Here is a 57,671-nt window from a genome sequence, read left to right on the forward strand (position 1 = left end):
ATCGTGTTGAAGACGCCCGTGGAGCTGGTGCTCACCGTTCCCCAGACGTCGGTGGTGGTCCCCATCGAGCCGTGGTAGTTGTTCAGGTAGGTGTTCGTGCCGGCGCCGTCGGAGGGGCAGAACAGGGTGCTCAGCCGGGTGTTCACGGCCGTCGAGTTGGCCGCCTGGCCGATGACGTCCGTGGTGGCCGGGAGGCTGAAATTGCACGAGGCGAAGACCGCCGTCTGCTCCATGTAGGGGAGCAGCATCGCCAGGTGGCCGAAGGTGGCGTAGTTGTACAGCGTCCCCGTGGACGACCCGCCGTAGACCTTCGCCTGGCCGATCGGGAACGAGCCCTGGGACGAGTGATAGTTGTGCATCGCCAACCCGATCTGCTTCAGGTTGTTGACGCACTGCGCCCGCCGGGCCGCCTCACGCGCCGCCTGGACCGCCGGCAACAGCAGCGCGATCAACACCGCGATGATGGCAATGACCACCAGAAGCTCGATCAGCGTGAAACCACGCCTCCGCGTCGAAACCATGTGCCTGTGCTCCCGAGAATACGAAAACCTTGGACCTGGACTGACCTGGACTGACCTGACCGGATTTGAGATCGAGCCGAAGCGGCCCGGCCGGCTCAGCGCCGCGACGAGCGGCCCTTCCGAGAAGCGGTCTTCTTCGCCATCATGTCCTTCATCGCGTCCTGGGCCTGCTGGTCGGCGTTCGTCAACTGCCCGGGAGGAGGCGAGTCGTCCGACCCGCAGCCCCCCAGCGCCGCCGCCAGGGCCGCGAAAGCCGCCGCCGAGATCCCCGCCGCGAAAGACCTTCGAGTGATCATGAATTCACCTCCTGATCAATCGGCGCAGCTGCGACCTCCCGTCGGCGATACGCCGCGGTTCTCGATCGAGTACGCCATGAAAGGCCGTCGCGCCCGCGGCGCGGCGGATCGTCGTCGCGTTGGGCGCACCGTCGCAAGCCTCTCCGGAGAGCCGAGGGGCGGCTGTACGGGCACCGTTCGGGTTCTTTGTCCGTATTCCTTAGGGTACGCTCGATCGTGCGCGAGGTCAAGCGGGGGACCGTGCGAATATGCATTTATGCACGGGGATTCACGAGGGAGAGTCTTCTCGATCGACGGGCCGGCGACGGTCGCGCGAGAGGTAGCCGGCCGCGGCGTCGAGCGCCATCACCGCCCCAAAAAGCCCCAGCGCGAACGGCGCGCCGAAGACCAGCACGGTGGCGAGCATGAAGACCAGGCCGATGGGGGTTGTGGCTTTCGGGCCGAGGCTTGCGTGGACGCCCATCGGCAGGGCGACCAGAGCGACGAGGACCATCAGCCAGCGCAGCGTCAATCGTCGCGGCCCGAACATCAGGTTCGCGAAGACCTGGACCGACGCCGAGCAGACGAGGACGACGATCACGCAGACCAGCAGGTCGACCATCAGCGCCAAGGGGTCGAATCGAGGCGGATTGGAGAACCCCGCGCGCGGAACCCAGCGGTACACCAGCGGCGCCCCGTACTGCATGTACGGCGAGCCTCCATACCGGCCGGACGCCTGAGATCCGTAACAGACCGCCCCCGCGACGACCGCCGCCGCCACCGAGACCGGATGCGGCGACCACCAGGGGATGCGGGACGTTGTGGGCTGTTGGTCGGTCATGGTCGGTCTCCTGCGGAGTGCCGGCCTTCGGCCCGTTCCGCCCTGATCCGGCGCTCGCGTTGATCGAGTACCACGAAGCCAACGATCAGGCAGAAGAACGGACTTATAAGCGTGAACCCCGCGGAGCCGATCAGGAGGAAGGACGTCAGGGCGCCCGAGAGCCGTAGATCGGCGAGGACCACGGCGATCATCGCGATCAGCCAGGCGGCGGCGCGCACCGTGAAGGCCCATCGCCCGAAGAAGACGTCCGCGATCACCTGGGCCGAGACGTAGACCGACGCCAACATCCCCAGCGCTACCGTCGCGTCGATGAGGAAGGGCCTGAGATCGAACCGATCAGACAGGCTGGGTTCAGGCCAGGACGGCTGAACGCGAAAGACGAGCGGGAAGCCGACTCGATCGGGGGTGAACCCCAGCCCATTCTGCAACAAGAGCAGCCACAAGCCGCACCCCAGCGTGGCCGCGACCGATGCGGGTCGAGGCAGCCATCGCCGGAAGTCGGATTCCGATTCGGACGTTGTCATGCGTCTCGATTCCTCGCCAACGCCCGGGCGTAGCCCAGGCCCAGCAGCAGGAGCGGGCTCGCGAGGCCGAAGAGGAAGGGCCAGAGGGCGAGCGTCCCGGCCTGGTCGGGGATGAGCCGGCCGGCGGCCAGGACGCCGGCGAGGACGGCCACGACGAGCATGAGCGAGGCCGTCGTGAACGGCCTCCGGCCCAGGGCCCCCAGCGCGATCAGGTCGACCAGGGCGAAGGCCGTCGCGGTGGTCGCCAGCGCCAGGGCGACGTCGACGGCCAGCGCGCCGGGGCGGTACTCCGTGTCCGTGATGAGCGGGTAGCCGTCCGAGGTCATCGCCGAGTGCTCGACCCTGTACGCGAACGGCCAGCCGAACTCGGGCGGATTCTGGCCCGGGTTCGTCTGCTCGTTCATCAGCATCTGCGCCCAGCCGGCCGCCACCAGCAGCGCCGCCGTCACGGCGATCGCGAAGGGCGAGATCTGCGGCCGCCAAGCCTTCGGCCTCACTGCGTCCGCCATAGAGGGCCCTCCCTCCGGACGTCGACCGAGGTCTGGGACTGCGCGACGCCCCATCGCGCGAACGCAAGGCTCAGCAGGAGCAGCAGCGGGCTCGCCAGGCCGAGGAGGAAGGGCCCGTAAGCGAGCGCCCCGATCGACTCCGGCATCAGACGAGAGGCCGCGAGGATCACGGCTATGGCCGCGATGAGGAGCAGGAGCGAGGCCGTCGTGAACCGCCCTGAGCCGAAGGCCGTCGCGGCGATCACCTGGACGAATAGGAACGTCGTCCCAGCCGGCAGCAGGGCGCAGAGCGCATCGACGATCAGCGAGCCGGGGAGGTATTCGGTGCCCATGGCAATGACATAGCCGCCGGAAACCATCCAGCCGTCGGCGACCTGGCACACGAGCGGCCAGCCGAATTCGGGCGGCTCGTCGACGGGGCTGATGCGCGCGTTCGTCAGCCAAGAGGCCCAAGACACCGCGACGAGGATTGCCGCCACCACCGCGACGGGGTTCGGCCACCGGTCAGCTTGGTCGTTCCGCCTCACTTCTTCCATGGCAGGTTCTCCGGACCTCGAGTTCCGGCGTCACCGTAGCCGGTGGTCTTCTCGTAGACGCGGACGTGGTCGACGACCATCTCGGCCGGGAACGTCGTGGAGGCGTCTGGGTTGCCGAGGAACTTCCCGCCGACGGCCACGTTCATGATGATATGAAAGGGTTTATCGAAAGGCGCGGGCCACTGCGCGACGTCGGCCTCGGAGGCGGGCTTGCCCTTGTTGCGGCTGGTCCACCAGGAGCGCTTGGTGGCGAAGAGATGGCCGTCGACGAGCCATCGGATGACTCCCGGCTCCCATTCGACGGCGTACTCGTGGAACTGGTCGATCGACTGGCCGGCGGGGAAGTGGTACTCGCCGCCGGAGTGGACGTTCCCCGGCCAGGGGGCGCCGAAGTGGATCGTCCCGAGCACCTTGTCGGGCTCCTGGCCGCGGGCCTCCATCACGTCGATCTCCCCCGAGCAGGGCCAACCGCCGTAAGTCGACGTGTCCTGCGGGAGCATCCACAGGGCCGGCCAGACGCCCCGGCCGGTAGGAAGCTTGGCCCGGAACTCGAACCGGCCGTACGCCTGCGCGAACAGCCGCGAGCCGTCGCGCGCCTTCGACTTGATCCGGGCCGACGTGTATGGCTTCCCGTGCGACGCTTCCTTCCGCGCCACGATGTGCAGCGAGCCGTCGCGGACGAACGCGTTGCGTGGGTCGCTGGTGTAATATTCCAGCTCGTCGTTCCCCCTGGCCGGGGGGCGGCCCGTCGCCGAGGTCGAAGTCCCACTTCGTCCGGTCGATCGCGTCCCCGTCGAACTCGTCCGACCAGACGAGCGTCCACCCCCGGGGCGGCTCGGCGGCCGTGGTGGAGGAGCAGACGATGGAAAGGACCAGCAAGCCGATTCCGACACGCACGATCGACCTCCTCTCGCCCCGGGCATTCGTCGCGACTCGCTTCATCGTCGCGGAGCGAAGGCTGGTGCTCAAGCGGTGACCGGCTCGTCGATGAAGGAGGAGCGGAGACGCATCGGGAGTCAACCGCACGGGTGCCATGGCCACGCTTGCGTGACCATGCGATTGGCAACGGTCGCGCTGTCGTCCCAGACCGGTTCATGGCCACGCAAGCGTGGCCATGGCACCCGAAAACCGCTCCAAGTTCCGACTGTGCTCAGAAATCGTCGTACCGCCCGGCCTTCGATTTCTCATAGGTCGCCGCCTCGCGTTCCTCTCGCCGCCAGGATCGGACCTTTTGCAGGGCCTTCTCGTCGAGGAACGGCGTCACGGCCCCGCAGTCCGGGCAGACCATCGCGCGCTTGGGGGTGATGTACTTCGAGAACGCGAACCACGGGCCGAATCGCAGGCAGAAATGCTGGGTCGTGAGCACGACCTCGGTGAGCTGCGTCCCGCCGCAGCAGCCGCAGGTGGTCGGTTTCATCGTCGGGCCTCTACAAAGGATCGTCGGCGCTCCTCGGTCGGAGTGTCTTCGTCGCCGCCGGCCGTTTATTCCATGCTATCGCCCCACGATCAGGAACTCTTCCACCACCGCCCGGCCGACGCCGCGATGCGTCCCGAAGTGGTAACGATGCGGCCGCTTGTGGACCGTGACGGACGGTTTATGCTGCCGTAAGAGCCCCTCCAGTCGTTCCAGGTCCGGGAAACCGTTGGAACTGTACGACAGGACGATGATCGACCGATGGAAACGCTCGAAGAGTCGGTCGAAGGCGTCGACGGCGCACCGGCGGTAGCTGAACGGCGTGAACGGCTTGGCGATCTTCTTGACGCGGGTCTCCGGCATCAGGTCCACGCCCCGCCAGTAGCACGAGAGCCCTTCCAGAAAGTGGTAGCGCTTCATGTAGCAGTTGTCGTCCGAGCGCGGGACGTAGGGCGGGTCGAGGTAGACCAGGTCGACGCCCGATGGGTCCACGTCGAAGGCGTCGGCCCGGCGGGCGGTGTGGCGCAGGCCGTCGTCGAAGGGGATCGCGTTGAACGCGGCGATCTGCTCGCGGAAATGGTCCTCGATCGAGAGCCGCAGGTCGCGCCGGCCGTCGTCGTGGCGGGAGAGGTCGCCCGAGATCGTGAACACCCCCCGAGGCTGCTTCTTCAGGCAAGACCGCATGAGCGCCGCCAGCGCCAGGGCCTGCTGATCGGGGTCTTCGAGGCGGTCGATGTTCGCTCGGATCCGGTCGAGGGCGGCCAGGTCGTTGGGCGTGTAGAAGACGTTCGCGAAGGTCTCGGCGATGAACCGGGGGGCGTCTTCGCGAGGGGCCAGCAGGCGGTCGAGGGTCGTTGCGTCGATTCGCGCGTGCGATTGCGCGAGCCCCGCGCGGGCGAGGACGGCGGGGAAGTTGAGGAAGTCGGACGCGGCGACGGTCTTGCCCATCGCCCGCAGCAGGTAGGCCACGCAGCCACCGCCGCAGAAGGGATCGGCCGCCGTGTCGAAGGGGAGGTCGCGGAGGACCTCATGGATCCAGGGGAGCAGCCGATGCTTCGACCCCATGTAGCGAAGCTCGGGGTAGAGCGAGGCGCGGGCGAGGGGGGCGTTGAATCGGGCGGAGGATTGGAGGGGCATGAATTCGAACCCCTCGCAATCAGACGTCCCCTCTCCCCCCGGGAGAGGGTGCCGCGAAGCGGCGGGTGAGGGTCACGGGATCGTAAGCATGGCGACGGGAGCGCGGCGATGACATCTTCCCCCCTGGAGGGGGAAGACAGACCGCGAAGCGGTCAGATGAGGGGGACGACCGCCGTCGGATGGAGGAGGGCCTTCGAGAAACCGCGGGCTCCCGGAAATCAACCCCTCATCCGCCCCTTCGGGGCACCTTCCCCCTCAAGGGGGGGAAGGCCGTCATGGTCCCGGATCGTGATCCGGCATGCCCTCCGATCTCCCACGACCCTCACCCGGCCCTTCGGGCCACCTTCTCCCGGGGGGAGAGGGGACTCGGAGGGCCCGTCGGTAAGAGGTCGTTCGCCTCACTTGATGGCGGTCGGCTCCAGCTTGATCTCACCGGCGTCGGCGGCGGCGCCGGCCTTGACGGTGACGGGCATGCCCTTGGACTTGCCCTCGTTGATGTAGCCGGCCTTCTCCTGCCAGGCGATGAGGTTCTGGGCGCCGGCGGGTACGCCCTTGATCTCGAAGGCGCCGGTCTTGTCGGTCACGGCGAAGTAGGGGTGGTCGAAGACGGCGACCCACGAGGTCATCCAGGGGTGAATGTCGCAGGCGACCTGCATCGGCCGGCGTTCGGCCTTGAGCTTGAGGTCCAGCGGCTTGGCGCCGGCGCCCAGCATCTGGTTCAGAGCGCCGTTGCTGAAGCCCTGGTAGCGGACGTTGTGGCTGACCGAGTCGCTCGTCTTGATGACCAGCTCCTGCCCCTCGTAGATCGCCTGGACGTGGGGGAGGAACACGCAGTCCTTCTGGTCGAGCACGGCCTGGGGATGGGCCTTCAGCAGGGCCTTGGCGGCCTCGGGGTTGCTCCCGCTCGGCTTCACCAGGTAGACGATCACGTTGGCGACGCCCTTGGTCGCGGAGTCGACCTCAAGCTCCTGCGAGACGATCGAGCCGGCGGCGGCGCAGACCTCAGGGTCCTTGGCGGCCTTCCCCTTCTCGACGAGCACCTTCTCGGTCGGGGCGGCGGAGCCGGCCCAAACGACGCGGCCCTTGATCGAGCCGGGCTCCTCCGCGAAGGCCGACGAGGACAGGCCCGCCGCGGCGGCGGACAGAGCGAGAGCATGGAACAGACGAGCGGAACGGGACATGAGCAAGAGTCCTCCGTCGGGAGTCGAACGTTCGACTGGGAGTGCTGGGATCGATCCGTTTCGCAGGCGGGACGTTGGGGCGTGCGCGGTCGATCAACGACCGCTCATCCCCAACATACCAGGACGACCGGCCGGTGTTGAGACGTCACCGGCCGATTCCGTGGAACGTCACGTGACTCATTCGGGCTTGGCCGTCGCCTCGGGCGCGGGGGCCGTCTTGGGGGCCTCGCCAGGCTGAACGGCCGGGTCGACCTTGTCGGCGGGCGTCTCGGGCGAGTTGGAGGGCGTCGGGGCCGGGGCCGGGGCGGGAGCTTCCTTGCCAGCCGGCGGCACCACGACGGCGTCGCCCACCTCCGGCGAGCCCCCGCAGCCCGAGAGCCCCACGGCGATCACGGCCAAAGGTAGCAGTTTGTGAAGACGCATGGGGGTGTCCTCAGGGGAGCGAAATTGGGATCAGGCGGAACAACAAAAGTTCCCTCTCCCCCCGGGAGAGGGTGCCGCGCAGCGGCGGGTGAGGGTCATGGGATCGCAGAGGGCATGTCGGACGAACACCGAGACCATAACGGCCTTCCCCCCTTGAGGGGGAAGGTGCCCCGAAGGGGCGGATGAGGGGTGGAGATCCGGGAGCCTTCGACCTCGGCACCCTCGCTTCACCCCGACGGCGGTCATCCCCCTCATCTGACCGCTTCGCGGTCTGTCTTCCCCCTCCAGGGGGGAAGACGTCCTCGACCCTATCGCTATGCGTACAAGCCCGACGACCCTCACCCGGCCTTCGGCCACCCTCTCCCGGGGGGAGAGGGGACTTCAGGCGCGGGCGGTCAGACAACTACGAGGCGGATCAAGCCCCGTCGAAGACCCACTGGGAGCCGGCGATGGCGTAGTCGACGACCTCGCCGGGGCCGAACCAGAGGGCGATCTCGCGGGCGGCGGACTCGGTGGAGTCGCTGCCGTGGATCAGGTTGTTCTGCTTGCTGATGGAGTAGTCCCCGCGGATGGTGCCGGGGGCGGCGGCCGTGCCGTTGGTCGCGCCGAGCATCGTCCGGACGACGGTCACGGCCTCGTTCCCTTCGAGCACGCCGACCACCACCGGACCGCCGGTGATGAAGCCGATCAGGCCCTCGAAGAACGGCTTGCCCTGGTGCTCGGCGTAGTGCTTCTCGCCCAGGGAGCGGTCGACCTGCAGGAGCTTCAGCGCCGCGACGCGCAGCCCCTTGGCCTCGAACCGGGCGAGGATCTCGCCCACCAGCCGGCGCTGAACGCAGTCCGGCTTGAAGATGATCAGGGTCTTCTGCATGACGGGAAAGGCTCGCGACGCGCGGGGCGCCGCCTCTCAAAAGGGTGTTCGGGATCGGTAGGCTTGCGACGATCGGGACGAACCCGGGTCGGTTGCTCCGACGTCGAGCCGCAGACCTGGGTGCCATGCCCACGCTCGCGTGGGCATGCGATCGGCGACGGACTTGTGCTGGGAACGTCCCACGCCGGTTCATGGCCACGCAAGCGTGGCCATGGCACCCGTTCCAGTCGGAGTTCGCTGGAAATCGGCGAGGAGCCTCAGTTTATTCGCCCGCCGGAGGGTCGTGCAACGTCTCGTCGTCCGTGGGCGTCCAGGGGATCTCCTGGAAATCGTCGCGGCCGAGCCGCCAGACGCGGACGACGGGGGGGCTCGACAGCAGGGAGACGATGATCCGGGGGACGGCCCCGTAGTGGTTCTGATCGAGGTCGGTCCGGCTGGGGACGGCCTCCCAGCGGGGGTGGGAGTGGTAAATCGCCAGGATCTCGGCGTCCCGGCGGCGGAGGTCGACGACGGCCTCGATCAGGTCGCGAGGGTCGGCGTCGTAGCGGGTCTCGGCGGTCGGGGCGACGTTGCGCAAGGGGTGGAACGACGACGCCCTCGGCGGCACGCCCCCCAGCAGGCCGCAGCACTCCCGGGGATTCTCGCGCAGGCAGTGGTCCACCATCGCGGCGAGAATCGTCCGGGGGATCTCCAGCGGCCCCTCGAAACCCTCGGGATCGAACGCGGGACGAGGACGGGGGCCGGGCGCGGACGCGGGCACGGGCTCAGGCCTCGGGGAAGAGCGGCGTGGAGAGGTAGCGCTCGCCCAGGTCGGGCAGCAGGGCCACGATCAGCTTGCCGGCGTACTCGTCCTTCTTCGCCAGGGCGATCGCCGCGAACGCCGCAGCGCCGCAGGAGATGCCGCAGAGGAGGCCTTCCTCGCGGGCGAGCCGGCGGGTGGTCTCAAAGGCGTCGTCGTCGCGGACGTCGACCACCTCGTCGATCACCGACATGTCCAGAACGTCCGGGATGAAGCCCGCGCCGATGCCCTGGATCTTGTGCTGGCCCGGCCGCAGCGACTCCCCCTTGCGGCTCTGGGCGATCACCGGCGAGCCCGCCGGCTCCACGGCGACGACCTTCACGGACGGCTTCAGCTTCTTGAGCGCCTGGCCGACCCCCGTGATCGTCCCCCCCGTGCCGACGCCGGCCACGAAGACGTCAACCTTCCCCTCGGTGTCCTGCCAGATCTCCTGGGCGGTCGTCCGACGGTGGATCTCCGGGTTGGCCGGGTTCTTGAACTGCTGGGGCATATACGCCTTGGGGAGGCTCTTCAGCAGCTCCTCGGCCTTGCGGACCGCCCCGGGCATCCCCTCGGAGGCGGGCGTCAGAACGATCTCCGCGCCGAAGGCCTTGATCAACCGCCGGCGCTCCAGGCTCATGCTCTCCGGCATGGTGACGATCAGCCGGTATCCCCGCGCGGCGCAGGTGAAGGCCAGGGCGATCCCCGTGTTGCCGCTGGTCGGCTCCACGATCACCGTGCCAGGGCCGACCTTCCCCTGGGCCTCGGCCTCGTCGATCATCGCCACGCCGATGCGGTCCTTCACCGACCACAAGGGGTTGGCGCTTTCCAACTTGGCGACGACCGTGGCCTTGGCTCCGTCGACGACTCTCCTCAGCTTGATGAGCGGCGTGCCGCCGATCACCTGAGTGACGTCGTCGAAGATCCGCCCATACGACCAGACCCGCTCCCCGGCATTCATCCTCGCGCCCCCCGTCCTGACGACGCCTTCGCGACCTGATATCGGAATCATGATCGGCTGCGAGCCGCGCCGCGATTCACAACCTTCACCGTCATTTTTCCGATCATCCTAGTATGCAAAGGCTCGGGAGACAAGCCGGGCGGCGACGTTAGAGTTCCTCCAACCCGAATCCCCGAGGCAAGGTGGGGGCCGCCCCACCATCCCCAGGTACCGGAGGTGGGCGGTGCCCACCCTCCAGGGCTCGTCCGGAGTGCCGACCGATCGGGGGGGCCGCAATTCGTAGGGGCGCCCCTTGTGGGCGCCCTGATCGCTGCGGACATCCAAAGGCGATCGGACATTCTACGGTGATTGGACACCGAAAGGCGATCGGGCGCCCACAAGGGGCGCCCCTACGAATTGCCGAAGTCCAAAGGTGCCCCCGGTGGGTTCCCCTGGGGGTGAGCGTCGTGATAGGCTCCGGCGGGGGCGAGGCGTTGGTTAGGGAGCACGACGCATGGATGTCTTTCGCAGGGCGGCGCTGGCCGTGGCGTTCTTGACGACGGCCGCGGGGACGGTTTTCGCGCAGGCCGGTCGAGGGCCCTCGGCGCGTTGGGTGGGGCAGGACGGCAAGGACTTCGTCGGGCCGCACAATCGGTTCGAGCCCAGCGACGTGCAGGACGTCCACATCGCGATCGCCGGCCTCGACCCGCGCAGGGAGGTGAAGCTCATCGACGTCCTGTCGACCGAGCGCAAGCACAACCAGTGGCAATACAACGCCATCGAACCGTTCGCCTGGAAGGCGGCGTTCGTCCGCGAGCAAGGCTCCCCCAGGGGCGACCTCTACATCGAGCCCGGCGACTACACGGGCCCTCGCAAGTACGACCTCACCATCCGCTACGACGACGGTCGCGAGCATAAGCTCTCGCTGATGGGTAAGCAGGTCGACTCAACCCTGCGGACGGCGGCCGCCGCGATGAAGGCGGCGTGGGTCGGCCAGGACGGTCGCGACGCCGTCGGCCCTGGGCCGGGCGTCGGACCCGACGGCCTGGCGGACGCCTGCATCCGGCTCTCCGGCCTGTCGAAGAAAGTCGACGTCCGCGCGGTTCGCATCGACGGCCCCTCGGGCACGAAGTGGGAGAGCCACATCAACCCGGAGATGCTCCCGGCCTGCGAGCTGCGGCTCGATCCTTCGAAGCCCGGCGAAGGGGACCTCTTTTTCCAGCCGACGCGTGACCTCGACGGCGGCCCTCTGGCCGTCCGCATCCTCTACACCAACGACACGGGTGACCGCGCCTCGATCGCCGCCGGCAAGTTCGACCCGAGACGCAAGGCGGCTGAGCCCCCTGCCCCGACGGTGGTCGTCGCCGAGGCCCAGGTGAAGTGGCTCGGCCAGGACGGGGGGAACGATCCTGGCGATGTCCACGTCGCCGTGACGGGCGTCGACGTTCCCCGCGACCTCGTCGCCGCCACGCTGGCCGACGGCTCGATCGGCTCCTGGTCGTTCCGCGTCGGGGGGGACGATCCGTTCCGGAACGCCTCGGGGTGGGTGGGGACCGACCCGATGATCGTCAAGCCGGGCGGACGGGCCGGGACGCTCGACGTCTTCTTCCCGCCGATCCGCGACGAGGCCGGCGCCTCGTTCAGCCTCCGTCTGATCGCCCGCGACGGCCGGTCGACGGTCATCCGCTTCCCGGGAGGCTCGTGCGACCCAGCGCTCCGGCACCCGGCCCCGGCCGCTTCCCGGAGCGAGGCCAAACCGGGAGACGACCTCCAGGCCCTCGTCGATCAGGCGGGGACCGTCAGCCTCGCGGCGGGGACGTATCGGTTGGTCAAACCGCTCGTCCTGAACCGGCCCGTCGTCCTGACGGCCTCCCAGGGAGCGACGCTCGTCTTCAGCCAGCCGGCGGGCTCCCCCCCCTGGACGACCGCGCTGAAGATCCACCACGGCCGGACGACGCTGTCGGGGCTCTCGATCCGCTTCGAGGGTCCGATCCGCTGGGACGACAAGGTGGGCTACGGTCCGGCGGTGATCGGCACGAGCGACGACCGCGACCCAGACCCGATCCGCCACTCCCGCAAGTGGGGGATCGTGCTCTCGAAGCTCGACGTGGAAGGCCCCCCCTCGACCGACCCCAGCAAGTGGGTCGACTCCGTGGGGATGTTCCGGTTCACCCACGCCGACGGCGGCCGAGTCGAGGGCTGCACGCTGCTGGGGGGCTCGGTCCAGTTCTTCAACGGGCCGTGGTCGTTCGTGGACAACACGTTCCGCGGAGCGCCGGCGAAAACGATGTCGGCCGCGGCGATCTCGGGTCGTTACATCCACGACGTCCTTGTCCGCAAGAACCGCGTGAAGGGGGAGCCGTCCGGCAAGCTCTGGAGGTTCTTTGCGCTCGGGGCGGCGGGGAAGGACGTGATCGTGGAGGACAACGTCGTCGAGGGGGTTGGCGAGATCGACGGCGACGGCGTTCCGCGCGTGAACGCGCCCGAGATCATGTTGACGGAGTCTTACCGCGTGGGATACGAGGGGGCCGTGCGATCGGTCTCGCCCGACGGCCGCCTGATCCGCGTCGGCGAGCGCCAGGGCGACGTCCCGATCCGAGCCGGCTGGACCGTGGCGATCCTGACCGGGCCCGCCGCCGGAACGTATCGCCGCCTCCTCCAGCCGATCGACGACACGACCCTGCTGCTCGACGAGCCGATCCCGAAGGAGACGGGCGTCGTCTCGATCGTCGACGGCCTGACGGGGATCCGGTTCTCGGGGAACAGCGTCGATATCCGGGGAAGCTCCACGTCGTACGGACTGGTCCTGCCGGGGAACCAGTTCGGCACGGTCGTCGAACGGAACCGCTTCATGGGCGGCGCGACGGGGATGGCTGCGGGCGCCTGCGCCTCGGAGCAACCGGTGCATTGGGGATGGTCGCACTGCCCGGCGATCGGGGTTCTGATCCGGGGCAACACGTTCGAGGACGCCTGCGAGGGCCTCACGCTGGGCGTGCAGCACGACCCGAAGCACGTCAAGTCCAACGCCGGCCGCGTGTACATGTCGGCGACCGTTGAAGACAACGTCGTCCGCTGGACCGACGCCTTCCTGCGTCGAGTCGCCGCCGACCGCGAGTCCGGCAAGCGCCCGCTGGTGGGGATCGCCCTCGGCGAACAGCACTCCCGCGACCCGTCCGAACTCCGCGTGCAGGCCGCCCGCAACACCCTCGACGCCCCCGCCGGCCGCAAACTGGGCCCCTCGTTCCTCGTCCGCGCCGCCGACCTGAACGGCAAGCCGGCGCGTGATGAGACTCTCAGCTTGCCGGGGGAGCGATAGAAGGGCCTGGGTTCCGTTCCAATCCGGAATCCAAACGGCCTTCCCCCCTCGCGGGGGTGTATGTCCCCGGTCCATACAGGGGGAAGGTGGCCGCGAAGCGGCCGGATGAGGGGTGACCGGCGCTGGAGACTCGAAGCTGCTATACCTACAAGCGTTCATTCGATCATCGCCGTCGCCGCGACCTCATGACTTGTGACGGAGCGAACTCGATGAGCTACGAGATCCGGGCGACGAGAGACGCTGGAGGGTCGGATGACGTCGGTTCATCCGAAGGCGGCGAGATCTCATGGGAAGAATGGAACGCCCTGGTCGCCGCCGATCCCGAATTGGAGATCGATCACCTCGATCGGTTGACCGAGGCCGAGTTGGATCGCCTGCTCGATGAGACGCCGGGGCTGGCCGAATGCCGAACCGAATCCGGCGTCGTCCTCTCCGCGGAGCAGGAACGGCTTCTCTCCGAGGCCGCGCGGCGGCTCGGCAAAGACAAGCCCGTCGAATGCGACACGGCCCATTGGAAGGCGCACCCGCGTGGAGAGCCTCGCTGTTTCTGGCTGTATGAGGGGGCCATCTACACCAACAGCCCTGATGCGGCCGCCCTCGCGAAGCTCTTTCAAATCGCCGACGTTCTGGGAGCCGTCGTTCGCGGAGAAGACGGCGAATTGTATCGACGAGCAGACCTCGGTTTTGATTGCCACGAGCCCAAACGCGGTTGGCTCCCGCTTGAGGAATTCCATCGCGGCCGGCCTGATTGGGCTCCGTCGATCAGCCAGGAGTTGAGGCTCCTCGAATCGAAGCGTGGAACGGCCGGCGGACCCGCGATTGAAGCCTGACGACTCTCTGCCTTCCTTCAACTTGACAACGTCCACCAAGGCCACTGGGTCTTACGCCCGAGGCTGTTGGTCATGCCTCCCCCTCATCCGGCCCTTCGGGCCACCTTCCCCCGCGAGGGGGGAAGGCCGTTGGGGTCCCGGATGGGAAGTCCATGGTCTTCGCGAGCCCCGCGCGCCTTGCCCGGCCCTTCGCCGAGGCGCTAGACTTGATGGGGTTGCCGTTGGATTGGGAAGAGAACGTCCCCCAGAGGCGGAGGCTTGAGGATGAAAACCGCGATGAGTGCGTCGACTCGGAAGCGGGTCTCGGCCAGGGCGACGAACGAATCGTCGTCGGCGTTCTCGCTGAACGTTCCCCAGGGCGTCCGTCTGATCGTTGCGGCCGAGGACTTTGAGAAGCTCTGTGCCGAGGACGCCAACCGCGAGCTGAGGCTGGAACGCGAGTCGGACGGGGGATTGATCGTCATGGCGCCAGCGGGATCGGACGGAGGGCGGCGGAACAATGCGTTGAGCGCCCGACTCTGGAACTGGAATGACGCCTGTGGTCTGGGCGAGGCGTTCGACTCCTCCAGCGGCTTCACCTTCCCCAACGGCGCGGTCCGGGCCGCGGACGCAGCCTGGATCCTCAAGGCTCGCTGGGAGGCCGTTCCCGCCGACGACCGCGCCCGGTTCGCCCGGATCGTCCCCGACTTCGTCGCCGAACTCCGCTCGCCGGGCGACGGCTTGAAAGAGCTGCAGGCCAAGATGGCCGAGTACATCGCCCAGGGCGTCCGCCTGGGCTGGCTGATCGACCCGACGACGCAGGCGGTGGAAGTCTACAGGCCCGGCCGTGAGCCCGAGACGCTGACGAGGCCGACGAGCCTCTCCGGCGAGGACGTGCTGCCGGGCCTCGTCCTCGACCTGAAGCGAATCCTCTTTGATTGATCGCGTCGCCGCGACGCGCCCCCCGCTTCTTGCCCGGCCTTCGCCGACGCGCTAGACTCGGGGCCGCGAATGTAACGGCCTTTCCCCGCCAGGGCGGAAGACGTTCCAAGGCCCGGCGACGAACAAAGGGGCGGACGACGATGACGCGAGCGTTGACGAAGGTGGTCGGCGGGCTATGGGTTGTGGGGATGCTCGCCGGGGCGGCGCCCCCGGAGATCGTCAAGCGGCCGATCTTCGAGGCCGAGGCCAAGCACAACCACGCCTCCTGCGTGATCGAGACGGCCCGCGGCGATCTGCTCGCGGTGTGGTACTCGGGCTCGGGCGAGCGGCAGTCGGACGACGTGGAGGTTCAGGCCGCCTGGCTGGCGAAGGGGGCCGACAAATGGTCGCCCCGGTTCCTCACGGCCGATACCCCCGGCTATCCCGACTGCAACCCCGCGCTCCTCGCCGCGCCCGACGGCCGGGTCTGGATGTTCTGGCCGACGATCCTCGACCACCGCTGGGAAGGCGCGCTGTTGAAGTACGCCGTCGCCGACCCCTCGCAGAGCCCGCCGGGACCGATCAAGTGGGAGACCTCCAACGTCCTGCACCTCACCCCCGCGCCGGGGACCGTTGAGAAGGCCGTCGCCGGGTCGATCGCCAAGCTCACCGATGAGGAGCGGAAGAAGTACGCCAAGTCGATCGACCCGCTGACGGAACGCTCGGCCGACCTGCTCTACCAGCGCCTGGGCTGGATGCCCCGCGTCCGGGGCGTGGTGCTCCCCTCCGGTCGGTGGATCCTGCCGCTCTACTGCGACACCTTCTCGATCTCCATGATGGCGACCAGCGACGACCAGGGCAAAACCTGGAAGGCCGGCGAGCCGACCGTGGGCTTTGGCGCGATTCAGCCCAGCCTCGTGCAGAAGAAGGACGGCTCGCTGGTCGCCTTCATGCGCGACAACGGCCCCCACAAGAAGATCCGCACGGCGATCTCGACCGACGAGGGGAAGACCTGGACCGACGCCGTCGACACCACGCTGGACAACCCCGGAGCCGGGATCGAGGCGATCAAGCTGGCCTCCGGCGCGTGGGCGCTCGTCTACAACGACCTCCCTCGAGGCCGCCATTCGCTGGCGGTCTCGCTCTCCGACGACGAGGGGAAGACCTGGCCGATCACCCGCCACGTCGAGAAGGGAGAGACCGGCCAATCGTTCCACTATCCCTCGATGACCCAGGGCCGCGACGGCAAGATCCAGCTCAGCTACACGTACTCCCTGGGCCTCGGCGGCGGCACCGCCCGGACCAGCACGATCATGCACGCGACGTTCGACGAGGCGTGGGTCCGCAAGGGGGATTGAGCGCGGTTGCATCTTGGCTTCGGGGCCACGATCACGACTTTTTCTTGCGTGCCTCGATAGGGAAGAGCCGCCAGACGGAGACGCTGAAATCACGGCCTCCAGTGGCCAGCGATCGGCCGTCGCGGCTGAACGCCACGGCCAAGGCGCCTCCTTTGTGGGCCTCCAGCTTGGCGACCTCCTTGCCGGTCTCGATGTCCCACAGACGGATGTGGCCGCTGTCGTGGGCGACTGCGAGCAGTGAGCCATCGGGCGAAAACGCCATGTCGTTCACGCCCATGGCCTGGGCATCGAACCGCTGGGTGGGGGTCCCCTTGTCCAGGTCCCAAAGCCGGACGACTCCGCTTGCGCCGCCGGTGGCCAGGAAGTCGGCCTGAGGGTGGAACTTCACGGAGCGCATCTCGCCAGGGGCGTCTGCTGTGGTGATGGGGGTCTCGATCAGCCGGTCGTTCTTGATCTTGAAGACCTTGAGCATCCCCTCCTTGCCGCCGACGGCGATTATCGGATTCTGACGGCCGCCGTGGACGTCGACGGTGAGGATCTCGTTGGGAAGCGCCGGCGGGGTTGGCAATTCGAAGTAAGAGAGTTTGGGCTCGCCGCGGTCGTCGGGGACGACGACCGGGCGGGCCAGCTTCCAGACACGCAGCGCACGCGAGTCTCCTCCGGCAGCCATCCAGACGCCCTTGGGGTCGACGGCGACGGATCGGAACGTCCAGCGCTGGAGCGACTTGATCTCGACCATCGTCCCTTCGGCCGCATCCCGAATGCGTAAGAGGCCGGAGAACCCGCCCTCCCAGGGGTTAGTCGTCGCGACGGCGAAGAAGCGACCGGTCTCGTCGAAGGCGAGGTCGCGGACCTTGTGGTCGAGAATCTTCACCTCCTCCATCGGCCTGCCGGTCTGCAAATCCCAGGTGATGACTTGTGAGTCGTCGCCGCAGGAGACCAGGATCGACGGCTCGCGAGGATTGAAGGCGAGCCGCCAGACGTCCTGTCGGTGACCGTTCAGTGTCTGCAGTTTCTCGGGGGTGAGCCTGGAGAGGTCCGGCTTCGCCACGGCCGGTCTCGCCATATTCCGCCCCTGCGCCGCACACGGGCGTCCCCACGCCAGGCATGCCGCGAGTCCAAGCGCAATCCAGACGCCGACCGGGCGGCTCGTTATGGTCGTCGAACTCATCCCCGAAACCCTCCGTTTTAAGCCGGCAGGCGATGTGCGGGTACCCGCGTCGTCTCGGATCGCATCGCCAGCGACGCGTGGGTCGTCCTCGGCGTGCGGCTGACGGGGAGGCGACGAATCCGCGTTGGCCTCGTCCGCACCGTCGCGACCGTCGTGGGCGAAGCCGCCGGCGCGGGCGTCGCCGAAGCCGCCACCCGGTTGATGACCATCGCGGGGTGCTTCAGTCCGTAGAAAAAGTAGATATGATTCCCCGTGCCAGTTCCACCGCCACCGCCTCCGCCGCCGCCGCTGCCACCACCACCACCACCACCACCACCACCACCTCCTCCTCCCCCGCCGCCTGTGATCGTCGTCGCGATGTCCAGCCGGGCGACGGCGAACTGACCGGGGGCGCCGCTGGTCGTGAATCCGCCGCCGCTGGGGAAGGACCAACCGGCCAGGACGATCTTGCCGTTGGTGTCCAGGGTCATGGCGAAGGCCTGGTCGCTGCGGTTGGGGTCGGTCGTCCCGTCGAGCGAGCTGAAGTCGACGGTCGCCTTGCCGTCCGCGCCGAACGTCGTGTCGAGGGTGCCGGTTGAGGTCAGGCGGGCGGCGGCGAAGTCGGCGTTGGCGAGCGTCCCCAGCGCCGAGTTCGAGCCAGTCCATCCGCCCAGGATGATGTTTCCGGAGCCGTCGACGGCCACGGCGGTCGCGGCGGCCTTGTCGCCGAAGGCGACTGTGGCGTGGCCGTCAGAGTCGAAGGTCGTGTCGAGGGAGCCGTCACGGTTGAGCCGGGCGACGCCGAACGAGGAGCCCACGGCGCCGGCGAGGATGATCCTGTCACTGGAGTCGAAAGCCAGGGCGTTGACGTACTCCGAGCCGTCGCCGAAGTCGACCGTCGCGATACCGCCGTCGCCAAAGGCCGTATCCAGCCCGCCGTCGGCGCCGATCCGGACGGCCGCGAAGTGCCTGGCGCCGGTTGAGAGAAAAGACTGTTGAAGCCCGATCACGATCCGTCCGTCGGGCTGGATCGCCATGGCCGAGGCGGAATCCGTGTAAGACGCGAATTTGACGACGCCGTTCGAACCGAAGGTCTTGTCGACCGAGCCGTCCGCGTTCAGCCGCATGGCCATGGGGCTCGACAAGTCTCTGGCCTCGCCGACGAGGATGATCCGTCCGTCGGCGGTGGGGGCCGAGACGAGCGAGCCCCCCTGGACGGTCGCGAAGCCGCCGAGTTCGACGAGCCCATCGGAATCGAACGAGTTGTCGGGGGTGCCGTCGGCGTTGAGCCGGGCCACGTACATCTGAGAGGCCGTCGAGCCGATGCTCACTGTGGAATCATAAGCGGATTCGACCAGCACGATCTTGCCGTCGCCTTGCAACATCATCGAGACGTTCCCGACCACGGCCGCCGGAATCGTGACCGACGCCTTACCGCCGGTGCCGAACGTCGTGTCGAGCGAGCCGTCGGCTTTCAGCCGGGCGACGAGCAGTGAGGAGCTGTGGGGATAAGCCCCGCCGTAGATCGTCCATGGCAGGTCGTCCCCTGCGACGAGGAATCCGCCGCCCGCCAGCGGCAGCACGGAAGTCGCGCCCGACGTCGCGCCGACGCCCGGGAGACTCGTGAAATCGATCAACTCGCGGCCGTCGCTGCTGAACGTCGTGTCGAGCGTCCCCGGGCCGGTGAGGAGGGTTCGCGGTTCGAGGGGCTGGAGCGACAGGCGGGCGCGGCGGCGACGGAAGTGCATGGTGAGGAAACCCTAGCGCTGAGGATGTGGAATCGGCGGCGGTCGAGGCCGAAGCGACTTGAATTCTGATCCAGCAAGCAGGCCGATCCGTCGGCCGGCGCGCAAAGCGAACATGATGGGCTGAAGTAGACCTCATGTGTGACTTTGTGCGGGATTCTGGGTGTAAATTAGCTGTTTCGTCGTTGGTTCCAGTGTGTAGAATCTCTCATTCCGTTCGACGAGCGCTTGCGAGCAGGGGCCCGTTCAACCTGTCGTACGCCGGACCTTAACAGCTCCCGGGAGAATTTCCCGATGGCCGGAAACGAAGAGAGACCCGACGACGACCCCAAGACCGACGCCGAGTTGCTGGAGAAGGTGAAGGACGTCCAGGACGAGCAAGCCTGGCGCGAACTGGTCCGACGCTATCGGACGGTCGTCCGCCGCTACTGCCGGGGAGAGGCCACGCGCGAAGGGGAGGAACTCGCCCAGGGGGTCTGGTTGAAATTGGTCCGAGAGCTGCCGACCTTCGATTACGACCCGTCGAGGTCGTTCCGCGGCTTGCTGCGGACGATGTCCCGGAACGCGGCGGTCGACCACTTTCGACGACTGGGCCGTGCGCCGGCCGTCGAGCGGCTGGGGGATCGCGAGCCGATCGCCCCCCGCGAGTTCACGACGACCCTTCGCGGCGGACGACGGCTCAGCCCCCAGGAGGCCGCGAGCCTTCAAGAGGCCGTGCGGAAGCAGGTGAGGCCCGACGCCTGGGAGATCTTCCGCCGCTGCGCGATCGAGGGGGAGCGAATCTCCGACGTCGCCCGCGAACTGGGCAGGAACTACGCCGCCGTCTACATGGCCTGCGAGCGCGTCCGGTTCAAGGTCCGGAAGGAAGCGGATCGCCGGTTGGGCGGAGCGGCCTAGCTCGTCAAGGGGACGCTGACATGAACGACGACTGCCCCCCGTTCTCGGCGATCCGCCGCCTCGGTGATCTGACCGGCGACGCCGAGCCCGACCCGAAGCTGGTCGCCCACCTGGAGAATTGCGCGGGCTGTCGCGACCTCCTCGACCGCCTGATGATCGAGGGGACCGGGACCGGGCCGTCGACGATCGCCGCGACCGTCGAGGACTCCGAGGTCGATTCCGACGCCCCTCCGGCGATCCCCGGGCTGGTCGACTTCCAGAAGATCGGCCACGGCGGGTCGGCGGTCGTCTACAAGGCGCGTCGCGAGGGGCTGGACGTCTGGGTCGCGGTGAAGTTTCTGGACCCCGGCCCCCCCGGTTCGCGATCGCGTCGGGAGCGGGCCGTCCGAGAAGCCCAGGCCGCGGCGCGGGTGCGGCATCCCAACGTCGTTCGGACGTTCGACGTCGGGCTGGCCGATGGTTCGCCCTACATCGTCATGGAGTACTTCGAGGCCGGCACTCTGGCCGACCGGCTGGGGAAATCGGGAGCGCTGCCGCCGAGCGACGCGGCTCGGCTGGTTCTGACGCTGGCTGAGGCTGTCCAGGCGATCCACGGTCGCGGCCTGATCCACCGCGACCTCAAGCCGTCCAACGTGCTCCTGCACGGCAAGGCCGACGCCGACCTGGCGAACCTCCAGCCTGTCGTCGCCGACTTCGGTCTCGCTCGAGAGATCGACGCCGAGGGGCTGACCGACACCCGTCACGGACCCGGCACCCCCGGCTACATGGCCCCGGAACAGGTCGAGGGCCGACCGGGGACCGTCACCGAGGCCGCCGACGTCTTCGCGCTGGGGGCGATCCTCTACCGCCTGCTGACCGGCCGACCGCCGTTCGCCGGTCAGTCTCGGATGGAGACCATGCAGTTGACTCTGGCGGCGAAGGCCCCGCCGATCTCGCGAGACGCTCCCGAAGTCCCCTGGGCGCTGGAGGCGATCGTCGCCAACTGCCTCCGCCGCCGACCGGCCGAACGTTATCCCTCGGCCGCGGCGCTCGCCGACGATCTCCAGCGCTTTCTGGAAGGCCGTCGACCGGCCAGACGGCCCCTGCGGATCACCTCGCGGGTCGGCGCGCTCCTGGCCTTGATCGCCGTGGCCACGGCCCTGGCTGTCCCCTTCTGGCAAACTCCGACCGACCTCCCAACGCCCGCCGCCCCCCCGGTCATCTCTGCCCCCGTCGCGCCGCCCCCGTCCCAGGCTCCGAGCGACGTCCAGGTGAAGGAGCGCGTCCACTCGGCGGCCCGACTGATCGAGAATCTGACCCGTACGTTCAGCACGATGAACGGCCGGGAGATCACTGTCGTCGCCGAGGCCTGCGAAGGTGCCCTGATCGAAGCGCGCATGGCCTCGCCACGGCTTGTCGGCGATCCCGACTTTCGACGCGACCGCGCACAGCTGGCCGGAGGCATGGCCCGGCTCGAAGACCGTCGAGGCAACGGGGCCGTCGCCTGCCGACTGTTCGCCGAGGCCGCCGACCTCTGCGGCCCGATCGCCGACGCGCCCTGGACCGACGAAGCCCGGCTCAGGAGGGCGGTCTTCCTTCTCGCCGTGGCTCGCGACCAGATCGCCATGCGACGCTACGACGAGGCGCTGGCCGCTCTGGCGGACGAACGGGAATTGCTCCGAACGATCCTCAACGTCGACGAGGCGGCGGACCTGGACCGCGAAGCCCGCTTCCTCACGGCCTCGATCCAGGTCGCCGAAGGGCCGACCACCGAGGGCTGGCGGACGATGGCCGTTCTGCGTGAGGAGATTCGCGCCGCACTCCGCGACCGACCGCGGTCGGTTCGGCTCTGGCACGTCCTGGGCGACGTCTACCAGAATGAGGGACGGTTGGAGGAAGCCCTTGAGACCTGTCGACGAAGGCTGGCGCTGCCGACGCCGGAAGGCGAGTTCGGCGAGTTGACGGTTTATGAACTGGCAGGCGCTCTGATCGAGTTGGCGCGCAGAACGCGCGATCCCTTGCGGCGCCAAACGGCCCTGGATGAGGCCGAGCCTCTGATCCGCGACGGCCTCGCCCGCATGGAGCGGATCCAGGCCAGCCGCGGCGACGAGTTCGCCGTCGTCGACGACGCCGGGTGGCTAAGAAACCTCGCCAGTTTCCTGAACGCAGAGCGCGAGCGCGACGGCGCGGCCGTGGTCGGCGACCGCTTCGCCGAGCGATTGGCCGCAGCCCTGGCCGCTGAGACTCGCGACGGCCGCGCCCCGGTCGACGGCGGTCGGCTGGCCGCGCTCCGCGACGAACTCGCCGCCGAGTACGCCTGGGTGACGCGCCCCGGCGCCTTTGATCCCCCCACTCCCGACGCCCGCCGCGGCTACGAACCCGGAGTCGCCGCCAGGGACTTTGAACGCGGCCTAGGCTTGCTGGAGCGAGGCGAGGCCCCCCAGGCCCGGCTGCGGTTCGCCGCCGCCTTCGTGGACGTGGCCTCGGGCCGTCGCATCCAGGAGGGGGACTGGCGTCGCGCCGCCGAGCTTTGCGAGCAAGCCCGCGCGTTAGTCGAAGCTACCCCGTCCGCCGGCCCCCCCGCCGACCGCCTGTTCGTTCTCAGCGAGAGTTGGTCTCAAACGGTCAAGGCCCTCTGGGACCATGCCGAACGCCCCCGCACCCGCGAGGCCCTGCTCCACTCCCGCGACGCCGCGCGGGCCCTCTTCGAGGCTCGCTCCGACGATCTCGACCATCGAGCCTACGACAAGGCGATTGCCCGACTCGCCAACTTCGAGCGCGAGGGGGGCGACTACGAGAAGGCCGCGGCCGTGATGGCCCAGCGCCGGCCGCTCTGGCCGGAGGGATCGACCAAGGCTGTTGAGATCGACGACGCTCTCATCGTGATCGAGGACGCGCGGAAGGCCCCCGCGACGCGGAGCATCGCAACCGGGCCGGGGCGGTCGCCTGCCGCGTCGCCTTGATGGCGTCGGGCTCGGGTCAGCCGGCGGCGCGGGCTTCGATGATGGAGAAGGGCGACCGCGTGGGGAGGACGCGGACGTCGGTGTAGCCGGCGGCCTCCAGCAGGGCGCGGAACTCGGCGGCGGAGCGTTCGCGGCCGCCGGTCATGACCATCATGTTCAGGTCGCCCAGCCGGCCGATTGAGGGCTCGTCGCCGTCAGGGAGGACCACCTCGACAATCATGATCCGCGAGCCCGGAGACGCCGACTTCCGGCAGTTGCCGAGGATCGCCGAGGCGCGGCGGTCGTCCCAGTCGTGCAGGATCCACTTCAAGACAGTCAGGTCGCCGCCGGGGACCTCCGCGAAGAAGTCGCCGGGGACGATCTCGCAGCGCCCGGAGACGCCCCGGGCTTTGATGAGGTCCTTCGCGCCGGCCAGCCCGGAGGGGGTGTCGAACAGCACGCCTTCCGACTTCGGCGCGGCGTTGAGGATCGCCGAGAGGAGCCCGCCGTTGCCGCCGCCGACGTCCACGATCCTGCCGAACGACGTGAAGTCCACGGCCGCCGTGACGGCCGCCTCGACCGCCGCGGAGCCCGCCGTCATGGCGTCGTTGAAGTCGGCCGAGACCTCGGGATGGCTGGCGTAGTAGTCGAAGACGGGCATGCCGAAGATACGGTCGAAGGCCGTCTCCCCCGTCTTGACGCTCTGGTCGAGCGAGGCCCAGGCGCGGCGGTGATCGTCGGCCATCACGCCCAGGAAGAACGACCGCATCGAGCCCGGGACGCCCGTCCGCAGCGTCTGGCCGAAGGGCGTCAGCCCGTATCGCCCCCCCTCGGCTCGCACCGCGCCGGCCGTCACCAGCGCGCGGAGCAATCGGAGCGTCGAGGGCTCGTGCGCACCCAGGGCCTTCGCCACCTCCGCGGCCGTCCGCAGGTCGTCGCCGATCCGGTCGGCCACGCCCAGTTTCGCCGCCGCATAAAGCGTCTGCGAAGCCCAATAGCCCGCGACAGCCCTGAACGCCTGGTCCTGAGGCGACTTCTCGTCCATTCCCATTCCCATGCAAGTCTCCCTGACTCGAACCCCGAAACCGAGGCAAGAACGGCCACGACCGCCGAGTCTTACCTGCCGAGGCTCGCCTTCAGGAGACGAAAAAAGACCCGTCGAGCCGACGCGCGGGACGTAAGTCCAGGCGGATATGAGCTTGCGGCGTGACGGGAATGCGGTTCGCCCTGGCGGAGTTCGGCCTCAGAGGATCGGGCTCTCCGCCGTCGAGCAGTCGGAAAACGAAGTCGAGATCCAGGGCCTCGTCGGCTTGAGAGAACGACTCGATGCCCGCCTCCGGCCCCATGACGACCGGCCTCGGCCGCTTGCGCCGTCATGACTGGAATTCGGGCGTGCCCCGCGTCTCGCCGCCCTCATCAGAGGGATTGGCGAGACGTCGGGAGCTTGCGCAGACGAACCAACGGCTCAGCGGACGCCGAGCAGCTCGACCTCGAAGTAGAGGGTGGCGTTCGGGGGGATGACCCCGCCGGCACCGCGGGCGCCGTAGCCCAGCTTGGCCGGGATCAGCAACTCGCGCTTGCCGCCGACCTTCATGCCGGCGACGCCCTCGTCCCAGCCCTTGATGACCATGCCGGCGCCGAGCGGGAAATCGAACGGCTCGTCACGATCGAGCGAGCTGTCGAACTTCTTCCCCTTCTTGCCGTCTTCCCAGAGCCAGCCGGTGTAGTGCATCTTGCAGGTGTTGCCGGCCTTGGCGACCGCGCCGGTCCCTTCCTTGGCGTCGCGGTATTCGAGCCCGCTGTCGGTCTTCGTCATCGCCTTCTCCTTCTTGGCTTCCTGGGCCCGGGCGGGGATCGAGAGCCCCAGCGTCAACAAGGCGGCCAGAGCGGCGGTCAGCCAAACCCGCGTCGTCACGTCAGCGGTCTTCAAGTGTCTTGCTCCTTCCTGCCCACATTCTCCTTCCGCGTCCTCCCCCTTTTGGGTCGAGGATCGCGACGAACCGCCGACCCTACCACATCTCCAACCCCGAAAACCACCACCCGCCGGCTCCTGAAAACCGTCGGAAAATCTCGTGGACAATGTCGTGAACGCCGATATACTGCACGTCTGTCAACCGTTTTCGGATTCCCGAGGAATTCATGTCACATTCGGGAGGGCCGTCGCCATGAAGATGACAGATGACTCGCGCAACATGCCGGTTGATTTCCATCGCTTCAATTTGCGACGGATTTCGACAAGGAAATCGACGGAGCGGCGAATATTCCCCTGAACTTTCGCGTCTCGAACGGCGTCTTCGTCAGAAATGCAGGGGTCGCCCGGAGTGGACGATCCGACGTTCATAACCTAGATCCAGTAAGGGACGACGTGCGACGGAGTTCGCGACGGCGTTGTAATTCCCAACCCCAAAGAGCCTGCGTCGCCACGGCGCATCTCTCCACGACTGAACACGGCAAAGACCGAATCGACCCGGATCGGCCGGCTCGAAAGACTCGCCGAGATCCGATCATTCACTGCAAGGACGTCTCCATGTTGACCCCGCTCCCGACCAAACGCTGGAAACGCTCGCCCGCCGAAGCGGCGCCGGCCGCCCTGCGCCCGGACGACGCGACCCAGGAGTTCGTCCCTGCCTCGGCCGACTCGGACCACATCGCCGAGCTTCTCCGCCACACCACGTTCCGCGCCCACGACGCCCTCAAGGCGGCTCAGACCAACCCCCAGACCCTCCGCACCATCCGCGCTGAGGTCGTCGGACTGGAACGCGAGATCGAACGACTCGGCCTCCGCGCCCTCCGCCCGTTCCTCAATTCCCTCCGCCGCAAGCTCGAAGAATCGCTCTAACTCGTGGCGAAGGGCTTGTGCAATTGTTTTATTTTAGCTATTTTGACCGAACGTCCTGATTCCCCGCACCTCGCAGGGTGGGATCAGACAACGAGACAGCAAGACCGGACGGCGGCGTCCGCCGGGTGTTTCGGGAGGCAAGCGGTCCGGCCGATCTCGGCAAGGCCGACCGCTCCCAACGGATTCGACCGCGACCCCAAGCGCGGCCGGAGAACCGACACCCCAAGCGGCGCCGTCCCCGGTCTTTTTTATTGCGTCGACGCCTGAGCTTCGCCGCCGATCGAGATCGGCGGCGAAGAGGGCGACGATCACTTGCCGCGTCGGCCGCCCCCTTGCTGACGGCCGGCCTGCTGGTTGCCGCGGCCGATTTCCACCATATGGCTGCGGGCGGAAGCCTCGGCGTTCTTGGCCTGGGCGGATTCAAGGGCCTCGCGGGTCTGTTCCGCGGCGACGGCGCCCTTCTCCTTATCCTTTCCCTTGGCCGAGGCCGTGTCCTTCTTCGAGGCTCCCCCCGCACCCTTGCCGAGGGCGTCGCTGAGTCTGAACTTGCCGATGCCTGCCATGGTCGTCTCCTTCGGGACGTCGTGGGTCAAAGGAAGAGGCGTTTGCAGTATTCGCGAAAGGCCAGCGGTTCGAGCGGTCGAGCGCGGAAGCCGATGAATCCGTCGGGTCGGATCAGAAACAAACATGCACCCTGGGCGCCGAACCGACGGTGAAGCGCATCGGCCGGGTCGGCCAGCCGTTCTCCGCGCCAGCCGGCGGAGACCTCGATGGGCTTGTGGGGCTCGACGAGGATGGGGCGGATGCGGTCGGCGAGGTGGGGCGGGATGAACTCCTCGGCCAGGAAGTCCACCCGATAGGCGCCGGATTCCGGCTGAGTCCCCTGGAAGACCAGCAGGACGTGCCCCGGCGGAGCGTGTTCGGGGAAGACCACGTCGGAGAGCCGCTGCGGCAGGCCGGTGGTCGGGTCGGACTGGGTCAGCAACACGTCGGGCATTCGTTCGCCCGGTCGGGGGCCGCGCCGGAAGGCCTCGCTGGCGTTGAAGCCGGTGGCGCCCTCGCGCGCGGCGGCCATGACCCAGCCGGTCCGCGACTCGGCGACGATCGGGCTGTTCGGATAGGCGACCGTCAACTCGGCCACCTCGCGTGAGAGCTTCCGCCGGAACGCCTCGATCCGGCCCGCGCCGGCGAGCGTCGCGTCGCGAAGGGCGCGGGCGATCGGGTTCCGCAGGCCGATCATCGACATCGCCCGGTCGGTCCCCCGCAGGACGCGTTCACCGACAGGCCGGCGCTCGGGGTCGTACGATTCCAGGATCGACTCCGGCGCCTCGCCGCGGAGGACCATCGCCAGCTTCCAGGCCAGGTTTGCGGCGTCCTGGACGCCGGTGTTCATCCCCTGCCCTCCCGCCGGGCTGTGGAGGTGAGCGGCGTCGCCGGCGACGAAGACCCGACCCGCTCGGTAGCGGTCGACGACCCGGCGGTGGATGGTGAACGCGGAGGTCCAGACCGTCTCGCCCAGCACGCCCCCGAGGCCGGAGATCGGGCCGAGCAGCACGGCGAAACGCGCGGCGATCTCCTCGGGCGTCTGGGCGTTGGATCGGCCGCCGGCGTCAATCAGCCGCCAGAGGCCCTTCTCCGGGAGCGGGAGCGCGACGAACACGCCCTCCGACGTGAGGGCGACGGTCCCCTCGTCGGTCGGCTGGTTCCAGGCGACCTCGGCATCAGCGAGCAGGTACCGCTCCGGATATTCGTCGCCTGCGAACGCCAGACCCAGGCCGTGCCGCACGGCGCTTCGGGCTCCGTCACAGCCGATCAGCCAGCGGGTGCGGACGAAGTTCGACCGGCCGTCGTCGGTTTTCAACTCGACGGTCGCGCCGTCGACGTCGGCCTTGAAGGAGGCCAGCCGGGTGTACCACTCGACCTCGCCCCCCAACTCCTCCAGCCGGTCGAGAACGATCCGTTCGGTCCGGCCTTGCGGGAGGACCAGGATGTACGGGAACCGGGTTTCGTCGGGAGAGAGCGTGAACCGGACGTCGACCAGCTTCTTCCCGCCACGATAGACGCCGACGCCGTGCGCCGGGAGCCCCTCGTCACGCATCTGGTCGGCGACGCCCATTCGTCGGAAAACGTCCATCGTCGCCGCCTGGATGCCCAGGGCTCGAGACTCGCGAACGGGCGTCGTGTCGTGCTTCTCGTCGACGAGCAGGCAGTCGACGCCCCATCGTCGTAGCTCGCAGGCCAGGGTGAGGCCCGTCGGCCCGGCCCCTGAGATCAGCACCTGCACCTCGCGATCGATCCATTCCGCCATCACCGAAATCCCCCCCCGCCGTCCAAGACCCCTCCAATGTGCCACACCCGCGGCCGCGCCGCCACGACCCGGCGACAGGTGCTGAAATCACGCGGTCCGGATCAATCGAACAGAATCCCTTTGAGGTCCAATACCAGGCCCGGCAACACGTCCTCGCCGGAGAGCGTGGCGGGCCTGCTCAGGGTCTCGGGCTCGCGGCCGGGACGGTGGATTTCGACGGTCTGCGAGATCGGATCGATGAGCCATCCCAGGCGGACGCCCTGGGCGATGTACTCGGCCATTTTGGCCTGCAGTTCCTTGAGGGTGTCGCTCGGCGAGCGGAGTTCGGCGACGAAGTCGGGGGCGATTCGGGCGAAGCCGGAACGGCTCTCGGCGGGCAGGGCGTCCCAGCGCTGGTGGGCGATCCAGGAGGCGTCCGGGCTCAGGACGGCGCCGTTGGGCATGGTGAAGCCGGCGGACGAGTCATACGCTCGGCCCAGACCGCTTGCTTTATTCCAGTTGCCGAGCTGGCGCCCCAACTCCTGGTTCTTCTCACCGCCCTCGCTCGACGCCGGCGCCATCACGGTCAAGCCTCCATCCGCGGATCGCTCAAGTCGCAGATCCCGATTGGCCGGGACGCGGCAAAGGCGCTCGAAATCCTCCGGTCCGACGATGATCCGGACTCCCTCGGGGATGATGAGAGTGGCGTCGGTCCGTTGGTCGGCCGTCGGCTTCGCGGCGACCTTTTCCAGGGTCGTCGTGCTCATGGCGATTGGTCCTCCGGTCAATCGAACAGAATCCCCTTGAGGTCCAATACCAGGCCGGGCAGGACGTCCTCGCCGGAGAGCGTGGCGGGCTTGGCCAGGATCTCGGGCTCGCGGCCGGGACGGTGGATTTCGACGGTCTGCGAGATCGGATCGATGAGCCATCCCAGGCGGACGCCCTGGGCGATGTACTCGGCCATTTTGGCCTGCAGGTCCTTGAGGGTGTCGCTCGGCGAGCGGAGTTCGGCGACGAAGTCGGGGGCGATGCGGGCGAAGCCGGAACGGCTCTCGGCGGGCAGGGCGTCCCAGCGCTGGTGGGCGATCCAGGAGGCGTCCGGACTCAGGACGGCGCCGTTGGGCATGGTGAAGCCGGCGGACGAGTCATATGCTCGGCCCAGGCGATTCGCCTTGTTCCAATCGCGGAGTTGGCCGCCGAGTTCCAGATTCCTCTCACCGCCCTCGCTCGACGCCGGCGCCATCACGGTCAAGCCTCCATCCGCGGATCGCTCAAGTCGCAGATCCCGATTGGCCGGGACGTAGCACAGGCGCTCGAAATCCTCCGGGCCCACGATCAGCCGAACGCCCTCGGGGACGACCAGCATCGTCTCGGGTGGATGATCATCGGTCGTCGATTCTGTTGCGGCTCGTTCCAGAGTCGTCGGGCTCATCGCGTTCGATCCTCTCACCCAGCGAAAGCGTCCTCGACATTATACCCGGCCACCTCCTCTGTACCGCTGGTCAGGCCGATTCGGCCGAGTCTCGTGATTGGCGCGGTTGTAAAGCGGGAGGTTGTGTCGAAAGCACGGATTAATGATGCGACTCCGAGAAATGGAGCTATCGTTGAGTGAAGTTGGACGCCTTCCCTGCCGACGGATCGCCCCGCTTCGCCTTCTTTGAATCCGCATCGACAGGGCTCTGAATTCGATGAAGAAATCGCGCGCCCGTCGACCACGAAGGTTTGCGCCCGGGGTGGCGGCTCTGGAAGAGCGTCGCCTTCTGAGCCTCTCGGCCGTCTATCTCGGTCAGGACGGGCATGACTACGTAGGGACGGAAGGGACGCTCGTTCAGCAGTCGCCCAACGATTATCAGGACGTCCACATTCGGCTCACGGGGATGTCGCAGCCGGCCTCGAGCGTCGTTTCCGTGCAGGTTCAGCGTTTCGGGGGCGGCGCCTGGAGTTGGAGCACTTCCGGCGGCAAGAACGCGATGTTCCTGCCCGACTCGACGAATTCCCAGGTCGGCGACGTCTTCTTCGAGCCCTATTTCGCCGACCCCGCCGGCACGAACTACCAGGCGATCATCGTTCGGTACGCGAACGGCAGCACCGAGGCCACCCAGGTTTACTCCACCTCGGCCGTCGATCCCAACCTACGGATGCCCGGCACTCAGGTCACAGCGACCTTCCTCGGCCAGGACGGCCAGGACTGGACCGCCTCGACGATCGCCGTCGGCCCGGATGGTTATCAGGACGTCCACATCGCGCTGGCGCACCTCTCGTACGGGGCCTCCGCGACCGTCACCGTCACGGCGGCGACCAACCCGCCGCGGACCTGGCAGACCGGCGTCAATCCCAACGGCTCCTGGAACGCCGAACTGCTCAACCGGCCGGGGTCGAACGAGACCCTCGGCACGACGGCCGACGTCTTCTTCTCGTCCGACGTGAACCTGCAGGGCGTTCCCCTGACCGTCACCGTCACCTACGATCACTGGAACCCGAACTACCAGTCGTACACGAACCGCAGCGGCAAGACGGATACGGCCACGATCACCGCCGGCGCGACCAACCCGACGCTCGCCATGCCGGCCGCGCCGGTGTCGAACTTCGCGACGGTCTCGGCCGCGAGCCTCCCCCAGAGCACTTCGTATCCGGGACTGTCGCACGCCGCCCTCACGGCGGCGAGCCTCGGCTCGCAGACCTTTGCGACGGTGCAATCCGCCGTCCTCTCCGACCAGAGCGGCAACGCCTGGGTCTATTACCGTTCCGGAGCCCCCGCGCCCTACAGCGGGGTCGCCTCGCCGCTGTCGATGACCTACCGAGCCGACGCCGGCGTGTTCGACTTCGTCCCGCTCCGCGACGAGTCCGACGCCACGTTGACGCTGCGGCTGACCTTCGACGACGGCTCGCAGGCGGTGGCGAAGTTCGCCGGGGCCGCCGCCGACCTCGGCCGGACGGCCGTCGACCCTCGCGTCGGCCAGTCCAGCGTGAACGTCTCGACGGCCGCCGATCTGGTCGCAGCCGTCGCCGCCGACTCCCCGGTCATCCACCTTGCGGCCGGGACGTACGTTCTGAACGGCCCACTGGTTCTGGACGCTCCCGTCTCGATCACCGCCGACGCCGGCGCGACGCTCGTCTTCGCTCTCTCCGACGCCGCCGGCTCCCCCTGGAAGTCGGCCACCGGCGCGATCATCGTGCAGTCCAGCCACGTCGCGCTCGACGGCTTCGCGATCCGGTTCTCCGGCACGACGGCCTCCTGGACGGCCCCCTCCCGCAACGTGATCCAGGCCGGTCTGGGGAGCGTCGACGTCGACCTCTCGTTCACGAACCTGGACGTGGTCGCTCCTGCCGCCGCCGTCTCGACGGGGTATGAGGCGGCGACCCAGTTGATGAACTTCAACGACGGCGACACCGGCGTCATCGCCTACAACACCCTCACCGGCGGCATGATCCAGCTTGGGGCGGCTCCCTGGAAGGTCCTCGACAACGATTATCGCGGCGCGGTGGCGCACACGATCACCCCCACGTTCCTGAACGCCTATCGAAGCTTCGACCTGACCATCAAGGGCAACCACGCCCATCAGGTCGACCCGTTGGGGATCGCGCAGCGGTTCCTCGTGATGGGGAACTCCGACACGGGCCAGGGGATCGGCAACGTCATCTCGGGGAACGTGATCGACGGCGGCATCGGCACGCCGACCACCGGCGCACCGGCCGGATACACGAACAACCCGGAAATCATCCTGACGGAAACCTATCAGCCCCGGTTCGAGGGCATCCCGTCGGCCGTCTCGCCGGATGGATCGATCGTTCAGATCCCCTACCTCCGGGGCCCGGTCGCCCACACCGGAGATATTGTCTCGATCCTGACCGGCCCCTACGCCGGCCAGTGGCGGATGATCGCCCAGGCCCTCAGCCCGACGCAGTACTTGCTGGATTCGCCGCTGCCCGCCGGCTCGTTCGCGATCTCGATCGGCCGGGGCTACGTCGACCAGAAGTACGACGACAACACGATCGACCTCCGCGGCATGAGCGCGGACAACACGGCGATCGTGATCAGCGGCAACCACTGGGGGCAGTCGATCGACGGCAACACGTTCCTGGGCGGGCAGGCCCTGCGCCTGGGGGCCGGGTCGAACGAAGGGGCCTTTGAGAGCCAGTACCCCGCTCCCTGGGGATGGTCGCGGCTCCCCGTGCTGGGCCTTTCGATCCAGGGGAACGCGTTCATCGACGCCGGCGTGAACCTGAGCGTCGCGCACGACGCGACGTTCAACAAGTCGAGCGCCGGGCGGACCTACTTCGAGGGCGACTTCTCCGACAACTACTTCTCCTGGACCGACCCCGCCAAGGCCGTGGTCGTGATCGGCACGCCCGGCTACACGACGTCCGCTTACCCCTGGCTGACGCCGATGGAGATGGTGCTGACGGCGACCGGGAACTGGGGCCTGAACGCCTCGACGGGCCAGGCCGCGAGCCTTCAGGTGTACGCCGCTCAGATCAACGGCTCGGCGGCCTCCGGCACGTCTGTGATCTTGCCCACGTCCACGGGGCTCTCGGGCGTCTCGCTCGGCCAGGACGGCCACGACGTGGTTGGCTCCGGTCCCTGGTCGCCGGCCCCCAACGGCTACCAGGACGTCCACATCGTCATCCGAGGGCTGGCGGCCGACAAGGAGATCTCCGAGCTGCTCATCACCGCCGACAACGGCCACCGGTGGAGCTACTCCTCTCCCTTCGGGCCAGACCGCCTGGTCGTGATCCGCGCCGGGGCGACGGCCGACGTCTACATCCAGCCCTACCAGGACGAGACGGATCGCACCATCACCATTTTCGTCCGGTACGCCGACGGCTCCACGGCGCAGACGGTGATCTACGGGCTCACCGCCACGGCCCGGCTCCACATGCCGACGAACGCTGCGGGCTCGACTTCGACCTCGACTTCCACGACGACATCTCCCGCCATCGTCTCGGCCCGGGGCGACAACGCCGCCGCCGGCGAGGGGACGGTCCAGGCGTTCGACGGCGACCCGACGACCAAATGGCTCGACTTCGCGCCCACAAGCTGGCTTCAGTACCAGTTCGGCGGCGGCGGATCGGTGGTCGTCACGGGCTACACCATCACCAGCGCCAACGATACGGCTCTGTACCCCGGCCGGGCGCCCAACAGTTGGGCCCTGTTGGGCTCCAACGACGGCGTCAACTGGACGACCCTGGACGTCCGCTCCAACGCCGCCGTGACGACTGACTACACGGCCACGACCTACACCTTCGCCAACTCGACGGCCTACCGCATTTACCGCCTCGCCTCGATCGTCTCCAACGGCGACTCGATCATCCAGATCGCCGAGCTGGCCCTGCTGAACGCCCAGGGGCAGAAGGTCTCCTGACGATCGGTCGATCTTGCGGCGTTCGGCCCTCCGCGGCTACGCTGAACGGACCGACGGGTGCCCGCCCGAGGCCGCGCGCCGAGGGGGGAGAATAGGGAAGCCGGTGGAAATCCGGCGCGGGGCCGCCGCTGTAATCGGCCAGGCTTCGGACGCTGCGACCACTGCCGAACGATCGGCGGGAAGGTCGTCCGAAAGCCGTGACGAGCCGAGAGCCAGAAGACCTGCCCGTCGTCCGACGTCGAGTCGTTTCGGCCGCCTCCGGCCGGATCGCCGACTCATCAAGCCCGGACCCGGCTCGTTTCCAAAGGCCCGCCTTCCATGATTTCCGCCCGTACGTCCTCCGTCTCGCGTCGAGGGTTCACGCTGATCGAACTCCTCGTCGTCATCGCGATCATCGCCGTCCTGATCGCACTTTTGCTTCCCGCCGTGCAGGCCGCCCGCGAGGCCGCTCGCCGCGTTCAGTGCGTGAACAACCTGAAGCAGATCGGCCTGGGGCTGCACAACTACCTCAGCGTTTACAACGTCCTCCCCAAGGGAGGCCCCGGCGGGTCGGTGGTCGCCAATCCGGCCGGCCACGCGATCCGGTTCCTGAGCTGGGGGGCCGCGACCCTCGGCCAGATGGAACAGGCCCCGATGTACAACGCGATCAACCAGAGTTTCTGGTACACCGACGCCGAGAACTACACCGTCAGCCAGGCCCGTATCGCCGTCTTCCTCTGCCCCTCCAATCCCACCAACACCGAGTCCAGGCCCAACGGCGACACCCCGGCCTCGACGGTCCTCTTCGCCCGCAACGATTACGGCGGCAACTGGGGCGAGCGCGCCCTGCGCTGCTATCCGGGAAGCTCCGCCTGCGCCAACAACTACGCCGCCAACGGCGAGGGCCGGGGCGTGATCATGCAGTCGTACGAGCCGACCATCCCGCTGACCGACATCACCGACGGCACGACCTACACGGCGGCGATCGGCGAGGGGCCCAACGCGATCCACGGCATCTGGATGGGCCACAAAAACTTCTTCGACCAAAGCGCCCCGCTCAACGCCCGCTACAGCTCGTCGGCGACCGGGACCTTCGCCTCCTGCCAGGTTTTCCCCGGCGACGTCCGCGTGGGGAAGCTCGGCTGCGACTACGGCCAGGAGTTCGGCTCCTACCACCCCGGCGGCGCGAACTTCCTGATGGTCGACGGCTCCGTCCGATACCTCAAGGAAACCATGGACCTCCGCGTCTTCGCCGCCTACCTCTCCCGCAAAGGCGGCGAGATCATCAGCGCCGACACGGAGTGAGAGCGATCGGCGCGAAGAGACATGCACGACCTATCGTGATCTGGACTTATTCCTCCGACGGATTATTATTCCTTGGGAGGAATCCATGTGGGACGTGATTCTCGACCCCGATTTCGAATCCTGGCTACTGCAACTTGAGGCAGGCGTTCGGGAGGAAATCGTCGCCTCGGCCAATGTGCTGAGGGAACGCGGGCCCAACCTCGGAAGGCCCTACGTCGATACGCTCAAGGGAACCAACGTCTCAAACCTGAAGGAGTTGAGAGTTCAATATAGGGGCGACCCCTGGCGGATCCTGTTTGCCTTCGATCCGGCACGGCGTGCGATCCTACTGGTGGGCGGCTGCAAGGCGGGTGATAAGCGTTTCTACAAGTCGATGATCCCGATCGCCGAGGAACGATATCAGAGGCATCTCAGGGGGATGTGATGGCTAACAAGCTGGAAGACTTCATCGCCAAGCTGCCGGCAGAGGAGCAACGGCGGATCGCCCAGCGGACCACAGAACTACTCGCTGAGGAAGCGTCACTGCGTCAACTGCGCGAAGCCCGCCGTCAGTCTCAGGAGGAGTTGGCCGCGAAGCTGCACGTCCAGCAAGCGGCCGTCTCCAAGATCGAACGACGAACCGACGTCTACATCAGCACGCTGAGGAAGTACGTCGAGGCGATGGGCGGCGTCCTGGAGATCACCGCCAAGTTTCCCGATCAACCGCCGGTGAAGTTGACGCAATTCAGCGAGTAAGCAAGTTCTGAGGAGAACGCCCTCACACCGCCTTCGTCGGCGCGACGTGCGGGTCTTCCTCGATCGGCGGGATCTCGGCGTATCGGCCGAGGATCAGCACGGCGGCGGCCATCGCCAGGTAGGCGCCGGACCAGTAATAGGGCGTCTGGTGGGCCGAGGCGCCGCCTCGGCCGATCGCCTTCAACTCGGCCGCCACCGCCCCGGGGGTCATCACGGCCCCCGAGGGGAGCGGCGAGTGGATCACGCCGAACCAGGCGAACACGGCCGCCAGCGCCAGCACGAAGGCCGTTTCGCGGGCGCGCCCGTCGATCAGGAGCGCCAGGCTTGAGCCCCACAACAGGCTCGTCACGATGAACCCGCCGGAGAGGCTCGTCACCGAGGCGATCCAGTGCTGGACGTTCGGCGCCAACTGGTCGAACGGCTTGCCGACCTCCGGCAGGACCTGATTCACTGCCAGCAGTCCCAGATACGCCAGCGCCGGGACGCACGCGAAGGCGACCGCCGGATAGTGACGGAACGGCGTCGCCTGGAACGACTGCGCCGTGATCTCCAGGCCGATGAAGACCAGGATCGGGAAGACGACCGCCTTCGGCAGCAGGAAGAAGATCCAGTCGAAGCAGCCGAGCACCCCGACCGCCCCGATGAACAGAGCCGTCGCCAGAGTGTATCCCGCGCGGGCGCCCATCGCCTTGTACGCCGGATGACCGATGTAAGGCGTCGACTGGATCACGCCCCCCAGGCCGCCGCCGACCAGCGTGGCCAGGCCCTCGGCGGCGACGATCAGGCCGGTGGGGTACTCGTCGCCGACGGCCGCGGCGCTCTCGGTGCAGTCGACGCCGCCGATGATCGTCGCCAGCGCCAGGGGGATCGCCACCGGCAGGTAGCCGGCGGCCTCGCGCCAGTTGAGCTGGAACCAGGCCCACCAGTCGGCCATCGGGAACGGCAGCGAGAACCGCAGCAAGGTCTCCGGCCGTGCACCCTCGGGGCCTGGCCCCGTCCCGGTCAGGAACATCCCGTAATAGAGCACGCACCCCACGCCCACGGCCACCAGCATCCCCGGCGCGCGGTCGGGGAGCTTCCAGCGGGCGGAGAGCGTCGCCAGCACGATCATCAGCGAGGCCAGCCCCGCCACCGGCTGCGCTGCGATGTCCAGCAGCGGCAGGAAGCTGATCAGCACCAGCGCGATCGCTGAAAGCGACCCCAGCAGCCCGGCCCTCGGCACGACCCGTCGGATCCAGCCGCAGAACGGGGCGCAGGCCAGCTTGAAGACGCCCGACGCCAGCAGCATGGCGATCCCCAGATACCAGGCGTGTCGCGCCGCCCCGAGGTCGTCCAGCCCCCTCCCCTTCGCCGCGACGAACGCCGGGCCGAGGATCAGGAAGACCGAACCGAACGTGCTGGGGGTGTCCAGCCCCAGGGGCATCGCCGTGACGTTCCGGCCGACTCGCTTGGCCAGTCGGAACGCCATCACGGTGAAGATCAGGTCCCCCACCAGCACGCCGACGGCCGTCCCCGGGATCATCCGGGTCAGCACGAAGTCGCGCGGGAAACCGAAGGCGGCGACGAGCAGGCTCGTCATCAGGATCATGTCGCCGATGTTGTCGATCATCAGCCCGAAGAAGGCGTTGACGTCGCCGGAGCCGGTCCATTGGTAACGGCGGTGGGCGTGAAGCTCGGGCGGTGCGGTCGCTTCGGCGGTGCTCACGGAGATTCCCCTGGGGGACGTGGACGGCTGGCCGAGCGCCGACCGGCGCAACCGACCGAACGAGACGAGGTTCGGCGGCGGAGAGAGGAATGCCGGGGCGTTCTCAAGATTAAAGGGATGCGACAGTCTACCGCGCCCGCCGTCCGCAAACGATCCGCGGTTCCCAGGTTCCCCTTTCAGCCGAGGTATTCGCTGAGATAATAGCACGCAAGCATGTCAGGGGCCGTCCGGAGGCGTCCTCCCCGACCAGATTCCGAAGTCGAGGGACGGGGCTCAACCATCGCTGCACGACGAAGCAGCGAGCGAGCCTGCCCAAGGGCGCGGCAGCGGTGGGACGTCGGGAGGGGGTTTGACGCTTACAGTTAGGAGGATTCTTCGGTCGGTTCAACACGTGCGATCGCAATCGTCCGAAAAACGGGAGCGGTGGTATCGGATTTGCCTTGGGGGGTTGTCAAACTCGTCCCAGGTGAACGTACAATGTCTTACATACGGAAGATCCGGCGAAGGCGAGGCCGAGCGGGCGACTGAACCGATCGAAGACGTCGAACCGAGACCGATCACGATGATCGGCGAGAGGGGAGCGAGGATGACCTGGTCCCGGCTCGACCGGCGCGACCGCGCCGCCGCCCCAACCCGAATGATCGGGGTCCTTCTGACCCTCCTGGCGTTGGCGACGAGCCCGTGCTGGGGGCAGTTCGGCGGGGGTGGGGGCTCCAAGTTCTACCCGGATTCCAGCGAGGCGGCGGAGTCGCTCTTGCGGAACGCCGCCAACCACGCGCGGTCGGGCCAGTGGGCCGAGGCCGTGGCCATCTATCAGCGGGTCATCGACCAGTACGGCGACAAGGTCGCCCGGCTCCCCCGCGAGGCCGCGGATCCGGCCGCTCCAGCCCCGGCCGCCGGACGTCGCGACGAGGCCTTCACGCTCTACGTCGATCTGCGGGCGTTCTGCCAGCGCACTCTGGCCGCCCTGCCCGCGGAAGCCCTGGCCGCCTACCGCGCACGCCGGGACCCCCAGGCCGAGGGCTGGTACACCGAGGGGAAGGAGCGTCGCGACCCGGTTCTGCTGCGGCGGGTCGTCGATGAGGCCTTCTGCTCGTCGTGGGGCGACGACGCGGTCGAGCTGCTCGGGGACCTGGCCTTCCAGGACGGCCGGTTCGGCGAGGCCGTCGCCATATACCGTCGGCTCGTCCCCGACGACCCGAACACGCCGCAACTGCTGGCCCACCCGGACCCCTCGGTCGACCTGGCCCGCGTCGCCGCCAAGAAGACGCTGGCGATCGCCGCGATGGGAGACGCCGCCCGGGCCGCTCGGGAAGCCCAGGCGCTGGCGCAGGCCCACCCGGCCGCCGAGGGCTCGCTGGCGGGCCGTGCCAAGGGGCGGCTGGCCGACCTGGTGGCCTCGTCGTTGAAGTCGGACGCGCTGGCGCCGCCGGTCTCCAACGACGCCCGCTGGCCGACGTTCGCCGGCTCGCCGGCGCGTGACCGGGTCCTTCCCGACGCCGTGGACGTCGGGTCGATCCAATGGCGCGCCTCCCTGGAGCGGATCACTCCGGCCGTGCGCGGCCCCTACCCGGCCTCTCGCGCCATGAACCCGGGGGCGAGCTATCCGGGCGACCGCCTGCTGGGCTATCACCCGATCGTGCTGGGGGATCAGGTGATCGTCTGCGACGCGAACAAGATTCTGGGGTACAACCTGAACGAGCGGCCCGACTCCGTTGAGGACTCGGCCCCAACGATCGAGCCCGCCTGGACTTACGAATCCGAAGGAGGAGACGCCGGCCCCCAGGCTCGGTTGCCCTTCTGGACGGCCCCGCGGCACACGCTGACGGCCGTCGGCCGTCGGATCTACGCCCGGATGGGTCCATCCGCCCCCAGCTTCATCGTCCAGCCGTTCATCCGTCAGGGGGGGATCGGCGGCGACCGTGACAACGCCTCCGCCCGCAACGGCAGCATGATCCTGGCGCTCGACCTCGACAAGACGCCCGACCGCAAGCTCTGGTCGCGACGGTCGAGCGAGCTGACCCTCCCCGACCGCCCCGGCCAGCAGGGAAGCGCCACCGTGGCCTTTGAGGGAGCCCCCGTCGCCGACTCGCGGAGCGTCTACGTGGCGGTGACCGACCGCCGCGAGCAGACGGCGACCTACATCGCCAGCTTCGACGCGTCCGACGGTGCGCTGCGGTGGATCCGCTACCTGGGCGCTGCGGCGCCTGAGAACGACGCCATGATGGGGATGGGGATGGGCGTGGTGATGGGAGGCGGCGATCCCGGCAGCCGTCTGCTGTCGCTCGACGGGTCCTCGCTCTACTATCAGACGAATCTGGGAGCCGTCGCGGCTCTCGACGCCGAGACCGGCGGGATCCTCTGGGTGGCGACCTACCCTCGGCGCGAGGGGAACCGAGGGGCGGCGGCCTCCGAGCGCGACTTAAACCCCGCCGTCGTCCACGACGGCGCCGTGTTCGTCGCCCCCGGCGACGCCTCGGCGATCTTCGCGTTCGACGCCGAGACCGGCCGCCTGCGCTGGAAGACCGACGCGATCCCCGAGGACGTGAAGGTCGCCCACCTGCTGGGGGTTGCGGCCGGCCGCCTGGTGGCCACCGGCGACCGCGTCCTGCTGTTCGACGTTCGCGACGGCCGCCTGCTGCACGCCTGGCCCGACGCCGGCGGTCGCGAAGGCTTCGGCCGGGGGTTCCTCGCCGGCGGCCGGATCTACTGGCCGACCCGCAACGAGATCCACGTTCTCGACCAGGCGACGGCGAACCTTGCCGCGCCGCCGATCAAGCTGGCCGAGATGTATCAGACCACCGGCGGCAACCTCGTCGCCGGCGACGGCTACCTCGTCGTCGCTCAAAACGACGGCCTGATCGTCTTCTGCCAGAACAGCCGGCTCATCGAACGCTACCGCGAGCAGATCGCCCGCCGTCCTGAGGACGCGACCGCCCACTACCGCCTGGCGAGAGCCGCCGAGTCCTCCGGCGGCGCCGACCTGGCGCTGGCGTCGTACGAGTCGGCCGCGAAGCTGGCGAAGCCGGCCGAGGTCGTCGACGGGGCTTCGCTGGCCGACGCGGCCCGCGACCACCAGTTCCGGCTGCTGCTGAAGCTGGCCGGCGACCTGCGGAAAGCCAAGAAGTCCGAGGAGGCCGTGGCCCGTCTGGAACGAGCGTCGACCGTCGCCCGAGAGCCGTTCGACCGCCTTCGCGCTCGCCTGGCCCTGTCCGACGCCGTCCTGGAACTGTCGAGGCCCGCCGAGGCCGTCGAGGTCCTTCAGAACCTGCTAACCTACGACCGACTGGCCTCTCTGACCGTCCCCGCCGAGGACGGCCGGCGCTCGGTTCGGGCCGACCTGTACGTCGCCGATCGGCTCACGGCCCTCGTCCGCGATCGCGGTCGTGACGCCTACGCAGCGTTCGACCGCCGCGCCCGGGACCTGTACGACCAGGGCCGGCGCGCCCGCGACCCGCGTCTGCTCGCCGAAGCCTCCCGCGCCTTCCCGGCCGCGGAGATCGTCCCCGACGCCCTGCTCGCCCTGGGAGCCCTGCAGGAGGCCGAGGCCCGTCCTCACGAGGCCGCCGCCGCCTACCGAAGGCTGCTGACTCTCTCCTCCCCCGACGACGAGGCCCGCGCCCGGGCTCTCTGGCGGCTCGCCCGGACCTATGAGGCTCAGGGGTTCCTCGGCCCGGCCCGCGACTCCCTGACGCGGCTCCAGGCCCGTTACGGCGAGGCTCGCCTGCCCGAAGCCGGCGGCGGCAAGGCCGGCGAGTTGGCCGCCGCCGAACTGGCGCGCGAGCCCCTGGCCCGCCTGACGGCCGACCACGCCCGTCCCGCGGCCCCCTCCCCCCTGATCCGCCGCTGGCGATGGCGGGGAGGCGACGGCGAAGGCCCCCGGCCGCTGACGGTCGCCGGCTCGCCCCCCTCGGCCGATTCGGCGCGTACCGTCCTGGCCGACGCCGTCTCGATCACCGCCCTGGAGCCGAACGGCGGCAGCGAATCGTGGACCGCCTCCATCGGCGCTCGGGCCGTCTGGGTAGGCTATCTGGCCGACAAGCTGGTTGCCGCAACCCCTTCTCGAATCGTGGCTTTGGACCCGCGCGATGGGGCCGTCCTCTGGCGGTTCGGCGGCGAGGCTGATGCTCCGGCCCGGACGGGCCCCGACCCCTTCGCCCGCGACGCCGGCCCCGCCGCTCCTCGGGCGGAGGCTGCCGCCCCGGTCGTTGGCGCGACGCTGCACGGCTTCCAGGCCGCCGCCGGTCGGCTCTTCGCGTTCCGAGGCGGCGACGAGCTGATCGCCCTCGACGGCGACACCGGGCTGGTCGACTGGTCGTTCTCCGGCAAGGGGGGGGATCTGAATCCGCTGGCCTGGATCGGCCCCGATCGAATCGTCCTCCAGACGTGGCGGCCCTCGGAGGTCGTCGTCCTGGAGACCGAGACGGGCCGCGGGGTGTCGCGGAGGCCCCTCGCGGAAGGTGAGGCCCTGCAACGGGTTCCGGTTCCATTCGACGAGGACCACGTGATCCTGGTGGCCGACCGCCGGACGGTCAAGAAGCTCGACCTGACCACCGGCCGGTACGACTGGGACTACCGCGAGAGCGCGGAGCTTCCCGTCACCGGAGCCCCCCGGGCCGTCGTCGACGCCGACCGCCTGCTGGTGATCCACGACGGCCGGACGCTGATCCGCCTGGACCCCGCGACGGGTCGCCGCAAGTGGTCGGCCCCGCTTGGAGTTGAGGATCTTGGCGAGCGTCCCGTGGCCTCGGCCGTCGACGACCGACGCTTCTACTGGGCCGGCGGCCGCTTGCTGCGGGCGCTCTCACTGGAGGACGGGACGACGGCCTGGAGCCGCCCGCTGACGGGCCCCCAACTGGTCCGTTGGTCGATCGTCCTGAGCGACCGGGCCGTGCTAGCCTATCCGGAGGCCTCGGGCCTGTCCGACGACCCGGCCGAGCCCCTTCCCGTGGTGGTCCGCCGCCAGTCGGACGGAGCGCTTGTTCAGAGGTTCATGCTCCCGTCGCTCGTCGACGAGGTCGCCCTACACCTCGACCCGAGGGGGGCGGTCGTCGCGACGCCGCACGCCCTCTGGGCGCTGGGAGGACGACCGAACGGGCCGTAACAGGCCCAAATTGAACCCTTAAAACATATCCTAATTTATCAAGAAAAACCAGAAGACGCCCCAGAACGACCAGAATAAAGCCATTTCGACGCCGGCCATGGCGGCTGGACCCCTCGAAATGGCAGAGAGAGCGAGCGAGAGAGGGAGGAACCCACGTGAGCGACCAGCCCCACGACCCCCGCGAGCCCGAGCCCGAGGGGCTCCCCGCCGGTCAGGACGACCTCGCCGCCGTCGACCGTCTGAAGTCCGCCTACGAGACGCTTCGCGCCGAGATGGGCAAGGTGATCGTCGGCCAGAACAAGGTCGTCGAGGAGTTGCTCGTCTCGATCTTCGCCCGCGGCCACTGCCTTTTGATCGGCGTCCCCGGCCTGGCCAAGACGCTGATGATCCACACTCTGTCCGACGCCCTGAACCTCACCTACAACCGGATCCAGTTCACCCCCGACCTGATGCCCTCGGACATCACGGGGACGGAGGTGATCCAGGAGGACAAGGCGACGGGCGTTCGTCAGTTCAAGTTTCTGCGCGGGCCGATTTTCGCCAACATCGTCCTCGCCGACGAGATCAACCGAACGCCTCCCAAAACCCAGGCCGCGCTCCTGGAAGCGATGCAGGAACGTCAGGTGACCGTCGGCGGCGAGCGGCACCGGCTGCCGGATCCGTTCTTCGTCCTGGCGACCCAGAACCCGATCGAGCAGGAAGGGACGTACCCTCTGCCCGAAGCCCAGCTCGACCGCTTCATGTTCAACGTGATGGTCGACTACCCGGACGAGGCCGAGGAGTTCGACATCGTCCGGATGACGACCAGCCCGACGCGGCCGACCGTCACCAAGGTTCTCTCGGCCAACGAGATCCTGGTCTTGCAGGAGATCGTCCGACGGGTCCCCGTCGCCGACCACGTGGTGAAGTACGCCGTCCGGATGGTCAGGGCCACGCGTCGCGACCGCGAGGAGGCCCCGGCGTTCGTGCGTGACTACGTCAGTTGGGGGGCCGGCCCTCGAGCCAGCCAGTATCTGGTGCTGGCCGGCAAGGCTCGGGCCGTGCTCCACGGGCGGTTCCACGTCTCGATCGACGATATCAAGTCGGTCGCCGCCCCCGTGCTCCGGCACCGGATCATCACGAATTTCAACGCCGAGGCCGAAGGCATCCGCCCCGACGAAGTGGTGGAGCGGCTGATCAAGACGATCCCAGTCGACGAACGCGAGGCCGAGCAGGGTGGAAAATTACCAAAGCTATTTAGATCCGCAAACGCTGGCTAGCGTCCAGGGCCTGGACCTCCAGGCCCGGCTTCTCGTCGAGGGCTACGTCGCCGGCATGCACCCCAGCCCGTACCACGGCTTCTCGGTCGAGTTCGCCGAGCACCGCGAGTACGTCCCCGGCGATGACGTCCGCCACGTCGACTGGAAGGTCTGGTCCAAGACCGACAAGCTCTACCTCAAGCAGTACGAGGAGGAGACCAACCTCCTCTTGTACCTGCTTCTGGATACGAGCGAGTCCATGTCGTACTCGGCCGAGGGCCGGGTGACGAAGTTCAAGTACGCGCAGTTCGTCGTCGCGGCGCTGGCGTACATGATCCTCCAGCAGCAGGACTCCGTCGGCCTGGCCCTGTTCGACGACGCCGTCCGCCGCTACCTCAAGCCGGCCGGCCAGCCTTCGCACCTGAAGGAGATCGTCCACCTGCTCGACGTCACCCCGGCTCGCGACAAATCCGACCTCGGCGCCGTGCTGCACGACCTGTCCGAGCGGTTCAAGAAGCGCGGGATCGTCGCGATCTTCTCGGACCTGCTCGACGATCCGGCGAAGGTGATCGCCGGCCTGAAGCACTTCCGCCACCGTCGCCATGAGGTGATCGTCTTCCACGTCCTGGACCCGGACGAGGTGAATTTCCCCTTCCGCGACCCGATGCTGTTCCAGGGTATGGAGGATCTCGGCGAGATCGCCGCCGATCCCTCCGCCATCGCCGCCGCCTACCGCCGCGAGGTCTCCGCGTACCTCGACGAGCTGAAGAAAGGCTGCCGGATGATCGACATCGACTACGTCCCCCTCCGCACCGACCAGCCCCTCGACGTCGCCCTCTCCGCCTATCTGGCGGCGCGCGCGGCCAGGAAGAGGTGAGGACGATGACGATGAACTTACAGAGCGGCGTAAGCCGCGAAACCTCCCTTCTCCCCTGGTGGGAGAAGGTGGCCGAAGGCCGGATGAGGGGGATCCCGACGTCCGCCGACGGTTGTGACCCCCCTCATCCGCCGCTTCGCGGCAGCTTCTCCCACCAGGGGAGAAGGGAGGGATTTGGATCTTGGCTCAGGCGTGGAGAAGTCTGATGCCCGACGCGCCGCGAAACCCGACGCTGATCCCAGAGCAACCCCCTTGCTCTGGACCGCTCGACCGCGCGCGTCGACTCCGCCGCGATATGACGCCGGCCGAGCGTCTCCTCTGGGCCGCGCTTCGCGACCGCCGCAACATCGGCCTGAAGTTCCGCCGCCAGGTCCCGATGGGCCCGTTCATCCTCGACTTCTTCGACGCGGAGCATAAGCTCGCCTTGGAGGTCGACGGCCCCGTCCATGAGGACCGAGTGGAGTATGATTTTGCCCGGGACAGCGAGTTACGACGGCGAGGGTTGACGATTCTGCGGTTCTCAAACGAAGAAGTTCTCGGGGACGTAGACGCCGTCGCACGAGGCGTCGCGGCTTACGTGCAAAGGCTCGAAGCCGAGCTAGGAGGGCGGCGATGAGACACATCGTGGGCAGTAGCGCTTCCTCCCTTCTCCCTTGGTGGGAGAAGGTGGCCGAAGGCCGGATGAGGCAGACCATAACGGCCAACGACGGTTGTGACCCCCCTCCTCCGCCCCTTCGGGGCACCTACTCCCACCAAGGGAGAAGGGTGGCAGACGCCTTCGGCGAATCCCACGCAAGTCGTGCCGTACAGCATTATTGGGCCGAAGGCCGGATGAGGGGTAACCCGACCTCCGTCGCCGATGATGACCCCCCTCATCCGCCCCTCCGGGGCACCTTCTCCCACAAGGGGAGAAGGGAGGTTTGCTTGAGCATTCGCCAACGCGACTGGGGGAAACCATGACCATCACCCCCCTCTTCGCCCTCGGCTTCGCCAACTCAGCGCTCCTGTATGGGCTTGCGGCGGCGTCGATCCCGATCTTGATCCACCTGCTGAACCGGCGCAAGAAGCGGGAGATCCGCTGGGCGGCGATGCGGTTCCTCCAGGCGGCGCTGGCGAAGAACCAGCGGCGGATCCAGATTGAGCAATGGCTGCTGCTGGCGATCCGCTGCCTGCTGGTCGGGCTGGTCGTCGGGGCGATGGCCAAGCCGTTCCTGGAGTCGTTCGGCAACGTGATCCCGGGCCGACGGACGCATCGCGTGATCGTGCTGGACGGCTCGATGAGCATGGCGGCGAAGGCCGGCGGCAAGTCGCGGTTCGACCAGGCCAAAGAGGTCGCCGCACAGCTCGTCAAGGACTCGCGCCGGGGGGACGCGATCAGCCTGGTCGTCATGGGCGACCCGCCGCGCGTCGTCGTCGGCGACCCCTCGCCCAACCTGGAAGAAGTCCGCAAGGAGATCGGCGAATTAACCCAGGGCCAGAGCGCCGTGGACCTGGAGGCCACCTTCGAGGCCGTCGAGCGGGTGTTCGAGGTCTCGTCGATCTCGCAGAAGGAGCTGGTGGTCCTCACCGACCTGCAGTCGACGAGTTGGCGGGCCCGTTCCGAGGACTCGGGCGGCGACGACGGGCTCAAGCGGACGATCGCCAAGATCGAGGCCCGCCGCCCGCGCTCGACCGTCGTCGACCTGGGGAAGGCGAACGCCGGGAACCGGGCCGTGGTGGGGCTCACGGCGTCCTCGCCGGTCATCACGCCGGGGACGACCGTCGCCATGACGGCCCTGATCCGCAACTTCGGCCCAACCCCGGCGCAGGGCGTCCGGGTCCGACTGACGACTGATGGCCGCGTCGGTCCTGAACAGGTGGTCGACCTCCCGGTCGGCGAGGACGTCCCCGTCGTCTTCAACCAGCAGTTTCCGACCCCCGGCGACCACGTCGTGGAGGCGACGATCGACGAGGACGCGCTGCCGCCCGACGACCGTCGGCTGTTCGTCGCCAACGTCCGCGAGGCCGTTCGCACTCTGCTGGTGGACGGCGACTTCAAGTCGGAGGCGTTCCAGGCGGAGACCGATTATCTCGCCCAGGCGCTCGCCCCCGGCGAGAGCGCGGCCGACGAGCCCGACCCGATCCACGTGGACGTCGTCCCCGAGAGCCAGTTCGCCCGCCGCGACCTGGCGGCCTACGACGTGATCGCCCTCTGCAACGTCGCCCAGTTCACGGCCGAGGAGGTGAAGGCCCTGGAGGACTTCCTCGAACAGGGGGGCGGCTTGATCGCCTTCGGCGGCGACCAGATCTCGGCCGAGAACTACAACCGGCTGCTGTACGCCGACGGCAAGGGGATCCTGCCGGCCGCGATCGGCGAGACGATCGGCGACCCCGCGAAGAAGGAATCGGCCTTCCGGTTCGACCCGTTGGGCTTCCGCCACCCAATCCTCGCCGGCTTCCGCAACCAGACCGACCCGGTCGTCGCCGGTTTGACCCAGGTCCGCGTCTGGGCCCGCCACCAGTTGACGCTACCGAAGGACTCCACAGCGCAGGTCGCGCTGGCGTTCGACGACGGCGGTCCGGCGGTTCTGGAGGCTCCCCGTCGGAAGGGGAAGGTCTTCCAGTTGGCCGTCCCGGCCGACGCCGGCTGGTCCAACTGGCCGCTCCACCCGAGCTATCCGGCCATCGCTCGCGACCTGGTGATGCTGGCGGCGTCGGGCCGTCAGGCGGATCGGACGATCCGCGTCGGCCGACCCTTCGACCAGTCGTTCCCCGGCTCGGCGGCGGGCGCCTCGGCGACGATCACCCCCCCCAACGGCGGCGCGCCGGCGACCGTGAAGCTGAAAGCGGACGGCGGCCTGGCCCGGCTGGTGTTCGAGGGGACCGACGCCGCCGGCGCGTACCAGGTGAAAGTCGGCCCCCCCGTCGCGCTGGATCTGACCTTCGCCGCGAACCCCGACCCGATCGAGAGCGACCCGGCCAAGCTCGACCGTTCCGCCCTGGTCGAACGCGTCCCCGGCTGGAAGTTCGTGCTGCTGGACGACGTCCGCGGCCTGTCCGCCGACACTGCCTCCGTCGGCCGCCGCGGCGAACTCCACCGGCCCCTCCTGTTCGCCGTGCTCGGGCTCCTGATGCTGGAATCGTTCGTTGCCTGGAGGTTCGGGCGGGGAGGCTCGCGATGAATCTTCCCGAAGCGATGCGCGAGAAGGTCGCCGGAGTTCGGAGGCGAGCTGGGGTCGCGATCCGGACCATAACGGCCTTCCCCCCTCGCGGGGGAAGGTGGCCCGAAGGGCCGGATGAGGGGGCGATCGGCGTCGCATCGAGAGCCAGCCGCCTGGGTGCCATGGCCACGCTTGCGTGGCCATGCGATCGGCGACGGTCGCGCGGTCGGCCCACGCCGGTTCATGGCCACGCAAGCGTGGCCATGGCACCCGGAACCGCTTTGAGTGCCGTGTTGCCGACACGCACCCGACGGCGGTCATCCCCCTCATCTGATCGCTGCGCGATCTGTCTTCCCCCGCGAGGGGGGAAGACCGTCATTCGTCATTGCTCGATCCGAAGCGCGACGACCCTCACCCGCCGCTGCGCGGCACCCTCTCCCGGCGGGAGAGGGGACGGTTCGCGCACCGGCGTCATGAAGACTAACAGCCTTATTCTCCCGCAGGACGCCTGACTTGTTCGACTCGCTCCTCCAATACCTGGCCGACCGCATGGGCGTGGAGCCTCCGCGCGCGGGGGAGGCCGTGTCGCCGCACATTCGGTTCGAGCAACCGTGGCCCCAGTGGGCGCTCCTGGCCGTGATCGTCGCCGGGTCAGCGTTCATCATCTGGCTGTATCGCCGCGAGTCCCGCGTCTCCACGCCGATGAAGACGCTGCTGGCCGGTCTCCGGATCACGCTGCTGCTCCTGACCGTCTTCCTCATCTCCGAGGCGGCCCTCTCCGTCGACCGCACGGGGCTTCCCTACCTCGCCGTGATGGTGGACGATTCGGCCTCGGAACAGGTCGCCGACCAGTACGAGAACCCTGAGACCCAGACCAAGGCCGCCGCCCTCGCCGCCGACGCCCTCCCCCCCGCGCCCGGCGTCGAGAAGAAGCCCGAGGCGCCGAAGCCCGCCGACGATGAGACCAGCCGGCTGGCCGTCGCCAAGGGGCTGCTGCTCAAGGACGACGCGGCGCTTCTGAAGTCGCTTCAGAAGCAGCATCGCGTTCGGTTCTACCTGGTCTCGAACGCCACCCGGCTGCTCGCCGAGATCGACCGCCCGGAAGACGTCGCCCCGGCCGTGGAGAAGATCCGCGAAGTCAAGCCGACCGGCCCCCAGACCCGCCTGGGAGACGGCGTCCGCCAGGTCCTCACCGAGCTGCGCGGAGCGCCGCCGTCGGCCCTGATCCTGCTCTCGGACGGCCAGACGACCGAGGGCGAGCCGCTCGCCCGCGCGGTCGAGGCGGCCTCGCGCAAAGGGGTGCCGATCTACACCCTCGGCCTCGGCAGCGCCGAGCCGGCCCGCGATTTGGAACTGTCCGATCTGCTGGTCGACGACGTCGTCTTCGTTGACGACGCGGTCCGCTTCCAGGCCAAACTCGCCGCCCGAGGTTTCGCCGGCCAGCGGGCGACCGTCCGACTCCGAGAGAAGACCCCCGGCGCCGACCCCAATGACCCCGGCCGGCTCATCAAGGAGGTCGATGTCGACGTTCCCCCCGACGGCAAGCCGGCGCGGGTGGAGATCCTCCACGAGCCCAAGGAGGTCGGCGAGAAGACGTTCGTCCTCGACGTCGATCCCCGTCCTCGCGAGCTCCAGACCGACAACAACCGGATCGAGCGCGTGGTCTCCGTCCGCAAGGAGAAGCTCAAGGTTCTCTACGCCGAGAGCGAACCGCGCTATGAGTTCCGTTATCTGAAAAACTACCTGGAGCGTGAGGAGACCATCGACCTGTCCGTCGTCCTGCTCTCGTCCGACCCCGAGTACAGCGACCAGGACCGTTCGGCCATCCCCGTCTTCCCGGCCTCGAAGGAAGACCTGTTCAACTTCGACGTCGTCCTCTTCGGCGACGTCGACCCCGGCTACATCAGCCAGTCCCAGATGAAGAACCTGGCCGAGTTCGCCGAGGAGAAAGGGGGCGGCGTCCTGTTCATCGCCGGCGAGCTGTATAACCCCCTCTCCTACCGGGGCACTCCCCTGGAAGAGCTTTTGCCGATCGAGCTGGCCGACGCCCGCAACCCCTCGGCCGTGGGGGCTCCGGTGGAGCCCTTCCACCCCGAGCTGACGCTCGAAGGCCGCAGCAGTCCGATTTTCCGGTTCGGCGGCGACGAGGCCGAGAGCGCCCGGATCTGGCAGGACCTTCCCGAGTCGTACTGGTACATGGAGGCCCCCCGCAAGAAGCCCGGCGCCCTGGTGCTGGCGGACCACGCCTCGGCGACGGGTTCCGACGGCAAGCTGCCGCTGATCCTGTACCAGTTCACCGGCGCCGGTCGGACGATGTTCCACGCGATCGACGACACCTGGCGCTGGCGGTTCCGGTCCGGCGACAAGTACTTCGGCCGGTTCTGGGTCCAGACGATCCGGTTCCTGGCCCGCTCCCGGCTGGCCGGCAAGCGCCAGGCCGAGGTGCAGACCGACCGCCGCTCCTACCAGCGCGGCGAGCCCATCCAGATCCGCGTCCGGTTCCCGAACCCCGGCCTGGCGCCGGTGGACGACTCGGCCTCGGTGCAGGTTGAGCGTCAGGGGGGCGTCGGCCGAACGCTCAAGCTGACGAAGCGGCCCGGCTCGCCGAACGTCTTCGAAGGGGTTCTTTCCCAGGCCGCCGAGGGCGAATACACCGTCCGTCTGCTGCCGCCGCCGGTCCTGGACGGCCCGATCCCGACGTCTCAGTTCCGCGTCGAAGCGCCGGCCGGCGAGTTCGAGAAGGTGCAGATGAACGAGCCCGAACTGCGCCGGGCCGCCGCGTCGACCTCCGGCGTGTATTACCCGGCCGTCGCCGCCGACGACCTGCTGAAGGATCTCCCCAAACCTTCGAAGGTCCCGCTCGACACCGACCCGCCGATCCCGCTCTGGAACTCCTGGCCGATCCTGGCGTTGTTCCTGACCTTGCTCACGACGGAATGGCTGCTCCGGAAACGGGCGAGGCTGGTATGATGAATAGAACGCAAATCATGAGGGGCGACTCCGGTTTCGCTGTCAACGGAGGGTCTCGATGAGCCGACCTCGGACGAAACTGGAGATGCGACTGGCCGCTTTGCGCGGTCAGGTGCGACGGCTGTTGCTGACTTACGGGTTCAGCCGGGTGCTGGCGGTCGTCGTGCCGCTGATCCTGGCGGCCGGGCTGGCGGACTGGGCGTTCCATCTCGACCCGGCGGTGCGTCTCGCTCTGCTGGCGACGGTCGTCGGCGCGGCGGCCTGGGCGGCCTGGCGCTGGGTGATCCGTCCGGCGTTGACGCCGTTCGAGGACCTGGACGTCGCCATGCGGATCGAGGAGCGCTGGCCGGGCCTGGAAGACCGCCTGGCGAGCACCGTGCAGTTCCTCCAACTGCCGGCAGACGACCCGACCTACGGCTCGCCGGCCCTGCGCGAGGCGACGATTCAGCGCGCGATGGCCGAGGTCGAGAAGCTCGACTTCCGCGAGGCCGTCGACCGCCGGCCGATCGTCCGCGCCGGGATGCTGGCGGCGGCGACGCTCCTGCTCGCCGGCTCGGCCGTGGTGCTCGACCCGTCGTCGGCGGGGATCGCGGCGCGTCGGCTGTTCGCCCCGTTCGGCAAGGTCGCCTGGCCGCAGTTGACGCATCTGGCCCTCGATAAGGCCGGCACCACCCTGAAGCTCGCCCGTGGCGACTCCTTCAGCCTGGTCGTCCGTACCGAAGCCGACTCGCGCGTTCCCGAATCGGCCAAGGTCGTCTACAAGTTCGCCGACGGCGAGGTCCGCACCGAGACGCTCTCGGTCGTCGAGGGGGGCGAGTTCCGCGGCCGGATCGATACGGTCGACCAGCCGTTCACCTTCAGCGTGACCGGCGGCGACGATGCAGGCTCGATTCGCGACGTCACCGTCCGCGTCGTCACCCCGCCGGCGCTCACTCGCACCGACCTCCGCATCGCCCCGCCCGAATACACCGGCCTGCCGGCCGCGACGCTCGCCTCCGGCCTGACCACGTTCAAGGTGCTGGCCGGTACGCGGGTGGAGATCGACGCCTCGGCCGACAAGCCGCTCTCCAAGGCCCTCCTTCATCGTAGCGACGTCCCCGAGCCCCAGCCGGCCCCGCTCGACGCGACGGGGAGCCGGTTCCACGTCGTCCTCACCCCGGCGGCCGACCTGAACTTCTGGTTCGAGATCGCCGATTCGGAGGGCTTTGCCAGTCGCGAGGCCGTCCGCTACGACGTCCGGATGGTGAAGGATGAAGCGCCGAGGGTTGCGATCGTCGAGCCCAAGACCGACCGCGACGTCCCGCCCGACGCCCACATCCCGGTGGCGATCGACGTCGACGACGATTACGGGATCCAGTCGATCGGCATGAACTTCCAGATCGCCAGCGGCGACACCGAGCCCCACGACGTCGTCACGCTCCCCCTCTGGACGGCCCCCGCGCCGCAGGCTTCGGGCGTTGGGCCGGGCTCCGCCGGGACGGCGACGACGGCGGCCTCGGCGATGGTCAAGCACCAGTCGGTCAAGCACGACTGGGACCTCGCCCAGCTTCACGTCACCCCCGGCTCGATCATCACCTTCCACGCCGACGCCCGCGACTTCCTGACGCCGAACGGCCCGAACCAGGGGAAGTCCCGCGAGCTTCGGCTGCGGATCGTCGCCAAGGAAGAGGCCGCCCGCCAGTTCGACGAGGCCCGCCGCGCTCTTCGCGAGGAGATCGCCCGGACTCTCGCCATGCAGAAGCAGGCGACCGTCCCCGTCGCCGACGCCCAGCGCGCTCTCGACCAGGCCGGCTCGCTCTCCAAGCCCCAGCGCGACGAGCTGGACAACGCGGGCCTCGTCCAGCGCCAGGTCGGCGGACGGCTCAACAACCGCGACGACGGCCTGGAGAAGAACGTCCGCAGGCTGCTGGACGACCTCCAGAACTTCAAGCTGGACAACGCCCCCGCCAAGGACCAGATGGAGCGCATGCTCGCCCAGCTCGACCGCATGCGCGACCAGAACCTCGCCGCCGCCGAGCAGTCCCTCTCCCGCGCCCGCAAGTCCCTCGACGCCGCCGCCAAGGACCAGGCCGGCGGCGACCAGAACCAGGCCAAGGACCAGAACGCCCCCCAGGACGGCGCCCAGGCTGACCAGCAGGCCGGCGACCAAAACCAGGCCCAGTCCGGCGAGCAGTCCAAGTCGCAGTCGGGCCAGCAGTCCAAATCCCAGTCAGGTCAGCAGTCGAAGTCTCAGTCGGGCCAGCAATCCAGGTCCCAGTCGGGCGAACAGTCGAAGTCGCAATCCGGCGAACAATCGCAGGCCGGCGAGCAGTCGCAGGCCGGCGAGCAGTCGCAGGCCGGCGAACAATCGAAGTCGCAGTCGGGCCAGCAGTCCAGGTCGCAGCCTTCCCAGCCTCAGCAGCCGAATCGGTCGCGGGACGTGGCGAAGGAGGCGCTCGCTCAGGCGAAGCAGAACCAGAACGCGATCAGCAACGAGCTGCAGAAGATGCTCGACGAGCTGGGCGAGTTTGAGACCTATCGCGGGGTGGTGAAGGACATCCAGGAGCTGGTCAAGAAGCAGGAAGAGGCGATCAAGCAGTCGACGGCCGCCGGCGAGAACAAGGACCTCGCGGGCAAGAAGCGGGACGACCTGGCGCCCGACCAGAAGGCCGACCTGGCCAATCAGGCTGAGCGTCAGAAGGAACTCGCCAAGACGCTGCAGGACGCCCAGCAGAAGATGGACGAGATGGCCGGCCGTCTGGACCAGTCCGACCCCCTGGCCGCCGCCGCTCTCCGCGAGGCTGCTCAGACGAGCCGGGACGCCAGGACCGCCGGCAAGATGGAGGACGCCGCCAAGGGCGTCGAGCAGAACCGGATGAGCGACGCCCGCAAGGCCCAGGAAGACGCCATGCAGGACCTCAAGGATCTGGCCGATCTGGTGCAGAACCGTCGCGAACGCGAGCTCGCCCGGCTGGTCAAGGAGTTGAAGAAGTCCGAGGAAGACCTGCGCAACCTCCGCGCCCGCCAGGCGAAGAACCTCAAGGCCACCCAGGACGCCAAGAAGATCGCCGACGCCGCCAAGCGCAAGGAAGAGCTGCAGAAGCTGGCCAAGGAGCAAGAGCAGATCCAGCAGGAGCTGAAGAAGCAGCTTCAGAAGCTCGCCAAGCTCAACGCTCAGTCGCCCTCCAAGTCGGGCTCGAAGGCCTCGGCTCGGATGTCCAAGGCCCAGCAGCAGATGGAAGAGGGAGACGAGAACGACGAGGCCGGCAACGAGGAGCGCGAAGCGCTCGCCGATCTCAACGACGCCCAGGACGATCTGGAGCAGGAACGCCGCGACGCCGAGGAGCGGCTGGCCAACGAGCAACTCGTCCGGATGGGCGACCAGCTTAAGGGCCTCTCCGAACGCCAGACCAAACTCGTCTCCGACGCCGAGGAGTTCGACAAACTCCGCCAGCAGGTCGGCGACCTCACCCGAGGCCAGCGCGTGGGGGTCCGCAACCTGGGACAGATCGAGACCGGCATCAAGGAAGAAACCGGCGAGTTGGTCAAGCGGCTCGACGGCGCCCCCGTCTTCGCGTTGACCCTCAAACGCGCCTCCGACGACATGGACGCCGCCTCGGCGGGCCTCGCCGCACTCAAGACCGGCCCCGAGGCCCTCGACCCCGCCCGCGCCGCGTCTCGACGCTTCGCCCAGCTCATCGAGGCCCTCAAACGCGACGAGGGCAAGGGTGAGGGAGGCGGAGGTGGCGGCGGTGGCGGAGGCGGTGGAGGTGGTGGCGGGGGTGGAGGCGACGGCATCCCCCCCACGGCCCAGATCAAGATGATCAAGGCGCTTCAGGAAGAGATCAACGAACGCACCGAGTCCCTCGACGAGTTGAAGCGTCGGAAGAAGGAACTGACCCCCGATCAGCTCGCCGAGGTCGATCGGCTGGCGACCGACCAGGGCGCTCTGGCCGACATCGTCCGCGACATGTCCCGCCCCCGCCACGACGACGGAGAGGAGTGATCCATGCGCCGGAACATGAAGGTTCAATGGCTCGCCGCCGCGGCTTTGGCCGTTTTCGCTCCCACTTACGCCCGCGCCCAGGACGGCTCGGACGCGGCCGTCGAAGCCCTCATCAAGGACCTCGACGCCGACAAGGAGAAGAAGGCGGACGCCAAGAAGCCCGACGCCCCGAAGCAGGACGATGCGAAGAAGCCTGAAGCCAAGCCGTCCGACAAGCCCAGGGGCCAGGCCCCGGCCGACAAGCCCAAGCCCAAGCCGGCCGAGCTGACCGGCAAGGACAAGGAGCTGGACGACCTGCTGCAATCCCTGGGCGAAACCAAGGACAAGCCCGACACCCAGGACGAGCGCAAGCGTCCCGGCGCTCCCGATATGGATCAGGACAAAGACAAGAACCAGGATGCCGGGCAGGGCGACAAGAATCAGGACCAGGACCAGAAGAACCAGGGCGGCCAGGGCCAGGGCCGGAATCGTCAGCCACGGCTCACCGACAAGGACAAGGCCATCGACGAAGAGCTCGAGGAACTCGCCGGGCGTCCCCGCAAGAGGAACCGCGACGACGGCGACGGCCAGGCTTCCGGCCCCATGGGCGAGATGATCAAGGAGATGCGCGAGGTCGAAAAGCGCCTGAGCGAGCCCGACACCGGCGAGGAAACCCGCGGCCGCCAGCAGCAACTCGTCAAGCAGATGGAGAAGCTCATCGAGCAGATCCGCCAACAACAGCAGCAGGGCGGTCAGGGGATGGCCCAGGGCCAGCAGGGCGAGCAGCAAGGCGACCAGGAGGGGAACAATCCCGGCGGCGCCCCCAACCAGCGGCTCAAGAACCCCACCGACAAGCATTCGCTGGCCAAGGGCAAGGACCAGTGGGGGCACCTCCCTCCGGAGCAGCGGCAGGAGATGGAGAACATCAACAAGGAGGAAGCCCTCCCCACTCTGGAAGGACTGATCCGTCGGTACTACGTCTCGGTTTCCCGCGGCAAACTCAATCGTGGGGAGTGAAGACATGATCCGACGACGCTCTGTTCACGCCCTGCTCCTGGCCGCCGCGTCCGCCTCGGCGCTCGCCGCCCAGGACGCCCCCAAGGCCGAGGCCCCCAAGCAGGAGGCCCCCGCTCAAAAGACCGATGACGACATGAAGGGCAAGAAGGCCCAATCCGTCGGCGTCTTCGGCGAGGCGATCCGCGGCGACGTCCCTGACAATAATCGCGAGTTGGTCACCCCAGAGGCCGACCGCGCGATCCAGAACGGCCTGGCCTGGCTCGCCCGCCAGCAGCAGGCCGACGGCTCGTTCGGCAGCGGGACGTATCGCGGCAACATCGCCGTGACCAGCCTCTCGGGGCTGGCCTTCATGGCGGCCGGCTCATCGCCGGGCCGCGGCCCCTACGGCGCGCAGGTGGACAAGGCCCTGTCGTACGTGATGGCGAACACGTCGCCCGCCGGCTTCATCGCCGTCGCCGCGGCGTCGACCCACGGGCCGATGTACTCCCACGGCTTCGGCGCTTTGTTCCTGGCCGAGGCCTACGGCATGACCCGCCGACCCGAGATCCGCGAGAAGCTCCAGAAGGCCATCCGGCTGATCATCGACACCCAGAACCCTGAAGGGGGCTGGCGATACCAGCCGGTCCGGGCCGACGCCGACATCTCGGTGACGATCTGCGAGATCAACGCCCTTCGAGCCGCAAGAAACGCCGGCCTGTTCATCCCCAAGGAGACGGTCGACGCCTGCATCAAGTACGTGAAGCAGGCCCAGAACCCAGACGGCGGCTTTCGGTACATGCTCCAGGGGGGGGCCAGCGCCTTCCCCCGATCGGCCGCAGGCGTCGTGGCGTTGCAAAGCGCCGGCGTCTACGACGACAAGGAGGTTGCTGAAGGGATCACCTATCTCAAGCAGTTCATGCGCGAGATCAAGCAGGGGAGCCGCTACAGCCACTTCTTCTACGGCCATTACTACGCCGCCCAGGCCATGTGGATCCGCGGCGGCGACGAATGGAACGAGTGGTTCCCCGCCATCCGCAACGAGTTGATCCACCGCCAGTCCGCCGCCGGCTACTGGACTGACAGCATCTGCAACGAATACGGCACCGCCATGGCGCTCATCATTCTGCAGATGCCCAACAACTTCCTCCCCATCTTCCAGCGCTGAGTGATGACGGATCGAACCATGATGCGCAGCGAATGTGACGGACAGGCGGCGAGCCGGGGCCGCGAGGTCAAAACTCTCGTCTCCGGGCCGGGTAAGAGCCGCCGGAGTTCGGAGGGCGTCCGGACCATAACGGCCTCCCCCCCTCGCGGGGGAAGGTGGCCTGAAGGGCCGGATGAGGGGGGATCGGCTTCGCGTGAAGAGCGATCGACCGGATGCGCGTCCGACGGCGGTCGTCCCCCTCATCTGATCGCTTCGCGATCTGTCTTCCCCCGCGAGGGGGGAAGACCGTCTTCGGTTTCCGCATCGCTCGATTCGAAGCGTGAAGACCCTCACCCGGCCCTTCGAGCCACCCTCTCCCGGGGGGGGAGGGGACTTCGATTCCGGCGCACCGCCTGGGCCCTCGTCGCCTTCCTTGCGGCCGCGGCGCCGGCCTGGTCTCAGAACGCCTCGCGTCCGGGGAGCGGGCCGATCTTTGACGTGCTGACGACGACCGGCCCCGGTTCTTCGGGGACGATCGTCGCGCTGAGCCCGGACGGGATCACGGTCGCGCCGGCGGAGGGGCCGGCGAAGGAGTTCGCGGCGACCGATCTGATCCGGCTTCGTCGCGAGTCCGAGGTCGTCGTCGGCGAGGGTTCCTACGTCGTCTTGCCGGGGGGTGATCGGCTGGCCCGGGCTCGCGTCGGCTCGGCGACGGATACGGCCGTCGAGGTGGAGGCGGAGGCGATCGGCAAGGCCAACGTCCCTCTCGACGCCCTTCTCGGCCTGATCCTGACGCCTCCCTCCGATCCAGACGCCTTCGACGCTCTGCTCCGCAAGATCCGCACGGAGCCTCGGACCAGCGAGGTCGCCTGGCTGGCCAACGGCGACCGTGTCGTCGGCTCGTTTCTGGGGATGGACGACCGCGTGGTCAAGCTCCAGTCTCAGGACGCCGCCGCTC

General features: G+C 68.3%; 44 protein-coding genes and 1 riboswitch (2 of these 45 running past the window's edge). Of the genes, 21 read left to right on the forward strand and 23 right to left on the reverse strand.

What is annotated here, in order from left to right:
- The 14 genes from G5C50_RS09980 to cysK all read right to left on the reverse strand — a co-directional run.
- Positions 1 to 521: the beginning of a DUF1559 family PulG-like putative transporter gene (locus G5C50_RS09980; protein WP_165068465.1), read on the reverse strand. Its footprint begins 547 nt before the window's first position; only the first 521 of its 1,068 coding nucleotides appear in the window; its start codon is at positions 519 to 521; the stop codon falls past the left edge of the window.
- A gap of 95 nt (positions 522 to 616) precedes the next feature.
- On the reverse strand, positions 617 to 817 hold the full coding sequence (locus tag G5C50_RS09985; protein WP_165068467.1) for a hypothetical protein: 201 nt from the start codon (positions 815 to 817) through the stop codon (positions 617 to 619).
- Between the two features lie 268 nt (positions 818 to 1,085).
- Positions 1,086 to 1,637, reverse strand: a complete 552-nt coding sequence (locus tag G5C50_RS09990) for a hypothetical protein (RefSeq protein ID WP_165068470.1) — start codon at positions 1,635 to 1,637, stop codon at positions 1,086 to 1,088.
- Complete coding sequence (locus G5C50_RS09995) at positions 1,634 to 2,161, reverse strand: hypothetical protein (RefSeq protein ID WP_165068472.1); 528 nt, start codon at positions 2,159 to 2,161, stop codon at positions 1,634 to 1,636. Before G5C50_RS09995 ends, G5C50_RS09990 begins: the two co-directional genes overlap by 4 nt.
- The gene (locus tag G5C50_RS10000) at positions 2,158 to 2,670 is read right to left on the reverse strand and encodes a hypothetical protein (protein WP_165068474.1); all 513 of its coding nucleotides are present in this window, start codon (positions 2,668 to 2,670) and stop codon (positions 2,158 to 2,160) included. Before G5C50_RS10000 ends, G5C50_RS09995 begins: the two co-directional genes overlap by 4 nt.
- On the reverse strand, positions 2,655 to 3,206 hold the full coding sequence (locus G5C50_RS10005) for a hypothetical protein (RefSeq protein ID WP_165068477.1): 552 nt from the start codon (positions 3,204 to 3,206) through the stop codon (positions 2,655 to 2,657). Before G5C50_RS10005 ends, G5C50_RS10000 begins: the two co-directional genes overlap by 16 nt.
- On the reverse strand, positions 3,194 to 4,099 hold the full coding sequence (locus tag G5C50_RS10010) for a glycoside hydrolase family 16 protein (protein WP_206107631.1): 906 nt from the start codon (positions 4,097 to 4,099) through the stop codon (positions 3,194 to 3,196). Before G5C50_RS10010 ends, G5C50_RS10005 begins: the two co-directional genes overlap by 13 nt.
- Positions 4,100 to 4,356: 257 nt before the next feature.
- Positions 4,357 to 4,623, reverse strand: a complete 267-nt coding sequence (locus tag G5C50_RS10015) for a hypothetical protein (protein WP_165068479.1) — start codon at positions 4,621 to 4,623, stop codon at positions 4,357 to 4,359.
- A gap of 75 nt (positions 4,624 to 4,698) precedes the next feature.
- Positions 4,699 to 5,757 (reverse strand): DNA adenine methylase, encoded by a 1,059-nt coding sequence (locus G5C50_RS10020; RefSeq protein ID WP_206107632.1) that lies wholly within the window; start codon positions 5,755 to 5,757, stop codon positions 4,699 to 4,701.
- A 398-nt stretch (positions 5,758 to 6,155) separates the two neighbouring features.
- Entirely contained in the window at positions 6,156 to 6,938 is a 783-nt protein-coding gene (locus G5C50_RS10025; protein WP_165068481.1) for a hypothetical protein, read from the reverse strand.
- A 177-nt stretch (positions 6,939 to 7,115) separates the two neighbouring features.
- Complete coding sequence (locus G5C50_RS10030; protein WP_165068483.1) at positions 7,116 to 7,361, reverse strand: hypothetical protein; 246 nt, start codon at positions 7,359 to 7,361, stop codon at positions 7,116 to 7,118.
- 415 nt (positions 7,362 to 7,776) lie between these two features.
- Complete coding sequence (gene ndk / locus G5C50_RS10035; RefSeq protein WP_165068485.1) at positions 7,777 to 8,232, reverse strand: nucleoside-diphosphate kinase; 456 nt, start codon at positions 8,230 to 8,232, stop codon at positions 7,777 to 7,779.
- 262 nt (positions 8,233 to 8,494) lie between these two features.
- Positions 8,495 to 8,992, reverse strand: coding sequence for a Mov34/MPN/PAD-1 family protein (locus G5C50_RS10040; RefSeq protein ID WP_240907032.1), 498 nt, complete (start codon positions 8,990 to 8,992; stop codon positions 8,495 to 8,497).
- A gap of 4 nt (positions 8,993 to 8,996) precedes the next feature.
- A complete protein-coding gene (cysK, locus tag G5C50_RS10045) occupies positions 8,997 to 9,971 on the reverse strand; it encodes a cysteine synthase A (protein WP_165068487.1) in 975 nt (324 codons plus the stop codon).
- A gap of 493 nt (positions 9,972 to 10,464) precedes the next feature.
- On the opposite strand from cysK, the gene G5C50_RS10050 reads away from it, so the two are divergent.
- The 4 genes from G5C50_RS10050 to G5C50_RS10065 all read left to right on the forward strand — a co-directional run bounded on the left by G5C50_RS10050 (position 10,465) and on the right by G5C50_RS10065 (position 16,354).
- Positions 10,465 to 13,266, forward strand: a complete 2,802-nt coding sequence (locus tag G5C50_RS10050) for a right-handed parallel beta-helix repeat-containing protein (protein WP_165068489.1) — start codon at positions 10,465 to 10,467, stop codon at positions 13,264 to 13,266.
- A 209-nt stretch (positions 13,267 to 13,475) separates the two neighbouring features.
- A complete protein-coding gene (locus G5C50_RS10055; protein WP_165068491.1) occupies positions 13,476 to 14,096 on the forward strand; it encodes a hypothetical protein in 621 nt (206 codons plus the stop codon).
- A 276-nt stretch (positions 14,097 to 14,372) separates the two neighbouring features.
- A complete protein-coding gene (locus G5C50_RS10060) occupies positions 14,373 to 15,017 on the forward strand; it encodes a Uma2 family endonuclease (protein ID WP_165068493.1) in 645 nt (214 codons plus the stop codon).
- Positions 15,018 to 15,157: 140 nt separating this feature from the next.
- Positions 15,158 to 16,354: a sialidase family protein gene (locus G5C50_RS10065; protein WP_165068495.1), complete on the forward strand. Its 1,197-nt coding sequence runs from the start codon at positions 15,158 to 15,160 to the stop codon at positions 16,352 to 16,354.
- 31 nt (positions 16,355 to 16,385) lie between these two features.
- On the opposite strand, the gene G5C50_RS10070 is transcribed toward G5C50_RS10065, so the two are convergent.
- Both G5C50_RS10070 and G5C50_RS10075 read right to left on the reverse strand, forming a co-directional pair.
- The gene (locus G5C50_RS10070) at positions 16,386 to 17,525 is read right to left on the reverse strand and encodes a WD40 repeat domain-containing protein (RefSeq protein ID WP_165068497.1); all 1,140 of its coding nucleotides are present in this window, start codon (positions 17,523 to 17,525) and stop codon (positions 16,386 to 16,388) included.
- 17 nt (positions 17,526 to 17,542) lie between these two features.
- The gene (locus G5C50_RS10075) at positions 17,543 to 19,252 is read right to left on the reverse strand and encodes an NHL repeat-containing protein (RefSeq protein WP_165068500.1); all 1,710 of its coding nucleotides are present in this window, start codon (positions 19,250 to 19,252) and stop codon (positions 17,543 to 17,545) included.
- A 291-nt stretch (positions 19,253 to 19,543) separates the two neighbouring features.
- On the opposite strand from G5C50_RS10075, the gene G5C50_RS10080 reads away from it, so the two are divergent.
- Positions 19,544 to 20,146, forward strand: coding sequence for an RNA polymerase sigma factor (locus G5C50_RS10080; protein WP_165068502.1), 603 nt, complete (start codon positions 19,544 to 19,546; stop codon positions 20,144 to 20,146).
- A 20-nt stretch (positions 20,147 to 20,166) separates the two neighbouring features.
- Positions 20,167 to 23,088 carry a serine/threonine-protein kinase gene (locus G5C50_RS10085; protein ID WP_165068504.1) on the forward strand — a complete coding sequence of 974 codons (2,922 nt, stop codon included), beginning with the start codon at positions 20,167 to 20,169 and terminating at the stop codon, positions 23,086 to 23,088.
- A 16-nt stretch (positions 23,089 to 23,104) separates the two neighbouring features.
- Here the strand turns inward: G5C50_RS10085 and G5C50_RS10090 are convergent, their stop codons facing one another.
- Positions 23,105 to 24,124: an acetylserotonin O-methyltransferase gene (locus G5C50_RS10090; protein WP_240907033.1), complete on the reverse strand. Its 1,020-nt coding sequence runs from the start codon at positions 24,122 to 24,124 to the stop codon at positions 23,105 to 23,107.
- A gap of 408 nt (positions 24,125 to 24,532) precedes the next feature.
- Entirely contained in the window at positions 24,533 to 24,997 is a 465-nt protein-coding gene (locus tag G5C50_RS10095) for an FKBP-type peptidyl-prolyl cis-trans isomerase (protein WP_240907034.1), read from the reverse strand.
- A gap of 597 nt (positions 24,998 to 25,594) precedes the next feature.
- Between G5C50_RS10095 and G5C50_RS10100 the strand changes: the two genes are divergently transcribed.
- The gene (locus tag G5C50_RS10100) at positions 25,595 to 25,906 is read left to right on the forward strand and encodes a hypothetical protein (protein ID WP_165068506.1); all 312 of its coding nucleotides are present in this window, start codon (positions 25,595 to 25,597) and stop codon (positions 25,904 to 25,906) included.
- A 308-nt stretch (positions 25,907 to 26,214) separates the two neighbouring features.
- On the opposite strand, the gene G5C50_RS10105 is transcribed toward G5C50_RS10100, so the two are convergent.
- From G5C50_RS10105 to G5C50_RS10120, 4 genes are all read right to left on the reverse strand, one after another.
- Entirely contained in the window at positions 26,215 to 26,469 is a 255-nt protein-coding gene (locus G5C50_RS10105; RefSeq protein WP_165068508.1) for a hypothetical protein, read from the reverse strand.
- 26 nt (positions 26,470 to 26,495) lie between these two features.
- Positions 26,496 to 28,214, reverse strand: a complete 1,719-nt coding sequence (locus G5C50_RS10110; protein WP_165068510.1) for an FAD-dependent monooxygenase — start codon at positions 28,212 to 28,214, stop codon at positions 26,496 to 26,498.
- A gap of 101 nt (positions 28,215 to 28,315) precedes the next feature.
- Positions 28,316 to 28,960, reverse strand: coding sequence for a Uma2 family endonuclease (locus G5C50_RS10115; RefSeq protein WP_165068512.1), 645 nt, complete (start codon positions 28,958 to 28,960; stop codon positions 28,316 to 28,318).
- 17 nt (positions 28,961 to 28,977) lie between these two features.
- Positions 28,978 to 29,625: a Uma2 family endonuclease gene (locus G5C50_RS10120; RefSeq protein ID WP_165068514.1), complete on the reverse strand. Its 648-nt coding sequence runs from the start codon at positions 29,623 to 29,625 to the stop codon at positions 28,978 to 28,980.
- A 256-nt stretch (positions 29,626 to 29,881) separates the two neighbouring features.
- Here G5C50_RS10120 and G5C50_RS10125 point away from each other — a divergent pair, with 256 nt between their 5' ends.
- The 4 genes from G5C50_RS10125 (at position 29,882) to G5C50_RS10140 (ending at position 35,575) form a co-directional block, all read left to right on the forward strand.
- The gene (locus G5C50_RS10125; RefSeq protein WP_165068516.1) at positions 29,882 to 33,556 is read left to right on the forward strand and encodes a discoidin domain-containing protein; all 3,675 of its coding nucleotides are present in this window, start codon (positions 29,882 to 29,884) and stop codon (positions 33,554 to 33,556) included.
- 38 nt (positions 33,557 to 33,594) lie between these two features.
- Positions 33,595 to 33,798: riboswitch (cobalamin riboswitch) on the forward strand.
- A gap of 76 nt (positions 33,799 to 33,874) precedes the next feature.
- Positions 33,875 to 34,840 carry a DUF1559 family PulG-like putative transporter gene (locus tag G5C50_RS10130; RefSeq protein WP_165068518.1) on the forward strand — a complete coding sequence of 322 codons (966 nt, stop codon included), beginning with the start codon at positions 33,875 to 33,877 and terminating at the stop codon, positions 34,838 to 34,840.
- An 85-nt stretch (positions 34,841 to 34,925) separates the two neighbouring features.
- The gene (locus G5C50_RS10135; protein WP_165068521.1) at positions 34,926 to 35,264 is read left to right on the forward strand and encodes a type II toxin-antitoxin system RelE/ParE family toxin; all 339 of its coding nucleotides are present in this window, start codon (positions 34,926 to 34,928) and stop codon (positions 35,262 to 35,264) included.
- Positions 35,264 to 35,575: an XRE family transcriptional regulator gene (locus G5C50_RS10140; RefSeq protein ID WP_165068523.1), complete on the forward strand. Its 312-nt coding sequence runs from the start codon at positions 35,264 to 35,266 to the stop codon at positions 35,573 to 35,575. The genes G5C50_RS10135 and G5C50_RS10140 overlap by 1 nt, the downstream gene beginning before the upstream one ends.
- Before the next feature lie 22 nt (positions 35,576 to 35,597).
- Here the strand turns inward: G5C50_RS10140 and G5C50_RS10145 are convergent, their stop codons facing one another.
- Positions 35,598 to 37,280 (reverse strand): permease, encoded by a 1,683-nt coding sequence (locus G5C50_RS10145; protein WP_165068526.1) that lies wholly within the window; start codon positions 37,278 to 37,280, stop codon positions 35,598 to 35,600.
- A gap of 586 nt (positions 37,281 to 37,866) precedes the next feature.
- Here G5C50_RS10145 and G5C50_RS10150 point away from each other — a divergent pair.
- From G5C50_RS10150 to G5C50_RS10195, 10 genes are all read left to right on the forward strand, one after another.
- A complete protein-coding gene (locus G5C50_RS10150; RefSeq protein WP_165068529.1) occupies positions 37,867 to 42,384 on the forward strand; it encodes an outer membrane protein assembly factor BamB family protein in 4,518 nt (1,505 codons plus the stop codon).
- Between the two features lie 155 nt (positions 42,385 to 42,539).
- Positions 42,540 to 43,643, forward strand: a complete 1,104-nt coding sequence (locus G5C50_RS10155; RefSeq protein ID WP_240907036.1) for an AAA family ATPase — start codon at positions 42,540 to 42,542, stop codon at positions 43,641 to 43,643.
- Positions 43,600 to 44,499 (forward strand): DUF58 domain-containing protein, encoded by a 900-nt coding sequence (locus G5C50_RS10160; protein WP_240907037.1) that lies wholly within the window; start codon positions 43,600 to 43,602, stop codon positions 44,497 to 44,499. The genes G5C50_RS10155 and G5C50_RS10160 overlap by 44 nt, the downstream gene beginning before the upstream one ends.
- A 205-nt stretch (positions 44,500 to 44,704) precedes the next feature.
- Complete coding sequence (locus G5C50_RS10165) at positions 44,705 to 45,115, forward strand: endonuclease domain-containing protein (protein WP_165068532.1); 411 nt, start codon at positions 44,705 to 44,707, stop codon at positions 45,113 to 45,115.
- Between the two features lie 340 nt (positions 45,116 to 45,455).
- Entirely contained in the window at positions 45,456 to 47,660 is a 2,205-nt protein-coding gene (locus G5C50_RS10170; RefSeq protein WP_165068535.1) for a BatA domain-containing protein, read from the forward strand.
- A 492-nt stretch (positions 47,661 to 48,152) separates the two neighbouring features.
- Entirely contained in the window at positions 48,153 to 50,609 is a 2,457-nt protein-coding gene (locus G5C50_RS10175; protein ID WP_240907038.1) for a VWA domain-containing protein, read from the forward strand.
- A gap of 58 nt (positions 50,610 to 50,667) precedes the next feature.
- Positions 50,668 to 54,594 carry a DUF4175 family protein gene (locus tag G5C50_RS10180; RefSeq protein ID WP_165068537.1) on the forward strand — a complete coding sequence of 1,309 codons (3,927 nt, stop codon included), beginning with the start codon at positions 50,668 to 50,670 and terminating at the stop codon, positions 54,592 to 54,594.
- A 3-nt stretch (positions 54,595 to 54,597) separates the two neighbouring features.
- Positions 54,598 to 55,590 carry a hypothetical protein gene (locus G5C50_RS10185; RefSeq protein ID WP_165068540.1) on the forward strand — a complete coding sequence of 331 codons (993 nt, stop codon included), beginning with the start codon at positions 54,598 to 54,600 and terminating at the stop codon, positions 55,588 to 55,590.
- A 133-nt stretch (positions 55,591 to 55,723) separates the two neighbouring features.
- Positions 55,724 to 56,734: a prenyltransferase/squalene oxidase repeat-containing protein gene (locus tag G5C50_RS10190; protein WP_407673513.1), complete on the forward strand. Its 1,011-nt coding sequence runs from the start codon at positions 55,724 to 55,726 to the stop codon at positions 56,732 to 56,734.
- A 477-nt stretch (positions 56,735 to 57,211) separates the two neighbouring features.
- Positions 57,212 to 57,671: the 5' end (the start) of an NPCBM/NEW2 domain-containing protein gene (locus G5C50_RS10195; RefSeq protein ID WP_165068543.1), read on the forward strand. Its footprint extends 665 nt past the window's final position; 460 of the gene's 1,125 nt are visible here — the first part of the coding sequence; it begins with the start codon at positions 57,212 to 57,214; its stop codon lies beyond the right edge, outside the window.

This window comes from Paludisphaera rhizosphaerae, assembly GCF_011065895.1.
GTDB classification, from domain to species: Bacteria; Planctomycetota; Planctomycetia; order Isosphaerales; family Isosphaeraceae; genus Paludisphaera; species Paludisphaera rhizosphaerae.

What these genes read in the sequence shown, in the direction of transcription:
- G5C50_RS09985 (WP_165068467.1), bottom strand. Translation starts at nt 817, where the DNA reads ATGATCACTCGAAGGTCTTTCGCGGCGGGGATCTCGGCGGCGGCTTTC.
- G5C50_RS09990 (WP_165068470.1), bottom strand. Translation starts at nt 1,637, where the DNA reads ATGACCGACCAACAGCCCACAACGTCCCGCATCCCCTGGTGGTCGCCG.
- G5C50_RS09995 (WP_165068472.1), bottom strand. Translation starts at nt 2,161, where the DNA reads ATGACAACGTCCGAATCGGAATCCGACTTCCGGCGATGGCTGCCTCGA.
- G5C50_RS10000 (WP_165068474.1), bottom strand. Translation starts at nt 2,670, where the DNA reads ATGGCGGACGCAGTGAGGCCGAAGGCTTGGCGGCCGCAGATCTCGCCC.
- G5C50_RS10005 (WP_165068477.1), bottom strand. Translation starts at nt 3,206, where the DNA reads ATGGAAGAAGTGAGGCGGAACGACCAAGCTGACCGGTGGCCGAACCCC.
- G5C50_RS10015 (WP_165068479.1), bottom strand. Translation starts at nt 4,623, where the DNA reads ATGAAACCGACCACCTGCGGCTGCTGCGGCGGGACGCAGCTCACCGAG.
- G5C50_RS10020 (WP_206107632.1), bottom strand. Translation starts at nt 5,757, where the DNA reads ATGCCCCTCCAATCCTCCGCCCGATTCAACGCCCCCCTCGCCCGCGCC.
- G5C50_RS10025 (WP_165068481.1), bottom strand. Translation starts at nt 6,938, where the DNA reads ATGTCCCGTTCCGCTCGTCTGTTCCATGCTCTCGCTCTGTCCGCCGCC.
- G5C50_RS10030 (WP_165068483.1), bottom strand. Translation starts at nt 7,361, where the DNA reads ATGCGTCTTCACAAACTGCTACCTTTGGCCGTGATCGCCGTGGGGCTC.
- ndk (WP_165068485.1), bottom strand. Translation starts at nt 8,232, where the DNA reads ATGCAGAAGACCCTGATCATCTTCAAGCCGGACTGCGTTCAGCGCCGG.
- cysK (WP_165068487.1), bottom strand. Translation starts at nt 9,971, where the DNA reads ATGAATGCCGGGGAGCGGGTCTGGTCGTATGGGCGGATCTTCGACGAC.
- G5C50_RS10050 (WP_165068489.1), top strand. Translation starts at nt 10,465, where the DNA reads ATGGATGTCTTTCGCAGGGCGGCGCTGGCCGTGGCGTTCTTGACGACG.
- G5C50_RS10055 (WP_165068491.1), top strand. Translation starts at nt 13,476, where the DNA reads ATGAGCTACGAGATCCGGGCGACGAGAGACGCTGGAGGGTCGGATGAC.
- G5C50_RS10060 (WP_165068493.1), top strand. Translation starts at nt 14,373, where the DNA reads ATGAGTGCGTCGACTCGGAAGCGGGTCTCGGCCAGGGCGACGAACGAA.
- G5C50_RS10065 (WP_165068495.1), top strand. Translation starts at nt 15,158, where the DNA reads ATGACGCGAGCGTTGACGAAGGTGGTCGGCGGGCTATGGGTTGTGGGG.
- G5C50_RS10070 (WP_165068497.1), bottom strand. Translation starts at nt 17,525, where the DNA reads ATGAGTTCGACGACCATAACGAGCCGCCCGGTCGGCGTCTGGATTGCG.
- G5C50_RS10075 (WP_165068500.1), bottom strand. Translation starts at nt 19,252, where the DNA reads ATGCACTTCCGTCGCCGCCGCGCCCGCCTGTCGCTCCAGCCCCTCGAA.
- G5C50_RS10080 (WP_165068502.1), top strand. Translation starts at nt 19,544, where the DNA reads ATGGCCGGAAACGAAGAGAGACCCGACGACGACCCCAAGACCGACGCC.
- G5C50_RS10085 (WP_165068504.1), top strand. Translation starts at nt 20,167, where the DNA reads ATGAACGACGACTGCCCCCCGTTCTCGGCGATCCGCCGCCTCGGTGAT.
- G5C50_RS10090 (WP_240907033.1), bottom strand. Translation starts at nt 24,124, where the DNA reads ATGGGAATGGGAATGGACGAGAAGTCGCCTCAGGACCAGGCGTTCAGG.
- G5C50_RS10100 (WP_165068506.1), top strand. Translation starts at nt 25,595, where the DNA reads ATGTTGACCCCGCTCCCGACCAAACGCTGGAAACGCTCGCCCGCCGAA.
- G5C50_RS10105 (WP_165068508.1), bottom strand. Translation starts at nt 26,469, where the DNA reads ATGGCAGGCATCGGCAAGTTCAGACTCAGCGACGCCCTCGGCAAGGGT.
- G5C50_RS10110 (WP_165068510.1), bottom strand. Translation starts at nt 28,214, where the DNA reads ATGGCGGAATGGATCGATCGCGAGGTGCAGGTGCTGATCTCAGGGGCC.
- G5C50_RS10115 (WP_165068512.1), bottom strand. Translation starts at nt 28,960, where the DNA reads ATGAGCACGACGACCCTGGAAAAGGTCGCCGCGAAGCCGACGGCCGAC.
- G5C50_RS10120 (WP_165068514.1), bottom strand. Translation starts at nt 29,625, where the DNA reads ATGAGCCCGACGACTCTGGAACGAGCCGCAACAGAATCGACGACCGAT.
- G5C50_RS10125 (WP_165068516.1), top strand. Translation starts at nt 29,882, where the DNA reads ATGAAGAAATCGCGCGCCCGTCGACCACGAAGGTTTGCGCCCGGGGTG.
- G5C50_RS10130 (WP_165068518.1), top strand. Translation starts at nt 33,875, where the DNA reads ATGATTTCCGCCCGTACGTCCTCCGTCTCGCGTCGAGGGTTCACGCTG.
- G5C50_RS10135 (WP_165068521.1), top strand. Translation starts at nt 34,926, where the DNA reads ATGTGGGACGTGATTCTCGACCCCGATTTCGAATCCTGGCTACTGCAA.
- G5C50_RS10140 (WP_165068523.1), top strand. Translation starts at nt 35,264, where the DNA reads ATGGCTAACAAGCTGGAAGACTTCATCGCCAAGCTGCCGGCAGAGGAG.
- G5C50_RS10150 (WP_165068529.1), top strand. Translation starts at nt 37,867, where the DNA reads ATGACCTGGTCCCGGCTCGACCGGCGCGACCGCGCCGCCGCCCCAACC.
- G5C50_RS10165 (WP_165068532.1), top strand. Translation starts at nt 44,705, where the DNA reads ATGCCCGACGCGCCGCGAAACCCGACGCTGATCCCAGAGCAACCCCCT.
- G5C50_RS10170 (WP_165068535.1), top strand. Translation starts at nt 45,456, where the DNA reads ATGACCATCACCCCCCTCTTCGCCCTCGGCTTCGCCAACTCAGCGCTC.
- G5C50_RS10180 (WP_165068537.1), top strand. Translation starts at nt 50,668, where the DNA reads ATGAGCCGACCTCGGACGAAACTGGAGATGCGACTGGCCGCTTTGCGC.
- G5C50_RS10185 (WP_165068540.1), top strand. Translation starts at nt 54,598, where the DNA reads ATGCGCCGGAACATGAAGGTTCAATGGCTCGCCGCCGCGGCTTTGGCC.
- G5C50_RS10190 (WP_407673513.1), top strand. Translation starts at nt 55,724, where the DNA reads ATGAAGGGCAAGAAGGCCCAATCCGTCGGCGTCTTCGGCGAGGCGATC.